At 42.7% G+C, this 57671-nt stretch carries 47 protein-coding genes, 3 tRNA genes and 1 pseudogene (1 of these 51 only partly in view); 9 read left to right on the forward strand and 42 right to left on the reverse strand.

Annotation, left to right across the window (positions count from 1 at the left end):
* Window positions 1–1323 carry the 3' portion of an oligoendopeptidase F gene (gene pepF, locus J7E38_RS14850; RefSeq protein ID WP_214705259.1) on the forward strand. It extends 495 nt beyond the left edge of the window, so only the last 1323 of its 1818 coding nucleotides appear in the window; its start codon lies off the left edge, out of view; it ends in the stop codon at window positions 1321–1323.
* A 42-nt stretch (window positions 1324–1365) separates the two neighbouring features.
* Here pepF and J7E38_RS14855 read toward each other — a convergent pair whose 3' ends face one another.
* From J7E38_RS14855 to J7E38_RS14870, 4 genes are all read right to left on the reverse strand, one after another.
* A complete protein-coding gene (locus J7E38_RS14855) occupies window positions 1366–1953 on the reverse strand; it encodes a hypothetical protein (protein ID WP_215038660.1) in 588 nt (195 codons plus the stop codon).
* Between the two features lie 14 nt (window positions 1954–1967).
* A complete protein-coding gene (locus J7E38_RS14860) occupies window positions 1968–3143 on the reverse strand; it encodes a ParM/StbA family protein (RefSeq protein WP_214705261.1) in 1176 nt (391 codons plus the stop codon).
* A 759-nt stretch (window positions 3144–3902) separates the two neighbouring features.
* Entirely contained in the window at window positions 3903–6986 is a 3084-nt protein-coding gene (locus tag J7E38_RS14865) for an efflux RND transporter permease subunit (protein ID WP_214705262.1), read from the reverse strand.
* A 120-nt stretch (window positions 6987–7106) separates the two neighbouring features.
* The gene (locus J7E38_RS14870) at window positions 7107–7256 is read right to left on the reverse strand and encodes a lipoprotein (protein WP_214705263.1); all 150 of its coding nucleotides are present in this window, start codon (window positions 7254–7256) and stop codon (window positions 7107–7109) included.
* Between the two features lie 128 nt (window positions 7257–7384).
* Between J7E38_RS14870 and J7E38_RS14875 the strand changes: the two genes are divergently transcribed.
* Window positions 7385–8377 (forward strand): DUF3231 family protein, encoded by a 993-nt coding sequence (locus tag J7E38_RS14875; RefSeq protein WP_214705264.1) that lies wholly within the window; start codon window positions 7385–7387, stop codon window positions 8375–8377.
* A 48-nt stretch (window positions 8378–8425) separates the two neighbouring features.
* Here J7E38_RS14875 and J7E38_RS14880 read toward each other — a convergent pair whose 3' ends face one another.
* Window positions 8426–10825 carry a S8 family serine peptidase gene (locus J7E38_RS14880; RefSeq protein ID WP_214705265.1) on the reverse strand — a complete coding sequence of 800 codons (2400 nt, stop codon included), beginning with the start codon at window positions 10823–10825 and terminating at the stop codon, window positions 8426–8428.
* Window positions 10826–11234: 409 nt separating this feature from the next.
* On the opposite strand from J7E38_RS14880, the gene J7E38_RS14885 reads away from it, so the two are divergent.
* The gene (locus J7E38_RS14885) at window positions 11235–12467 is read left to right on the forward strand and encodes a dicarboxylate/amino acid:cation symporter (protein ID WP_214705266.1); all 1233 of its coding nucleotides are present in this window, start codon (window positions 11235–11237) and stop codon (window positions 12465–12467) included.
* Window positions 12468–12523: 56 nt separating this feature from the next.
* Here J7E38_RS14885 and J7E38_RS14890 read toward each other — a convergent pair whose 3' ends face one another.
* Genes J7E38_RS14890 through J7E38_RS14900 form a run of 3 tightly spaced genes read right to left on the reverse strand, consistent with a single transcriptional unit; the run spans window position 12524 to window position 14902 of the window.
* A complete protein-coding gene (locus tag J7E38_RS14890) occupies window positions 12524–13483 on the reverse strand; it encodes a PDR/VanB family oxidoreductase (RefSeq protein WP_214705267.1) in 960 nt (319 codons plus the stop codon).
* Window positions 13484–13499: 16 nt separating this feature from the next.
* Window positions 13500–13955, reverse strand: a complete 456-nt coding sequence (locus J7E38_RS14895) for a dimethylamine monooxygenase subunit DmmA family protein (protein WP_214705268.1) — start codon at window positions 13953–13955, stop codon at window positions 13500–13502.
* Window positions 13952–14902, reverse strand: a complete 951-nt coding sequence (locus J7E38_RS14900) for a heme-dependent oxidative N-demethylase family protein (RefSeq protein ID WP_214705269.1) — start codon at window positions 14900–14902, stop codon at window positions 13952–13954. The genes J7E38_RS14895 and J7E38_RS14900 overlap by 4 nt, the downstream gene beginning before the upstream one ends.
* A 296-nt stretch (window positions 14903–15198) precedes the next feature.
* Between J7E38_RS14900 and ahpC the strand changes: the two genes are divergently transcribed.
* Both ahpC and ahpF read left to right on the forward strand, forming a co-directional pair.
* Window positions 15199–15762, forward strand: coding sequence for an alkyl hydroperoxide reductase subunit C (gene ahpC / locus J7E38_RS14905; protein ID WP_214705270.1), 564 nt, complete (start codon window positions 15199–15201; stop codon window positions 15760–15762).
* Between the two features lie 12 nt (window positions 15763–15774).
* Window positions 15775–17304, forward strand: a complete 1530-nt coding sequence (gene ahpF, locus J7E38_RS14910; protein WP_214705271.1) for an alkyl hydroperoxide reductase subunit F — start codon at window positions 15775–15777, stop codon at window positions 17302–17304.
* A gap of 940 nt (window positions 17305–18244) precedes the next feature.
* Here ahpF and J7E38_RS14915 read toward each other — a convergent pair.
* Window positions 18245–19744, reverse strand: coding sequence for a malate:quinone oxidoreductase (locus J7E38_RS14915; protein ID WP_214705272.1), 1500 nt, complete (start codon window positions 19742–19744; stop codon window positions 18245–18247).
* Window positions 19745–20347: 603 nt separating this feature from the next.
* Window positions 20348–22732, reverse strand: a complete 2385-nt coding sequence (locus J7E38_RS14920; protein ID WP_214705273.1) for a hypothetical protein — start codon at window positions 22730–22732, stop codon at window positions 20348–20350.
* Between the two features lie 291 nt (window positions 22733–23023).
* Here J7E38_RS14920 and J7E38_RS14925 point away from each other — a divergent pair, with 291 nt between their 5' ends.
* The gene (locus J7E38_RS14925) at window positions 23024–23284 is read left to right on the forward strand and encodes a DUF5937 family protein (RefSeq protein WP_214705274.1); all 261 of its coding nucleotides are present in this window, start codon (window positions 23024–23026) and stop codon (window positions 23282–23284) included.
* Between the two features lie 67 nt (window positions 23285–23351).
* On the forward strand, window positions 23352–24107 hold the full coding sequence (locus J7E38_RS14930) for an ArsR/SmtB family transcription factor (RefSeq protein WP_214705275.1): 756 nt from the start codon (window positions 23352–23354) through the stop codon (window positions 24105–24107).
* Window positions 24108–24147: 40 nt separating this feature from the next.
* Here J7E38_RS14930 and J7E38_RS14935 read toward each other — a convergent pair whose 3' ends face one another.
* From J7E38_RS14935 to J7E38_RS14955, 5 genes and pseudogenes are all read right to left on the reverse strand, one after another.
* Window positions 24148–24705 carry a hypothetical protein gene (locus J7E38_RS14935; RefSeq protein ID WP_214705276.1) on the reverse strand — a complete coding sequence of 186 codons (558 nt, stop codon included), beginning with the start codon at window positions 24703–24705 and terminating at the stop codon, window positions 24148–24150.
* Window positions 24706–24874: 169 nt separating this feature from the next.
* Window positions 24875–25597, reverse strand: coding sequence for a sulfite exporter TauE/SafE family protein (locus tag J7E38_RS14940; RefSeq protein WP_214705277.1), 723 nt, complete (start codon window positions 25595–25597; stop codon window positions 24875–24877).
* Between the two features lie 110 nt (window positions 25598–25707).
* Window positions 25708–26894 (reverse strand): annotated as a pseudogene (locus tag J7E38_RS14945) (amidohydrolase).
* Window positions 26895–27221: 327 nt separating this feature from the next.
* A complete protein-coding gene (locus tag J7E38_RS14950) occupies window positions 27222–27827 on the reverse strand; it encodes a 2OG-Fe(II) oxygenase (RefSeq protein ID WP_214705279.1) in 606 nt (201 codons plus the stop codon).
* Window positions 27828–28017: 190 nt separating this feature from the next.
* Entirely contained in the window at window positions 28018–28866 is an 849-nt protein-coding gene (locus J7E38_RS14955; protein ID WP_215038662.1) for an MBL fold metallo-hydrolase, read from the reverse strand.
* 220 nt (window positions 28867–29086) lie between these two features.
* On the opposite strand from J7E38_RS14955, the gene J7E38_RS14960 reads away from it, so the two are divergent.
* Complete coding sequence (locus tag J7E38_RS14960) at window positions 29087–29710, forward strand: DUF2238 domain-containing protein (RefSeq protein ID WP_214705281.1); 624 nt, start codon at window positions 29087–29089, stop codon at window positions 29708–29710.
* Between the two features lie 133 nt (window positions 29711–29843).
* On the opposite strand, the gene rlmH is transcribed toward J7E38_RS14960, so the two are convergent.
* The 24 genes from rlmH to J7E38_RS15080 form a co-directional block, all read right to left on the reverse strand.
* Window positions 29844–30323, reverse strand: a complete 480-nt coding sequence (gene rlmH / locus J7E38_RS14965) for a 23S rRNA (pseudouridine(1915)-N(3))-methyltransferase RlmH (RefSeq protein WP_214705282.1) — start codon at window positions 30321–30323, stop codon at window positions 29844–29846.
* 100 nt (window positions 30324–30423) lie between these two features.
* Complete coding sequence (locus tag J7E38_RS14970; protein ID WP_214705283.1) at window positions 30424–30585, reverse strand: CxxH/CxxC protein; 162 nt, start codon at window positions 30583–30585, stop codon at window positions 30424–30426.
* A gap of 290 nt (window positions 30586–30875) precedes the next feature.
* Window positions 30876–32114, reverse strand: a complete 1239-nt coding sequence (locus J7E38_RS14975) for a S1C family serine protease (protein WP_214705284.1) — start codon at window positions 32112–32114, stop codon at window positions 30876–30878.
* A gap of 361 nt (window positions 32115–32475) precedes the next feature.
* Window positions 32476–33270, reverse strand: coding sequence for an MBL fold metallo-hydrolase (locus J7E38_RS14980; protein ID WP_214705285.1), 795 nt, complete (start codon window positions 33268–33270; stop codon window positions 32476–32478).
* 6 nt (window positions 33271–33276) lie between these two features.
* Window positions 33277–34071 carry a two-component system regulatory protein YycI gene (locus J7E38_RS14985; protein WP_214705286.1) on the reverse strand — a complete coding sequence of 265 codons (795 nt, stop codon included), beginning with the start codon at window positions 34069–34071 and terminating at the stop codon, window positions 33277–33279.
* A complete protein-coding gene (locus J7E38_RS14990; protein WP_214705287.1) occupies window positions 34058–35371 on the reverse strand; it encodes a YycH family regulatory protein in 1314 nt (437 codons plus the stop codon). The genes J7E38_RS14985 and J7E38_RS14990 overlap by 14 nt, the downstream gene beginning before the upstream one ends.
* The gene (gene walK, locus J7E38_RS14995; protein WP_214705288.1) at window positions 35368–37200 is read right to left on the reverse strand and encodes a cell wall metabolism sensor histidine kinase WalK; all 1833 of its coding nucleotides are present in this window, start codon (window positions 37198–37200) and stop codon (window positions 35368–35370) included. The genes J7E38_RS14990 and walK overlap by 4 nt, the downstream gene beginning before the upstream one ends.
* Before the next feature lie 8 nt (window positions 37201–37208).
* Complete coding sequence (yycF, locus tag J7E38_RS15000; protein ID WP_214705289.1) at window positions 37209–37919, reverse strand: response regulator YycF; 711 nt, start codon at window positions 37917–37919, stop codon at window positions 37209–37211.
* A gap of 260 nt (window positions 37920–38179) precedes the next feature.
* Window positions 38180–39667 carry a M23 family metallopeptidase gene (locus J7E38_RS15005; protein ID WP_214705290.1) on the reverse strand — a complete coding sequence of 496 codons (1488 nt, stop codon included), beginning with the start codon at window positions 39665–39667 and terminating at the stop codon, window positions 38180–38182.
* A 385-nt stretch (window positions 39668–40052) separates the two neighbouring features.
* A tRNA-Phe gene (locus J7E38_RS15010) sits at window positions 40053–40125 on the reverse strand.
* A 168-nt stretch (window positions 40126–40293) separates the two neighbouring features.
* A tRNA-Glu gene (locus tag J7E38_RS15015) sits at window positions 40294–40365 on the reverse strand.
* Window positions 40366–40406: 41 nt separating this feature from the next.
* Window positions 40407–40482 (reverse strand) — tRNA-Lys (locus J7E38_RS15020).
* Between the two features lie 477 nt (window positions 40483–40959).
* A complete protein-coding gene (locus tag J7E38_RS15025; RefSeq protein WP_214705291.1) occupies window positions 40960–42249 on the reverse strand; it encodes an adenylosuccinate synthase in 1290 nt (429 codons plus the stop codon).
* 190 nt (window positions 42250–42439) lie between these two features.
* Complete coding sequence (dnaB, locus tag J7E38_RS15030) at window positions 42440–43804, reverse strand: replicative DNA helicase (protein ID WP_214705292.1); 1365 nt, start codon at window positions 43802–43804, stop codon at window positions 42440–42442.
* Window positions 43805–43918: 114 nt separating this feature from the next.
* Window positions 43919–44368, reverse strand: a complete 450-nt coding sequence (gene rplI, locus J7E38_RS15035) for a 50S ribosomal protein L9 (RefSeq protein WP_214705293.1) — start codon at window positions 44366–44368, stop codon at window positions 43919–43921.
* Entirely contained in the window at window positions 44365–46338 is a 1974-nt protein-coding gene (locus J7E38_RS15040; protein WP_214705294.1) for a DHH family phosphoesterase, read from the reverse strand. Before J7E38_RS15040 ends, rplI begins: the two co-directional genes overlap by 4 nt.
* Before the next feature lie 30 nt (window positions 46339–46368).
* A complete protein-coding gene (locus J7E38_RS15045) occupies window positions 46369–47310 on the reverse strand; it encodes a YybS family protein (RefSeq protein WP_214705295.1) in 942 nt (313 codons plus the stop codon).
* A 270-nt stretch (window positions 47311–47580) separates the two neighbouring features.
* Window positions 47581–47817, reverse strand: coding sequence for a 30S ribosomal protein S18 (gene rpsR, locus J7E38_RS15050; protein WP_079507585.1), 237 nt, complete (start codon window positions 47815–47817; stop codon window positions 47581–47583).
* Window positions 47818–47867: 50 nt separating this feature from the next.
* Window positions 47868–48359: a single-stranded DNA-binding protein gene (ssb, locus tag J7E38_RS15055; protein ID WP_214705296.1), complete on the reverse strand. Its 492-nt coding sequence runs from the start codon at window positions 48357–48359 to the stop codon at window positions 47868–47870.
* Between the two features lie 78 nt (window positions 48360–48437).
* The gene (gene rpsF / locus J7E38_RS15060) at window positions 48438–48725 is read right to left on the reverse strand and encodes a 30S ribosomal protein S6 (protein ID WP_214705297.1); all 288 of its coding nucleotides are present in this window, start codon (window positions 48723–48725) and stop codon (window positions 48438–48440) included.
* A 438-nt stretch (window positions 48726–49163) separates the two neighbouring features.
* Complete coding sequence (ychF, locus tag J7E38_RS15065) at window positions 49164–50264, reverse strand: redox-regulated ATPase YchF (RefSeq protein WP_214705298.1); 1101 nt, start codon at window positions 50262–50264, stop codon at window positions 49164–49166.
* Window positions 50265–50895: 631 nt separating this feature from the next.
* On the reverse strand, window positions 50896–52896 hold the full coding sequence (locus J7E38_RS15070) for a molybdopterin-dependent oxidoreductase (RefSeq protein ID WP_214705299.1): 2001 nt from the start codon (window positions 52894–52896) through the stop codon (window positions 50896–50898).
* 85 nt (window positions 52897–52981) lie between these two features.
* Window positions 52982–53176 (reverse strand): DUF951 domain-containing protein, encoded by a 195-nt coding sequence (locus J7E38_RS15075; protein ID WP_079505969.1) that lies wholly within the window; start codon window positions 53174–53176, stop codon window positions 52982–52984.
* 17 nt (window positions 53177–53193) lie between these two features.
* A complete protein-coding gene (locus J7E38_RS15080; protein ID WP_214705300.1) occupies window positions 53194–54102 on the reverse strand; it encodes a mechanosensitive ion channel family protein in 909 nt (302 codons plus the stop codon).
* A gap of 363 nt (window positions 54103–54465) precedes the next feature.
* Here J7E38_RS15080 and yyaC point away from each other — a divergent pair, with 363 nt between their 5' ends.
* Window positions 54466–55098 carry a spore protease YyaC gene (yyaC, locus tag J7E38_RS15085; RefSeq protein WP_214705301.1) on the forward strand — a complete coding sequence of 211 codons (633 nt, stop codon included), beginning with the start codon at window positions 54466–54468 and terminating at the stop codon, window positions 55096–55098.
* A 108-nt stretch (window positions 55099–55206) separates the two neighbouring features.
* On the opposite strand, the gene J7E38_RS15090 is transcribed toward yyaC, so the two are convergent.
* The 3 genes from J7E38_RS15090 to J7E38_RS15100 form a co-directional block, all read right to left on the reverse strand.
* A complete protein-coding gene (locus J7E38_RS15090) occupies window positions 55207–55917 on the reverse strand; it encodes a DUF554 domain-containing protein (RefSeq protein WP_214705302.1) in 711 nt (236 codons plus the stop codon).
* A 144-nt stretch (window positions 55918–56061) separates the two neighbouring features.
* Window positions 56062–56910: a ParB/RepB/Spo0J family partition protein gene (locus J7E38_RS15095; RefSeq protein ID WP_214705303.1), complete on the reverse strand. Its 849-nt coding sequence runs from the start codon at window positions 56908–56910 to the stop codon at window positions 56062–56064.
* Entirely contained in the window at window positions 56903–57664 is a 762-nt protein-coding gene (locus tag J7E38_RS15100; RefSeq protein WP_144479437.1) for a ParA family protein, read from the reverse strand. Before J7E38_RS15100 ends, J7E38_RS15095 begins: the two co-directional genes overlap by 8 nt.
* Window positions 57665–57671: the final 7 nt, after the last annotated feature.

Consider the following 57671-nt stretch of genomic DNA (forward strand, 5'->3'; position numbering starts at 1 on the left):
TTAGGGGAAGTCCATTCAGCACCTTATAACATATACAATATGGCCAAACTTGCGGATATGGAGTTTTCGCCAATCCGGGACGAGGAAGACAACGAATTGCCAGTTTCATTTGCGCTGTTCGAGAGCCGCCATGAATTTTCACCGGATACTTATGTCCGCAGAAAAGCCTATGAATCATTTGTTTCAACCCTTAAACAATATAAAAATACTATCGCTGCCACCTATGCCACCGAGGTTAAAAAACAGGTGACCCTTGCAAAGCTGAGAAACTATGAATCCGTTACCGATATGCTTTTGGAGCCACAGCAGGTAACAAAGGAAATGTACAATAACCAAATTGATATCATCTACAAGGAACTGGCCCCGCATATGCGCCGTTTTGCTCAGTTGAAAAAGAAGGTGCTGGGCCTCGATAAAATGATGTTCTGTGACTTGAAGGCTCCATTTGATCCGGATTTTGACCCACAAATCACTTATGATGAGGCACGACAGCTGATTACTGATTCATTGAAGGTAATGGGTCAGGATTATACAGCAATGATTGAGAAGGGCTTTGAAGAGCGATGGGTTGACCTTGCTGATAATGTAGGGAAATCAACAGGTGCATTTTGCTCGAGCCCCTATGGGTCACACCCGTATATCCTGATTACCTGGGCGGACAATATGCGTGGCTGCTTCACGCTGGCACATGAATTCGGCCATGCGGGCCATTTTTACCTGGCCAATAAAAATCAGCGCATCATGAACGTACGTCCATCCATGTATTTCATCGAAGCACCATCTACGATGAATGAAATGCTTTTAGCTCAATATCTTCTTGATCAAAATAAAGATAACCCGCAGATGATTCGCTGGGTCGTCCTGCAGCTGCTGGGAACTTATTATCATAACTTCGTGACCCACCTGCTGGAGGCTGAGTTCCAGCGCCGTGTATATGCCCATGCAGAAGCAGGCAATGCACTTACTGCTAAAACCCTTACTGAAATGAAAACAGATGTCCTGACAGGTTTCTGGGGCGATACAGTCGAAATCGATGAAGGAGCAGGTCTCACATGGATGCGCCAGCCGCATTACTATATGGGCTTGTATCCATACACCTACTCTGCCGGCCTGACTGCATCGACCGCCGTTTCGCAGTTGATCCACGAGGAAGGGCAGCCGGCTGTTGACCGCTGGCTTGAGGTGCTCCGCGCAGGCGGAACCACGAAGCCGCTGGAATTGCTGAAGCATGCTGGTATCGATATGTCGACTCCAGAACCGGTACGTAAGGCTGTAGGTTATGTAGGATCATTGATTGACCAACTGGAGGCATCGTATAAATAAGAAGCAAAGAAACCCCATGGAGGCCATGGGGTTTCTTCATGCTCACTTATTCATTTTGGCGAGGAAATCTCCCAGCAGGTCGTCCAGATCTTCTTCTGACTCTTCCTGGTCCGGTGTTTCAGTTTGTTGGACTGATTCCCATTCAAATGAATCCAAATCATCATCCATCTCTTCAATTTCAGCACTAGAGGCCGTCTCCTGTGTTACCGGTGATTCCTCTTCTGATGCTGTCGGGTGCATGTTCCTATCATCTTCCTGCAGGTAAAGGGCTTCATCGATTTCAGTTGACTTGCTGTTTAATGAGGCCAGCAGTGCGGTTGCCCGTAATGGATCTGTCAACAGGTGATAGACGATATTGCCCAGCAAAGCCTCAGAATGCTCATGCTTGATCCAATCCCGCTGCGATTTGCTGAGACTTCGAGGGAGAGGGATGGTAATCGTTTCGCGTTCCCTTGAATAGGAATTCCCCACACCTTTGACGACAAACTCAGCAATCTTGCTCGAAAAGTTCCTTCGCTCTGTTTCCTTCAAGTTTTGAAGATGTCTTAAGATATGGTCAGGTGTATCAGAGGGCACACGAAATGACAATGCTTGTCCTCTCTTAATCTCATTTGGGTTGGTTTTTTTCATAGGATCACCTTATTTTAGCTTTTAACAGGTTCAGAAGCGGCTTTGCTGCTCTTCTCTGATTTCTTCACATAATCCATGATGAGCTTATAGTAAGCGTTCGCCATCATCCAGATGCTTTCTTTTTCATCCTCGAAAAATTCGATGTTATAGCCATCAAGATTATTGTTTAATGTTTTGATATATTCTTTTAAAACTGTTGCGCCACCGCCGACAAAATAGCAGATTTCAGTCTGGGAATTCTTTGCCCACACATTGCGAAGCAGGCGGTATTGCTTTTTAGCCAGTTCAAGCAGGATACGGTCCGTGATGTCATGGACGCTTGTACGGCTTCCCTTGACCATGATATGGTTGCGGTCATTCTTGCGCGTAATGATTTCTACAACGTCTGTGCGGCTGTCTAACTCGACGCCATGCTTGCTGCGGATTTCTTCCCTGATTTGTTCAAGCGCTTCAGAAACACCAAGGTTGAAGCCCTGTGCCTTGTCATCATCGACATTGCGGTTCTTGATGACAGCGATATCTGTAGATAATCCGCCGATATCCTGGATCAGGATTCTTCTATCAATTAAATCCTTGTTGATGATTTTCAGGCTGTTGTCCATTACTAGATTGATATAAGCAGCGAAGCCTTCTGGATAAACCTTCACTTCATCAAATTTGATATTTACTTTCAGTCCCTGGTATTTAGGAGTAACAAGGAATTCTACCTGGTGAACGGACCCTACCAGCTTGGAACGGTAGCCAGCATCTTTTCCTTCTTTAACTTCACGAAGCGGAAGGCCAGTACCAAGCGTATAATTCGCATCAATGACATTCTTGCTTTTCGGGAATAGCTTGGCATTGTCTTCATTGACAGCATCCAATGCAAGAGTAGCGAAAAGCATGATCAAGGTCTGGTCTTCCTCCGACTTGCTGCTTCCAGGATCAAGTTCTGTTGCATTATCGCTTTTAGTTGCCAGGTTTCCGACACGATAGATCGCGTTATTTTCTTTCAGGGCAGGGGAGTGGACACGAATATGGATTCCATCAAGCGGATCCTTCGTATCAAGCTCCTCGATACCGATTACAGGACGGTCTTCAGTGTCCCTTGCCACAATATTAGGGATATTCAGTTCGTTATCAAATTCTCCAAAAATAGCTTTAATAGAATCGTTACCAACATCAACTGCTGCAATTCTTGATTTCGTCATTCATATCATTCCTTTTCATTTATGTATACTTACCTACTATTCTAAAGGTAAAGGGAAATAATAGATACTGCAAGATTTACGAGTAAAAAGAAATGTAAATGTAAACATGTAAACAAGATGTAAACCTCACGCTCATTGTATACATAATTGTACACAATGAATACAAATCTGTATACATCCCTATAATTCAATATGTGTACGCGTTTGTATACATGTAAACGTAATTGTGTACGCGTTGTTTACAAAACGTATACATGTCTACATTATTGTATACAACAATATTTTTACCGTATTTTACCTATTGATAGACCTATCAGTTCCCCCTCCCCTGCAGTTGAAAAGAAATTATTTGTTTAGGAGAGAGTCCTAAAAAAAGAGGCAATGTAAATATTGAATTTAATTGGCAAGAATTAAAGATAAGATAGAAGGCGATGTTAATAACAAACGGACGTGAACAAAGCTCCAAAACGTAAATACCCATTTCTTAAAATAAGCATGTGGAACAGGGATGATCTTTTAAACGGGTTCAAATGTACATAAATATGAAGCCCCCTCCCCTACTCAAGACACTCGATAAAAAGAAGGTGAAAAAAGCAGAGAATTGTCGGAACATGGTGAAAGAGGAAGGAAGAAAGAAGAACAGGAGCTTTTCCTAGATTTTCCTGCACAAAATTGGTTTCCTTTTGTTCACTAACCACCAAGGAGAAAGGTATTATAAAAGCCCCCTGTGGACGACTGGTCATCCAAGGGGGCTAAGTATTAATCTTCTCGTATTTCCCGGCGATTCTTTTTAAAGATTCTCGATAGAACTTCATAAACTATTGGCACAACAATCAGTGTTAACAGTGTTGAACTTGTTAAACCGCCAATTACCGTAATGGCAAGGCCTTTTGAAATCAAGCCTCCGCCTCCTGAGCCCATGGCCAATGGAATCAGGGCACCAACAGTAGCAATGGCTGTCATAAGGATTGGACGTAAGCGCGTTGCTCCTGCCTCTAGAACGGCTTCACGCATCGTCAATCCATCACGTTCCATATGGATGATCCGGTCAACGAGTACGATTGCATTCGTTACAACAATACCAATCAGCATCAACAGACCCATCATGACCGAGACGGAAATCGTTTCGCCACCAATAAGTAAGCCAACAAACGAGCCAATTACTGCAAATGGAAGCGAGAATAGAATGGCAAATGGTGCAACACCTTCACGGAAGGTTACAACAAGGATGAAGTATACAATCGCAATTGCTGCAAGCATCGCGGCCCCTAGCTGTGTGAATGTTTCGGTCATGTCTGCCTGGACACCGGCAACACCGACCTCAACACCCTTAGGCATGTCTAAAGCATCGATTGCCTTCTGAGTTTTAGCAGATGCTTTTGAAATATCGTCATCTGTAACCGTTCCTGAAACGGATGCATAGTACTGCCCTTTACTGCGGGCAAGTGTATTCATCGTTGTTCCTTTTTCAACGGTTACCAGTTCTGATAACCGCATGGTTGTTCCCGTGGCTGTTGGAACTTCTGTACCCAGGATATCATCAACTGACTTCGGCTGCTTTGCCTGCGCCTGCTGGACGATGACATCAAGTGATTCACCATCTTTTTCTATTGTCGTCAATACATCCTTTGTTTTGTTAGGGTTCAACATCATGACGATTTGACCTGCTGTTAAGCCATATTGCAGCAATTCGTCCTGTTCAACTTTAAAGGTGTATTCTACGTATGCTTCCTCTGCACTGGAACTTACATCTTCTAAACCTTTAATCCCTTTCATCTCATCCTCAGCCATTTTCACAGCGTCAGTAAGTTTATCTAAATCTTCACTGTAGAATGTGTAGCTGATTTCGTTCTCCGGCATCGACATGCCGCCGAAATTCTGGCTCTTCCATTCTCCGCTCTGTCCGATATTGAAGACATACTCTTCGATTTCTTCCCTGACTTCCGGGAAATTCTCCATATCTGGGTCAAAGATCAGGTACATCAACGCGCCGCCAGACCCTGTGCCCATCATCGCTGACATTTGATCCGCTTCTTCCGTAACGGAGATTTGGACGATGTCAATATCGTCACGTTTCAGCATTTCTTCTTCCACTTTTTCTACGTTTGATAAAGTGTCATCCTTAAGCTCACCTGGTCCTGGCGTATAGGTTAAATACATGACCTTGTCTTCCTCGCTGCCCATGAAGCTGAATCCAATAATCGGTGTGAGCGCAAGGCTTCCAGCTAATAGTACAACAGCAATAAGGGAGGTGATGATTTTATGGTTAAGCACCTTATTCAAAATGCCTTTATACCAGCTTGCCAGTTTGCCAACTTCTTTGTGGCTGCTTTCTGTTTTTTCACCATATAATTTCTTTTTGAACAGGAAGTGTGACAAAGCCGGAACGATCGTAATGGCAACAATCAATGAAGCACCAAGGGCAAAAGTCATCGTCAATGCAAATGGCGCGAACAATTCGCCTACCATGCCGCCAACAAAAATCAACGGTGCAAAAACAGCAACCGTAACAAGTGTAGATGACAAAATTGGCTTGAACATTTCAATGGTTGCTTCACGTACTAGTGCACGCCCTGTTAATTTTTCTTCCTTCAAATGAAGTCGTCGATATATATTCTCCACCACGACGATCGAGTCATCTATTACACGCCCAATGGCAACAGTAATTGCGCCAAGTGTCATGATGTTAAGCGTGATTTCCATCCAATTCAGCAGCAGCAATGCCATGAAAATGGAGACCGGAATTGATACAATTGATATAATCGTAGACTTGAAATCTCGTAAAAATAGCAGGATAACCAAAACCGCAATCAATCCGCCAAATAAAGCTTTTTCAATCATTGTTGTTACAGATTCTTCAATTGGCTTACCCTGGTCCAATGAAACCTCGATGGACAAGCCATCTATTTTGTCCTGTTCTTCTTTGATTAAATCCTTTACCTCATTCACAACATCAACAGTGTTTGCCTGCTGTTCTTTGACAATCTGGATGGCGATCGCATCATTGCCGTTTGTACGGGAAATGGATTGCACTTTGCCTACCAGCTCAATCTCAGCAATATCACTAAGTTTTACAAAAGGTGAAGGATTTGCTTCTGATGGAGTTACTGGAATCAGCATGTTCTTCAGCTGTTCAGCAGTGGTGAACTTGCCATCAACCGCAACTGCCTGCTCACCTTCCTTAAATTCAAAAAGTCCAAGGGAGACGCCTAAATTGCTCGCCTGGATCATTTCTTTCACTTTGTCTTCCGTCAAACCGAATTTAGTCATTTTCGCTTCATCATACGCAAGATTTACTTCTTCTATATGCTGTCCCGTAATCGTTACGGAAGCGACACCATCGATTTTATCAATCTTCGGAAGCAGGATCTCCTCGACTGTGGATGTTAGCTCAACAATATCCTCTTTCGTGCTGCTGACACTCAGTGCTGCAATCGGCATCATGTTCATGCTGATTGCCGTAACGGTCGGCTCCTGTGCTCCTTCCGGAAGCTGAACCGTATCCAATGCTGACTGTAAAGCCCGCTTGGCTTCATCCATATCAATGCCGTATTCATACTCAACCTGGATACTGGACATGTTGGAATATGAATTGGAATAGACGTATTTTACATCTTCCAGTCCTTCCACCGCTTTTTCAATCGGGATGGACACATCATCCATTACTTTTTCAGGAGTGGCCCCAGGATAAACATCCATGACCATTAAATACGGTATGGAGATATTCGGGATCGTCTCCATGTTCATTCGCGTACCTGAATAAATTCCTGATACTGTAATGATAATCGTAAGCAGCCAAACCGCCAGTTTATTTCCAAGCACAAAATTGACCAGATTTTTCACTATTGCACCTACCTTAACTATTCATTTATATACATTATAATGTTAATGACTGACCGGTCATTTGTCAATTCTGTATGTACAATAAAAGACCCACTCAACATGATAAGTGGGTCTTTGGTATTATTCATCATCTATTTCGCCATCGCCAATCTCATCTTCTTCTTCAACATCTTCCAGCTGTTCATCATCTTCAGGAGGAGCATCGTTGCCGCACCCTGTAACAGAGAACATGGAGATTGCCAGTAATACCATCATCAAAAACTTTCTCATTACATAACCTCCTTTTGAAAAGTATTTCCACTCTCAAAAGGTTCTATGTAACTTGGATAAAAATCACAAATCATTTGTAATAATTTTCTTCATAAGACAAACAATAACGGGAAAGGAGTGACTGATCGATGGGAGAAGCAAATATAGGCCTAACCTCAACAGAAATATCGAATATCTGGGCATCTTACCTGAAAAGCAGTATGGAATTGCGCTTTTTTCAATATTTCTATGAGACAGCAGATGATGAGGAAGTGAAGAAGATTGCTGAAAAGATGGTCGGATTTTCAGAGAAAAGTCTCAACGACTTGAAGGATATTTTCCGAAAAGAAAGCCTTACCATCCCTCTAGGCTTTACCGAGAAAGATGTAAGGCTTGATGCAGATAAAGTTTTTTCTGACACGTTCATTTTATATATTTGCCATGATATAACGATGCTCTCACTAAGTACATATCCCAGCGCCTTGCCTGATTGCACAAGAAAGGAAATCCGGGATTACTTTCAGGGGGCAATAGAATTTGCTGTCGAGATCCAAAACGACATCACCGACCTGATGCTGCAACAGGGCATTTTTCTTAAGTCCCCGCAGGTAGCGATGGACCACACCGTCGATCTGGTGGATGAGATGAAATATCTCAATGGCCTATTTGGCGGTTCAAGACCTGTAAATGCAGCAGAAATCGCCAACCTGTCGAGAGTCATTCACCGCGCCCGCTTTTCAAAGATGGTCCTCGTGACCTTCAGCAAGCTCGCCACGCATAAGGATGTAAAGGAACATTTCACCAAAGGAGTGGATGCCCTTAAAAAAGTGCTGGATACGCTCGAGGATGTATTGGATAAAGAAAACATCCCCTATTCAGCTTCAGGCGATTTCAACTTTTTCGAGGTAAAAAACTCACCCTTTTCCGATAAACTTATGCTGTTTTTCGTCAATACCTGTCTCGGAATGTTCTGCTTCATCATGATCAACCAGGCCCTTACATCAAGCCTGCGGTCAGACATCGTCACCAAATTCACGATGGTCTCCACCCAAATGAAAAAATACTACGGAAAAGGCCTGCTCCTGACCATCACCGAAAAATGGCTCGAACAGCCGCCACAGGCATTGGATCGGAAGGTGTAAAAAAAGGATTCCAGCTGGAGTGATCCAGAGGAATCCTTTTTGGTGTTTTTATTCTTTTGTTACCAGGTAGGCTTTGTATTCTTTAACGCCTGCTTCTTCTACGTATACAGCCAGTACCCAGTCTCCATTAGGAAGTTCAATACCATTTTGGACTGTGCCATCCCATTGGAATTCGTGGTATGGCACTGGAGCATTGGTGAATGAACCGATTGTGTCAACAAAGCCACCAATGGTGCCATTTGGATTGAATGCATACAGATCATATTCTAGAACTTCTGCCCCGCCCGGCAAATAGGCACCAACATAATAACCATCTTCCGCTTTATCCATGTATGCACCGGTTACACGAGGATAATCCGGCTCGCCGACAAACAGGATGGTCGGAACGTCAATGGTCTGTGTACCATCGTCAATTACGATTGTTCCTTCGTAATAGCCAGGATCTAATTTAGATGTATCAACTTGAACATTGAAGTTCACTTGCTGGGACTTGCCAGCGTTAACCTTTAAATTCTTACTAGTCATAACTTTAATGCCGTCAGGATTTCCGGCAAATTCTACATCAAAGCTATAAGTCTTGCTTTTTCCTGAAAGGTTTTTGATTTCAAAGCTATTCCTTTCAACTTGCTTGCCGCTATCCTTCACAAACTTGCCGAATGAATGGCTTCCAGGAGCGATAAGCGTCTTTGTATTCAAGGCATCAACAACACGGATACTACCTGCACCTTGCGTGTTATGGGCATAAACTTTGCCCGTAGCAGGGTCAATGACATCATCTGCTGTGTTCATCAATGCAGCCTTTACATCTTCGGTACTCCATTGAGGATGCTTTTCTAAAAGCAATGCTGCAGCGCCTGCTACGTGAGGAGATGCCATGCTCGTGCCTTGCAATGCTGCATACCCATTGCCAGGGTAGGTACTTACGATATTCACGCCAGGAGCAGAAACATCCGGCTTGATCATCCATGTGAGTGTAACCGGACCGCGAGAAGAGAAGTCGGCCATTGTTTCGCCGATTTCCTTGTCGAACTCAATATTGAACGATACTTTGTTATTCCCCGCTTCTAACTCATCGAGCAGCTTTTGACCGTCCGAAAGTTCTGTTTTGATGGTTGGTACCGCCATTCCCGGAACATCCGCATGCTCACCAGCAACATTATTGAAAATAATCGCACCTACAGCTCCAGCATTTTTGGCATTTTCCGCTTTGTCAACGAACGCAAATTCTCCGCGGCTGATCAACGCGATTTTTCCTTCAAGGTCCTTGCCTTCAAAGTCCTCTGGAGATCCAAGCCCTACATATACAAACTCATATTCTTTACCATTCAATGCAAGTAATTCTTCATCTGATGGGAAACCCATTACTTTTGCTGTCGGATAATCGACACCTTCTGAGGTAGAGATTGCAGCAGTATATTGATTGAATGGCAGCTGTGTAGCCCCTACTGAAATCGCCTCACGGGAAGTACCCGGAGATCCGACTGTCCAGTTGTTCGGACCTGCATTCCCGTTGGAAGTAACAGCTACTACACCCTCAGCCATTGCCCAATCCAGCGCAATGGAAGTCGCCCAGTCAGGGTTATTGAGTGAGTTTCCAAGAGACAGGTTCATGACGTCAGCCCCATCCTGAACAGCCATTTCAATTCCTGCCACTACATCTTCTGTTGTACCGCCTTCCGCACCAAGAACGCGGTAGCCCAATAATTTCGAATCAGGAGCGACCCCCTTAATCGCACCATTCGCCGCTACTGTACCAGATACGTGAGTTCCGTGATATTGGCCCGTACCTTCCATTGGGTCATTGTCATCGTCAACGAAATCATGCCCTTTGTACTCACCAAAGGCATGCGCAAGATCAGGATGAGTATAATCAACACCAGTATCAATAACTGCTACTGTAACACCCTCTCCAGTAAAGCCTGCATTCCATGCATCGTTCGCACCAATAAATGGAGCGCTGTTCATCATGTTCGGACTGAATTCCTCAGCGGAAACTTCCTCTGCAGAGATTACTTCAGCAGTGTAATGAACATTCGGATAAACCGCCTTTACGCCAGGCAGCGCCATTAGTTTAATAATTTCATTTGCTGGTAGTTTCGCAGAAAATCCTGAAAATACATAGTCGTATTCCCGCTTCACTTCTGCCCCTTTCACCGAGTTCTTAAGTGCGCCAATAACTTTGTTTCTTTCCGTCCTCAGGCTCGCCTTGGTCTGCTTCTTTCCTTTATGCTTCGCTTCCACAATCGATTCTGCTTTCAGTTCAACAATGACTGATGTCGGTCTTTTTGAGGAAAGCTCAATATCCCCGAACAATTCCGCTAACGGCAATTCAGTCAGTTTGGTCCTGGAAGCTGTTCCTTCATTTGCCGCTGCTCCAAAGCCAAATGTTGATAAAATTAAAACGAAAGCTACTAACGTGAGTAAAAACCTTGGAAAATACTTCTTCATTCCTTAGCGTCATCCTCTCGAATTTTAATAATATAAATCCTCACTCCTTTGTCTTATTCGGCACCTCCTTTAGTAAAAAGAGTGAGTAAGTATCTAAAAATCCCCTACCTATTACTAATTAACTAATCTCTCAACATTACCTTCATCTAGTTATCCAAAAATTCTGATTAATTACGCCAAATTAATGAACACGAACGCACACAATAATTTAGAAATAGACAAAACGAGATTATTTTCTTAAAGATTCATCAAAAACCGATTCTCCAACTAACATTACTTGTCTGGACACTCTTTCCAATTTCACTATTGTCTGTTTCAGTTAACAGGTGTAGTTTATAATTAAGTGCATTTTCTTCATTCTTATATGAGTTATGAGAGAAACAATTTAATAAAAAGGGCGGTACATAAAGTGAATCTATGGAATTCATACAAAAATTCATCATTTATTTTAAAAATGACCATCGGCTTTGTTCTGGGGATTTTGGCTGGTGTTTTGCTGGGGGCGGATGCGGAGGCCTTGAAGCCTTTTGGCACGCTGTTGATCAAGCTGCTTAGTCTGATCGCCACTCCGGTTGTGTTCCTGACCGTAGTGCTGGCAGTCAATCAAATGAACCCTGCACAGCTTGGCAGGACCGGAGGGAAATTGATTCTGTATTATGGGGCGACAACGGCTGCAGCGGTGTTGATTGGTCTGGGTCTTGCGTTATGGATCAATCCCGGGAAGTCGCTGACACTCCCGACTACAACCGTAGAGAAGCCTGCGACACCTTCCATATCTGATGTCATTTTCAGCATTGTCCCGGATAATTTCTTTTCGGCTTTCACATCGGGGAACTTAATGGCGATTATGTTTCTGGCGATCATCATCGGCTTCACGATTTCAGGCATGAGGTTTTCCGACGAGGAAAAAATCGAGCAATACGGGACGCAGCTGCAAACTTTCCTTGAAGCAGCCAATGAGCTGTTCTTCAGGATTTTGAAGGGAATCCTTCTTTACGCACCAATCGGTATTTTTGCGATCAGCGCATCCACTTTTGGCACCCAGGGGTGGGACACCTTAACGTCACTTCTCGAATTTACAGCTGTATTTTATATAGGAATCATCATCCTCTGGGTTTTCGTGTACAGTGGCACACTCAAACTGTTCAGAATCCCGGTCAGGAGCTTTTTCGCGAATACAAAGGATGCCTATACAACAGCTTTCTTTACTTCAAGCAGCATCGCTTCCCTGCCGGTGGCAATCGAAAGTGCGAAAAAGGCTGGCATTTCCGAGAAGATGGTTAATTTCAGTTTGCCGCTGGGCGCGGTGTTCAACTCTGATGGCGGAGCGCTAAGGATGGGCGCATCGATTGTTTTTGCCGCCAATGTGACTGGTGCCAATTTCACACTGATAGATTTTGTTACCATCATCCTTGTTGGTACATTGCTTTCAATCGGAACAGCAGGCATTCCTGCCGCTGGGCTTGTTACCCTGTCTGTGGTACTGACGATGTTCGATCTGCCGCTTGAAGTTGTTGCCCTGATCGCGGGCGTCGATGCAATCATCGGCATGGCCGGCACAGCTTCAAATGTCGTCGGGGACGTGGTAGGTGCAGCTGTAGTTGACCAATCTGAAAAGAAAGCAGAATTGGCTCGATCCTAGCAAACATCGTAAACAACTAGAAAACCGCATCAAATAGGATGCGGTTTTTCTATTTTCTATAAATCTAATACTAAATGCCCTTCCCCCCGGGAAACACAGCATAGCATCGTTTGATTGGCATTCTGCTGTTCTTCTGTCAGGAAGGAATCGAAATGGGCGACTTCTCCCTCTGCCACTTTCACTTCGCAAGTCCCACAGCCGCCAACCCTGCAGGAATAAGGCAGATTTATCCCATTTTCACGGATTACATCCAGCAATGAACGATCCTTTGGAATTTCCAGCTCCATCCCGCTATTTTTCAGAGTCACGGTAAATGGCTTAGCCTCTCTATTCTGTGGTGGAGCAAATCGCTCGAAATGGATATTGAAAGAAGGATATCCATAGCTTTTTGCCGCTTTAGTGAATTCTTCAATCATGTTTTCAGGTCCGCAAAAATAAACATGGGTTCCGATTCGGTGATCTTGAAGAGAAACTGGAGACAATCTGTTCGAATTCTCATCCTTTGAAAAATAAAAATGGCATTGTTCTGGATATCGTTCCCTTAACACATTGAAAAAAGCGCATTGTTCCTTTGTTTTCGCTCCATAATGCAGCTCGAACGATTGATTCTTTTCCGCAAGTTCCGCCATCATCGATAAAAAAGGTGTGATCCCAATGCCGGCTGCATAAAAAACATGGTGCTTAGCCTGAAAACTCATTGGAAAATGGTTTTTCGGATAGCTGATATTAACGATATTCCCTTCGCTGACATTATGATGCCAGTAAGCGGAGCCGCCATTTGATGGCTCGGCCAAACGTACGGCGATCTCCATGACACCTGGCTCTGAAAGGTTAAAAACTGAATAATGTCTTTCCGTATTTCTTGAAGATTGCTCCAAATAAGTGATAATGTGGGAACCGCCGCCAAATGGCGGGAGCTTGCCGCCGTCAACTGCCTCCAGCGTGAACCTTTTAATGGTTTCCGTTTCTATTTTTATCGATTTCACTCGCACTTCAATTGTATTGCCCTGCTGCAATTTCAGCCCCCCTGTCTCATTTGATCGTTACATAACCCAGGTAAGCATCCAAACGGCGGGAATAATGATCCGAAACCTCGAGTTCCTGCCCGCAAAGCCTGCATATAACAAACTTGTTTTCCCCGGCTTCATTCTCGCCATGACAAGTACAGCATATTAATTTTTTCGGTAAAAAACCCCTCATCGCAGTCTGGATTTCCTGTTCGGAAAAGCCTGCTCCAAATGCCAGCTCCTTGACCATTTTTATAAATTCCGCCGAACCAGATATGTATAGATAGGTCCCCATTTTTTGCGTGCTGAACCAGTTTTTCAGCATGGATTCCTGTCCTTCTGTGAAAATATGAAAATCAAAAGGGATTTTTTCAGACAATGCTCTTTGTAAAAGATCATAAAAATCCCCGGCACCTTCCGAATCAGTACAAAACAAGAACTTTCTTTTCCCACTCACTATTTTAAAGCTGCTTCCACTCATCTCTTTTTCAATTCCTCCTCCAGATATTCAAGGACTGCATTCCTGTACATGGAAATGCCTTTATATTCTGCGATGAATTCAGGAAGCTCTTTGAGGATCGCCGAAAATTGCTTCAGCCAAGGTGTATACTGGATGAACGATTTAAGCGGCAGCATATGTGTATGGATGGTAAATAAAATCCCATTGCTTTTGGGCAGCCGGAAAAGTTTCTGTACCTCTACCCTCAGGTGGACAAGTTCACCTGCATTTTCTTTCGTCACTTTTTTTCGTGCCTTGCCCCATTCGGCGAATGTCTCAAGTGAGGTATCCAGACGATTCCCTGCCATAAGCGACCAATTTTTTCGCCACCATGGACTGCCAGCCTCGATTCTCATTAAAAACTGGAGAATGCGCTCATCAAGTGAACCAGACTTGAACCCGGGGATTGGCGTATGGATTTCTTTGAAGGACATTCCAGCGTCAAAATACAACGACCAATTGGCCGGAAAGCAGAGCTGCCCTGCATCCAGGAATAAATCCCCGTCCCGCTGCATCATCAAAATCAAATCTTCCTGGACATGCCGGCCGACAAAATCCAGCGGCTCAACGTCAAGTGTTGCCTGGTTCCCAAATGTGAAGGAATGATTCTCACCTGTTAGATGGTTAGTGAAAATCCAATGATCATTATTTGTTACAAGCTGGTAGTTCTCAGGATAGAAACTGGCCAGCTGGTGCAGGACTAAATCCAGCACTTCCCACTGGGCATCCATTGTATGAGACATGGAGTGGTAACAGCATTCGGGGTTATTTGTCAGCAATTCTCTCTTCAGGTTGATTTCCTCTAAATAAGATTCCGTCACTTCGATGGCAATTGGTGGATTTAATGGTACTGCATTGTTAGAATATCTATATACATCCTGTTCACCAAAAGGATAAGGAAATGTGTGCCTATTCTCAATAGAGACCATCCAATTCCTCCTTTTCAGAATTTTTCATCTAATTATTACTATACCGAAGTTTACTGAAGAATTCATTAACCGAGGAAAAGTTGGACATGCTTATATGGTGCAAACGGTATAAATCCGTCTTTTATTTGAAATAATTATTAAGAACGAAAAGCCGGGGTTTATCACTTGACACTTATTAAGTTTTATATAATAATCGTTACTGTATTAGAATTATTCTAGTTTACCGAATAGTTAACTGAATCGCTCAGTGAAACTATTTAAAAAATAATTCAACCATTTTAAGGAGGAAATCAATCATGGCATTAATCGGTACTCAAGTTTTACCATTCACAGCAAACGCATTCCACAACGGAGAATTCATCACTGTTTCTGAAGAGAACTTCAAAGGCAAGTGGAGCGTAGTCGTATTCTATCCAGCAGACTTCACATTCGTATGCCCAACTGAGCTTGAAGACATGCAAAACCAATATGCAACACTAAAAGAAATGGGAGCAGAAGTATACTCTGTATCAACTGATACTCACTTCACTCACAAAGCATGGCATGACCACTCAGAAGCAATCGGCAAAATCGAGTACATCATGATCGGCGACCCTTCTCAGAAGATCTCTCGCAACTTCGATGTATTGAATGAAGAAGATGGTCTTGCAGAGCGCGGAACTTTCATCATCGATCCAGACGGCGTTATCCAGACTGTTGAAATCAACGCAAGCGGAATCGGCCGTGACGCTAGCCAGGTAGTAAACAAGCTGAAAGCAGCACAATATGTACGCAACAACCCAGGCGAAGTTTGCCCTGCTAAATGGAAAGAAGGCGGCGAAACTCTTAAGCCAAGCCTTGATCTTGTAGGAAAGATTTAAGGAGTAACCTCCATGTTATTAGATGCAGAAATTAAAGCACAATTAGCCCAATATCTTCAAATGATGGAGGGCGATGTGCTGCTTAAAGTTAGCGCAGGATCGGATGATGTATCACGAGACATGCTGGCTTTAGTTGATGAATTGGCAACAATGTCATCCCACATTAAAGTGGAGCATGCAGAATTAAACAGAACACCCAGCTTTAGTGTCAACCGTGTTGGCGAAGACACCGGAGTGACTTTCGCAGGCATCCCTTTAGGACATGAATTCACTTCATTAGTCCTTGCCCTGCTCCAGGTCAGCGGCAGAGCGCCAAAGGTAGACCAGGCAGTCATTGACCAGATTAAAGCGATTAAAGACGAATATCGTTTTGAGACATATGTCAGCCTTAGCTGCCATAACTGCCCTGATGTGGTACAAGCCTTGAATGTGATGAGCACTTTAAATCCTGGCATTTCACATACCATGATTGATGGTGCAGCGTACAAGGAAGAAGTTGAAAGCAAGGATATCATGGCCGTGCCAACGGTATTCCTGAATGGTGAGCCATTCGGAAGCGGACGTATGTCCCTTGAAGAAATCCTTGCAAAATTGGGTTCAGGTCCCGATGCTTCCGAGCTGGCTGACAAGGACCCTTACGATGTCCTTGTTGTTGGCGGCGGACCAGCTGGTTCCAGTGCAGCCATCTATGCAGCGCGTAAAGGCATCCGTACAGGAATCGTTGCTGAGCGTTTCGGTGGTCAGGTAATGGATACTTTAGGCATCGAGAACTTCATCAGTGTCAAGCACACTGAAGGCCCTAAGCTTGTTGCCAGCCTTGAAGAGCATGTGAAAGAGTATGGCGTCGATATCATGAACCTTCAGCGTGCGACACGCCTGGAGAAGAAAGATCTGATCGAGCTAGAACTTGAAAATGGTGCAGTCCTTAAGAGTAAAACTGTCATCATTTCGACTGGTGCCCGCTGGCGTAATGTCAACGTACCAGGAGAAGCTGAATTCAAGAACAAAGGCGTTGCCTACTGCCCTCACTGTGATGGACCATTGTTTGAAGGAAAAGATGTAGCTGTCATCGGCGGAGGAAACTCTGGCGTTGAAGCAGCAATCGACCTTGCAGGTATCGTAAAACATGTAACAGTAATTGAGTTCAATCCTGAACTCAAAGCTGATGCTGTTCTACAAGACCGCCTGCACAGCCTTCCGAACGTCACAGTTGTGACGAACGCACAGACAAGCGAAATTACCGGAACTGACAAAGTGAACGGTATTACGTACATTGACCGTGCATCTGGCGAAGAACACCATGTTGAATTACAAGGTGTATTCGTCCAGATCGGCCTCGTACCAAACACAGAATGGCTCGGTGACACGCTTGAACGCACTCGCTTCGGTGAGATCGTCGTAGACAAGCACGGTGCCACAGACCTGCCTGGCGTCTTCGCTGCAGGCGACTGCACAGACAGTGCATACAAACAAATCATCATTTCAATGGGATCAGGTGCAACCGCAGCATTGGGTGCGTTTGATTACATGATTCGTAACTAATAGGGAAGCCGCTTTACTGCCTGGATTGGCAGTGGAGCGGTTTTTTTGTGGACTGATGACAGCTTTGGTCAATTTTTAAGCACAGTGGTCAAAATAACGATGGTTTCTTGACAACTTTCCACTCTTCAATCCCAAACCTGTCAAAATAACGATGGTTTCTTGACAGCTTTTCGCTCTCTACCTTCAAACCTGTCAAAATAACGATGGTTTCTTGACAACTTTCCACTCTTCAATCCCAAACCTGTCAAAATAACGATGGTTTCTTGACAGCTTTTCGCTCTCTACTTCCAAACCTGTCAAAATAACGGTGGTTTCTTGACAGCTTTTCACTCTCTACCTTCAAACCTGTCAAAATAACGGTGGTTTCTTGACAGCTTTACCTCCTACACCTCCTAACCTGTCAAAATAACGATGGTTTCTTGACAGCTTTACCTCCTACACCTCCTAACCTGTCAAAATAACGATGGTTTCTTGACAGTTTTTCGCTCTCTACCTTCAAACCTGTCAAAATAACGGTGGTTTCTTGACAACTTTCCACTCTTCGCCTCCAAACCTGTCAAAATAACGGCTGATTCTTGACAGCTTTACCTCCTGCACCTCCAAACCTGTCAAAATAACGACGGATTCTTGACAGCTTTACCTCCTACACCTTCAAACCTGTCAAAATAACGATGGTTTCTTGACAGCTTTTCGCTCTCTACCTCCAAACCTGTCAAAATAACGATGGATTCTTGACAGCTTTACACTCCTCTCTTTCAAACCTGTCAAAATAACGGCTGATTCTTGACAGCTTTACCTCCTGCACCTCCTAACCTGTCAAAATACCAAAATCAAAATCTCCACTTATCAGCCCGATCCCAAGCGAATGCCTAATTAATCTCCTGACCAACAAAAAAACCTTCAATCCCATCCCGGATCGAAGGTTTTAATCTAATATATATTAGCTATAAACTCGCTCTTTATCGCTCAATCCCAGGGCTTGTGCTGTGGATTCATGGATTTCATGGAATAGCTCAGGGTTGGCCGCTAAAGATACCCCATATGAAGGGACCATTTCCTTGATTTTATCTTTCCATTCGAACATTTTCTCTGGGAAGCATTTTTCCAGCACTTCAAGCATGACGTTTACGGCAGTTGATGCACCTGGGGATGCGCCCAGTAATGCAGCAACGGATCCATCTGAAGCTGTGACGACTTCTGTGCCGAACTGAAGTGTGCCTTTGCTGGATTCTGTGTCTTTGATGACTTGTACACGTTGTCCAGCGACCACTACTCCCCATTCCTCGCTCTTGGCGTTCGGAATGAATTCACGCAGTTCTTCCATGCGCTTTTCATGGGAAAGCATTACTTGCTCAATCAGATATTTCGTCAGGGCCATTTCCTTCATCCCTGCAGCAAGCATGGTCACGACATTATTCGGCTTTACAGAACCAATCAAATCCAGATTCGATCCTGTCTTCAAGAATTTAGGCGAGAAGCCGGCAAAAGGTCCAAACAACAAGGACTTTTTATTATCGATGAATCTTGTATCCAGGTGCGGCACAGACATCGGTGGTGCCCCCACCTTCGCTTTTCCGTAAACTTTCGCGTGGTGGCGCTCGACAACTTCAGGGTTGTTGCATACCAAGAATAAGCCGCTCACAGGGAATCCGCCAACCTGCTTTGATTCTGGAATGCCTGTTTTTTGCAGCAATGGCAGACTTCCTCCCCCGCCTCCGATGAAGACGAACTTGGTTTTGTGGAGTTCCACTTTGCCGCTATCAAGATTTTTGACCTTGACTTCCCATGAGCCGTCGCTGGCACGTTTGATATCTTTCACACTATGCTTATAGTTAATCTCGACATTCTGGTTCTCCAAATGCTCAAATAACATCCGCGTCAAGGCACCAAAGTTAACATCCGTCCCTGAGTCGATTTTGGTTGCCGCTATCGGATCATTAGTTGTGCGTCCCTCCATGATTAAAGGAATCCACTCCTTCAGCTTTTCCGGGTCTTCTGAGTACTCCATTCCCTCGAACATCGGAATAGCTGAAAGCGCTTTAAATCGATTTTTCAAGAAGGTAACATTTTTCTCCCCTTCTACCAGACTCATATGTGGCAGCGGCCTGATGAAATCCTGGGGATTGCGAATTAAATTGCTCTTTACAAGATAAGACCAAAATTGTCTTGAAAGCTGAAATTGTTCATTTACATTGATGGCCTTGGTAATATCAATCGAGCCGTCAGGTTTTTCAGGTGTATAGTTCAACTCACAAAGGGCTGCATGTCCAGTACCCGCATTATTCCACTCATTAGAGCTCTCTTCACCTGCTGAAGGAAGTTTCTCAAAAACTTTGATTTCCCACTCTGGTGCTAACTCTTTCAATAATGACCCCAACGTCGCACTCATGACTCCGGCACCAATTAAGATAACGTCTGTAGCTTTCTGTACGTTGCTCATTTTATCCTTCCTTGTCCCATATATTTGAGTAGGCGCGTCGGATTGGGACACACCTTCTGCCTTTGTTAAAACCGTAACATAATCTATTATAATGATTTGAGGATTAAAATTCCTACTATTTACTGATAATTATAAACTATTTTGCCACTGTAAAAAAGTGTGAAGTCCCTCAGATCTCCACAAAAAGCAAAACCAATGCTTTAATTTTCTTCCAAATTGAGGACTTTCCCGAAATCGATTGATAATCTGCCCCAGATAAATAGTCCTGTTGAAAACTTAGATTTCCAAGAGTAGAGCTTGATTAAATTTACTTAGCGAGTGTACTTTGAAAAGAATTTTGTTATAAAAGCTTTTCGGTACATTAGTCTAGAAGAATTTTTTCATTTGCACATTAGAAAGTTAAGCATCCACTTCACTTATCGAAGATAATAAAGAAATTTCGTCTATCTAATCTTGAAAGACGTCTAATATTAATAATAAGCATTTTACAAATTAATGAGTAATTTATAGAAAAAGGATTGAGCAAGCCTACTCAATCCCTCATTTTTACGAAAGGCCACGAAATTTGATCGCCTCTAGTTATCCTCTTAGCTATAACTTCGTTTACATACTTTCTCCAGACTTTCTATACCTCTTCCTGAAAATATTCGTGGTGGTGATACTTATTAATCCTGTGAAGATCGTTCCTATAGTTTTTAAAAGATCTACTTTATATTTATTATAAAAGTCAATCATATCCAAAAATGCTTTGTGGTTATTGATCATATAAACTGCAATAAACACTAAGGTAAGTGTTGAGACAATACCGAGAACAATAATGATTTTCCAGAAACTTAAACGGAAAACGTGTTTTCCTATCTGATCCTCATATTCATCATTTTTGTTCACTAATTGGTCATTCTTAACTAACAGCTTTTGTTTTACTTCTTCTAGTTCTGATTTCCTTCGGATCTCCTCTTTAAGCTGCTTCTCCAGTTCGGTGTTTTTTTGATTCAATATTGATATGTCTTTTCTGTAATCTTCAATTATGTTCAGTGCAGTTTTATTGTCTATTATTTGATGGCCTGTCTGAGAGTAACTAACCAGCGATTGAACCATTTCTGTTACTGGGATATCCATTAACTCTTCAAAGTTTAAAATGGCACTTACACATTTTAATGTAGTATTAGCCTTATTATCCCAATGAAATTCATTATCTGTTTCAGGTTGTTTGGACAGCTTCTGCATGATTATTATGGTTGGAAATACTAAATTCTCGATGGTTTTCTCTAAATCTTCTGTGCTATCCTCGTGTTCCTTTAATATAATCAACGCTTCAAGCAGTAAATTGACGATATTTGCTGATATCGATATATCAATCCATAGATTTTCTTGATTTCTTTTTGACTCCAAAGCGGTGACAAACTGCCTGATTAGATGGATGTCTCTTAATAATATTGCTGCTTTAATGCAATGAATAGTTTCGATTTCATTTAAGCTCTTAAAATCCCTATGGGATATTAGTTTTCTTAGTTTTTCTGTGGCAAATTCTGTCTCTATCTTTAGCTCTAAAAAAGTATTGCAGGCCACTATGCATTCAGACTCTATTTCATCACCGCTGACTAGGGCTTCTTTTATCCAATTGATGGTTTGAAGGCATTGAACTTGATTAACACTATAATTAGCCCGCAGCCATAATAACGCTGAAGTCGGTACCAACAGTCCGAGATAGGAATCCGAAGTCACACTATCCAAGATTGGCTGAACTAAATCATTGGTAAACCTTGTAAAGGCAAGATTGTGATCTTCCAATGATTTATGAACCTTTAAAGTATCGACTGAGTTCCAGAAGCTGTCGTCAATTAGTTTTCCTTCTTTAAGAATGCCATGAATCTTGATTTCTGTGTCCTGTAGTATCTTTAACGCTGATTTTTCTCTTCCCGCTACAAAAAATTGTTTTAAACTCTTTTCATTGGATTCAATCCCAATATATTTAATTTTTCCAGAAGTTATGTATGGTTGAAGGAAGTCGTCGATTCCCTCTATCAGTTCTTTCTTTCCCTGGTTCTCACCGTTCAATTCGGTGGGTGCTAACACAACAATCGAGTGGGTACCTTGATGTATTTGTTTTTTGAAATCATCCATCTCCGTATTGGATAATTCATATTCTTGATAACGATAATTTAGAGAATTAAGGGTTTCTATGAAGAATTCAAATGCCATGTTCTTATTTGTTTTATCCCTTATTATAGCTGTATTGCATTTTCCATCGATTACAAACTTAATTAAATTTTTAAGTAAATTCGTTTCCTTTTGCCAATCAAGATTTAAAGAAGAAATCACCACTCGATACTTGGAGGATTCCCTCGTGGCCATCAGCAAAGCTCTGCCAGCTTGATTATTGGACTCATCGTGCAATAAGGTTTCCCATTCTGCTCTTGGTTCAGAGTTATCCAGGTAATGCCAATATAATCCCTTCTTTTTAATACAAAATTGCTTAAGCTCGTCCAGGGATACAGTATTTGGATAATGAAAAAGAGGGTGATTTTCTGATAATCTTGTATTCTTTATATCTCCACTAGTTGCATCTTCTCTTCTACGAACAGCCTTTGGCGATTCGATGGGTAAAAAATCAAACGAAGGAAATGGCTCATAAACATTTTTAGGGACTGAATTTAATTGGTGTAAGATCAAGCACCCTTTTCCTTGTGCAAGAAAACCATCAAAAATATGCTTAAACCCTTCGGATCCAACCTCTTCCTTAATCGTTTTCTCACTTAAAGAATTAGAGGAGAAAATAACGGCTGAAATCTCCCGGTCAGTAAGATCATGCTTAAGTCTAGAAATATTATGGGCAGTATATAAAATGAGATCTTCCGATTTAATTAAATCAAAACTCTCCAGCAAAGGACGGATGTCTGTTTTGGTTGAGTAAGACATATAGACCTGGCTTTGAATAAGTGCAATTTTCCCCAAACGATCACCTTTTTTCAGGTTTTGAAATTTCATGTATATTTTATCATAAATGCTTCCCATTTTTTTCTATAATTAAAGGTTTTATATGTTCCATACTCCTGTTTTGAACTATATTTATCAGGAATATGAAATGAATAAAAAAAGGAAACTATTATCTTATACATTAACAAAGCCAAAGGTGACAGTTCGAAATGCTTACTGAAAAATTCCTCGTTCATCCAAATCCTCCTCATTTCCTAAAAATAGGATATATTGTAATTATATAATCCCGCTAATTGCCAGAATACTTATTGAGTAAAGAGTAAATCAGTTGGAGTGAGACCCATGTCATTTTCTTTGCATGTTTCGAATTTGTCCCCCGAACAAGTTGCCTTCAGTTATTCAGCTGCCCATGAAGCCATGATGGCGCTTCATGTCTTTCATGACAGCAAGCATCATCCTCTCCATATCCAATGGGTCATCAATGCCAGGAAAAATATTAATCCTGCCTTAAAACAGGAAATAGATGCATTCAGTTTTCTATTTAAAAGGCCCGTGGTGACGTTTTGGGCCCTTCAGGGGGCTTTCTGCCTTCCAATCATTTGAAGATGGCCTGGCTGAGCTAAATGACAGCCCTCCCGCCTCTTTCTCCCGTACGATTATGGAAACGATTTTGAATCATAGAGGAGAAGCATCCGACCTGCAGCTGCAAAGCGATTTTATCCAGTACACAAACAATCGATATCCGCAGTCAAAGGAGATTATTCTGGAATTGGTCAATAAACCTGACTTCATTCGTCAGCGTTTTATTGACATGCTGGGGGCCTTTTGGACTCATGCTGTAAAACGTGAGTGGAATATGATTGAAGATCTTTTTTTGAAAGATATCGCCTTCCGGGGTAAGAAGCTGATGAATGATGGAGTTTTCGCCTTACTGGGCAGCCTTTCACAAGAAATAGACATTAATCTGACTGAAAAGAAGGTGGTCATAAGGAGAATCTCAAAAGCGGAGATTCATTTTGATGAGGATGAAGAGTTGCTTTTGATTCCGACATACTTCGCCTGGCCTCACCTATTTGTTAACCTGTATCCTTCTGTAGGAATTAACTACTCTGTCAGGGAGAATGAGCGTGAGGCAACAAGACCCATGCCGCCGGAAGATCTGCTGCGGTTCTTCCACTCACTTGGCGACTACAGCAGGCTGCAGATCGTCAAATATTTAGCCCAAAAGCCGCGTTCGACCAGGCAATTGGCTGAATTGATGGGCATGACTGAAGGAGCAATATCGAAACATATTAAATTGCTGAAAGATGCTGGTTTAGCAGAATCGAAACGGGAGAGTTACTATGTGTTCCATTATTTGCTGCAACAGCCCTTCCATGATTTTTCGATGGGATTGTCCGAGTATATTAAAAGGACAGATCCGTAAGAGACCCGTCCTTTCTGATAGAGGTTATTGCAGGATTAACTCATTTATCTCTGAATTTAAGCATTAACTTTGTAAACCAATATGCGGTGTACACAATGCCAATATCAATCAGTAAAATATAAAATTGATGCATCCCTCTCTCGATTTTCACCAAACCTATATACTTTTCGAAAGAAGCAAACACAAATGCAAAAACAGCACTTAGCAACGCGGAATATATATAAAAGTTCTTATTATGATTCGTACAATATTGATATACAAGCAAAAAACCCACTGGCAAGGCAGAGGCCGTCATACTAAGGGCTGGAGGAAACCAGGGAGAGAGAAAGTATGTATGAATGAAATGACTGTAATTTGCAAGGATCTGTTCGGTATAGGTCCACAGAATATGAACTGTATAGCCGAAGAAAAAAATCTCGAATAATCTTTTTCGATCGATTAAAAAATATAATAAAATCAATGGCAGCAGCAGAAAAGCTAAAACCATCCAGAACTGCCAGTTCCCCATATCGGAGTATTGATGCCAATAGGAGGAAATTAACTTTGTCAGCTCATCATTTTTTTCAGTTATTTGCTTCCAATAATCCTGGTAACTCAATGAAATAACCCCCAATCCATACAGGCAATATTTCTTTTTTAGTAAGTTTCCGCTAAAGAGGGAGGTTATATACCAAGCTCAGACATAATTCCATGTATCGCTAACTATTTTTTCATGCTGGCATCCATTTTTCAATCGTTTGGTAAGGTCCCCTTCCGCTCAAGCGAGTTCACATTAACCCAGAACCCTCAATCAGCAAGTAAATCCCTGTAAACAACAAAATGAGATAGGTCAGAATCCGAAAAACATTTTGATTAACCCATTTGAACAATACTTGTCCCAAAAGCAGCCCAATAGAAACCAAAGGCAACGCCCACAGACTGGATACCCAGACGGTCTTATTGGTTCCGACGAATATAACCTGTATCAATAAACTGACAAGGTAGATAAATAAGTAAAAGGCTAGTGTAGTGCCCCTTAATTTTTCTTTTTCGGCCTGTGTTCCTGAAAAGTATAATAATATCGGTGGCCCTGGCATGCCTATGCTGGTTGTGAGAGATCCTGAGAGCCCTCCAACAAACATGTCCCTCGTCTTATTTTGGCGAATACGGAATTGAAGGATCAGCATCAAAGTTAACACTAAAATGATCAAGCTAATTCCCAGCTTTAATCTATTCATATCGATTAACAAAAAGACGATAATTCCAACAGGCAGACCGAGAACACTCCCTGCCACGAACCTTCTAAGTGTTCCAAAATCAATATCCTTCCTGATTTTCATGATCAAGGCACTGCATATGACTAAAGATAGGATTAAGTTTATTTGAATAGCCTCACCCGGTTCAAACAGCAGCAGAAGAAATGGCGTAGCCAAGATTGAAAACCCAAATCCTGTACTTGTTTGAAGAACGGACGCGACAAGTATGATGATGATAAAAGCGATTGTCTCCATATAGGCCCCTCCTTCTTCGCTTCAAAAATGACAGAAAAAAAAGATACCGTTTTTAAACAGTATCTCCTCAATAGCTATTTTAGCATTTCATTCCTGCTTCTGTAACAGTATCAATTTAATTTAAAATCACTGCATACTACTTGGCCAACGGCTTTTGCGGCACAAGGAGTGCATCTTCATCGATATCAAATTTAGGATGATGATTGAAATATGGGGTTTCTACTCCCTTTGGTGTACAAGCGATGTAAAAGAAGCAGGCAGGAAATTTTTCTGCATAATATGCAAAGTCTTCAGATGGAGACATGACCGGGAATTCCTTCACTTCTTTAATATCTTTGTCATTCATGGCGCGCAGACTTTGTGCAACCTTTGCTGTAAGCTCCGGATTATTGTATAAAGGAGGATAATCTGGAGTGTAAGTCAACTCACAGGTTACGTCAAATTCTTCTGCAATCCCCCTGGCAATCCGCTTCACTTCTTTTTCTATCTTTTCTTTTGTTTCTATGGCCATATAGCGAATATCGCCTTCAAGCTCCACGCTATCCTTAATTACGTTAAAAGTACCTTTTCCATCAAAAGACCCGATCGTAATCACGCCGTTTTCGAACGGGCTTAATCTACGGCTGATAATGGTCTGGGATGCTGTTACGAAATGCGCAGCAGCTACAATCGCATCGTTTGCGAGATGAGGAGAGGAACCGTGCCCACCCCTTCCCTGCACCTTCAATTTCATGTAGGCCCGTCCATTAAAAGAGTAGCCCGAATGGTATCCGACTGTTCCCGCAGGCCCCATCGGCAGCAGATGAATACCATAAATCGCATCTAAATCATCAATCAATCCAGATTCAACAATACTTTTGGCTCCTCCTGGAGGAACCTCTTCAGCATGCTGGTGAATGACTTTGATTGTACCAGGGATAGAGTCTTTTAGTTGAATTAAGCAATCAGCTAATACCAACAGATATGCCGTGTGTCCATCGTGAGCACAAGCATGCATGACACCTTCATTCATTGATTTAAACGGTACATCCGTTTCTTCCGGAATTGGGAGTGCGTCAAAATCAGCCCGAAGGCCAATGGTTTTACCAGGCTTTCCACCATTTATGGTGACTATGATTCCATAACCATTCCCAACATTCGTGTGGATCTCTACATCCTTGCCTTTATAAAAATCTACGATGTACTGAGCCGTTTTCTCTTCTTTGAATGATACCTCAGGATATTGATGTAAATGCCGGCGGATTTTGATCATTTCATCTTTACGTGATTCTAACATGGTCATTAATTTGTTTTTCAACATTTTTCAAGTCCTTTCTGACAGTACAGAATTGGAAATATTCCATTACACTAGAAATTCTACTGCTATCGATGCTTTATTTCTTTTTAATTACCTATCCTTAAATATAAAATAAATTTCACTTATAACCTAGAAAAGGGAGTCAAGTACTAGACCGGTACCAGACTCCCTCTTCAATTTTCTTACGTTACAGTTCACCCTATTGATATAACTTGCACTTTATAATATATCTCGGAACTCTTTTACTTATATCAGGAAGCCCAAGAATATCCTTACCAATCATGATTTCGTTATTATTAGTCCGTTATTATCTTCAATAGCTAATATTCAATACTGTGGTTTTTCTCGAAACCATAAGGTCGCAATCCATTTCTCTCCATCTATTAATGGACGAGATCCATGCTTTGAGAGTAATTGGACTTGATTTGTTTCTTTATTAAAATTTTCAAAAACCAATAAGTTTCCCTGGATTGGGGAAATGTCGAGAGAAAGTGCTGGGAAGAAAGTTTCTCCTCCAGCATCCACACTATTTAAATAAAGAAGGGCTGTATAGGTTCGTTGTCCGCCTTTAAGTAAGTACTCTTTCCCAAGTTTGCTAGAAGATTGAAAAGTATCGAAATGCGCATTGAACTTACCTCCAGGCTGGTATCTGACAATTTGCAGCTTCTCCGCATGGTAAAGTGGCTGTCCCACAATGGAAGCAATCCGCTCAGATATTTGCAGGACATTTTCGTTGATATTGTGATGTAACCAGGCATGTTCTGACTTCCGTGCGCTGGAAAATGACTTTTTCGAGTCTCCCACAACAGCTGACGGCTTTAGCTTTCCTTTGGCTAAATCTATCAGCTCTTTACATTCTTTCTCGTTTACTACATTTTCATAATAAGCTATAAAGGGGCTTTTATCATGGTAAATAATAGCCGGCTCCTTCATTAAATGCACCTCCATTGTCATTAATCTATTCTTTAAATTATGTAGTGGAAGTGTTTAATGTGAATATACTTTACAACTTAATGAAACCCCCTATCCCAATAAAAAAGAGAGCAATATAATTACTGCTCTCTTGTCCAGTATGAATTCTATTCGTACCTCAGTATAAAGCGATTGCTGATTGAATCAACATCTAATAACCATTTACAAAATCAGCAATTGTTTCTCTTTCGTCTTCTGTAAGTTCCCTTTTTACATGCTTTTCGTATTCCCCAATGATTTTTTGTTGATTACCACCGCAAATATCTGTATAGTTCGCAATGGTTCTAAGCATAGCAGCTTCCTTATTAAATTCATTTTTTGAAATCGCCTTTTGATGCGAAAGTATATATGTTTCTGCATCAAATGCTTCTAATTCATCTAATAGCCGAAGCGTTTCCTTGATTGTGTAGTTTTGTTTTTCGGAAAAAATATCAGGATAAATACAGTCACCAAGAAAGAGGATTTTTTCTTCTTTAATATACACGATCACTGAATCGGCAGCGTGATCCCCTCCAACGTGCTGTATGATACACGTAACACCACCAAGGTCAATTTCCACGCGTTTTTCAAAAGTTAAATCTGGCAAGACAATGGTGATATCTCGGTGATCTGGGAATTCCTCCTTGATTGCCTTCGCACAAAATTCAATTTCCGATCCTTCCTCCACTCGTGCATCTATTGCTTCATCTGACCATGAAAGCGGGATTAGCTTCTCCATTTCTTGTTTCGTTTTTTTAGAAGCAAGAGAAACGATATCAGGGAATGCTGAAAGACCAAAAATATGATCCCAATGCCAGTGAGTAAGAACAACCATATCAGGATTAGGGACTTCCCTTTTTAAAAGTTCGCTCAGAAAATAATTTGCATGGTCTTCCGAGTTGCCTGCATCGATCATTAATGTCTTTTTATTGCCCACTACCATCCCCAGAATGGGCCGGTCGGTTACCGATACGGGGGTGATGTACCAAAAACTCCTGCCTATCTTGTTTATTGAATGCATATAGGGTTGCCTACCTTCTTTATTTAGTGAATTTTCCCTAGCCCATTTGTGGCATTCAGCAACTACACTTTTTTTAAAAAATGAAACCCCAATTATTTAGGAAATAGTTCATCGCAATCTACTACATGAGGTTTTATAATTTAAAACTCATCTCTTGTTCTATAATACATAAATGTTAAGCAAATACTAAATGCAACTTGTTTTTAATGGAGTGATTTTAATGTCACATAAAATGAATAGTTCTTCGATTCATTTTCTCTTGTTATTGGTGGCTTTACTTGTATTTATTTGGTCCCTGACTAAACCGGAGGAAGGATATATGGTTTTGTTGGTGGAGGTTTTACCTTCAGTATTGGCAATACTATTTTTAGTATTAACATACAATCAGTTTCGCCTTACCACTGTTTCCTATATCATCATTACCTTTCTTGTCATTTTAACGTTTGTAGGGGGGCATTATTCTTATTCTAAAGTTCCTCTCTTTACATGGATCAAAAATTATTTCGATTTACAGAGAAACCACTACGATCGGTTTGGTCATTTTCTTAAGGGGTCTATTGTAATAGTGATAATAGAGATATTATTAAGGAAAACAGCTTTATCGAAAAGTAAAACCACAAATTTTATTGCTTTATGTATAACCCTAGCAATCGGGGCTTTCTACGAAATCATTGAGTGGACAAGTGCAAAAATAGGGAAAGAAGGGAAAGTTACAAAAGATTTTTTAGGTATGCAGGGAGACATATGGGATGCCCAGTGGGATATGGCACTTTTACTGGTAGGTTCCATTCTTTCACTTTTTATTATAAAAATCCTTTATAAGGAATTAGAAAGATCCAGATAATGGGTTGATATCTATTTAAAATAATGCAGGTGCAACATTGGAGCAACAAGATAGATGGCCAAATAAGCCGAGTTATTATTCATAACTTGGCTTTTTGGATACTGTTATTATTTTCATACATCTAAAACCTCATTTACTTATGATACGGTTCATTCCGGTTTATCCTGAAAGCACGATAAATCTGCTCAACAAGGATCAATCGCATTAGCTGATGAGGGAAAGTCATTTTCGAGAAAGACAGCTGCTCATCTGCCCTTTTCAAAACTTCATCACTCAGTCCAAGCGACCCGCCGATTACAAAGGCAATTTTACTTTTTCCGTAGGTGGCGAGTTTATCGAGTCTGTCTGCAAGTTCTTCTGACGATTTCAGCTTGCCGTTTATGGCCAGGGCAATGACATAGGTATCCTGGCCGATTTTAGAGAGGATTCGCTCGCCTTCTTTTTGCTTAACCTGGACCATTTCTGTTTCACTTAATTCCTCTGGTGCTTTTTCATCTGGTACTTCGAAAACTTCTACTTTTGCGTAGCTTCCGAGTCGTTTAAGATATTCTTCTATTCCCTGTTTGAGGTATTTTTCTTTCAATTTGCCAACCGTTACGATTGAGATATTCACAGGCAGCCCCACTTTACAAACAGATTACAAACAGTTTACAAACAATCTATCCACAAAAGTTATCCACATATTCACATCGATATCCACATTTAGTAGGCGATCATTCGTTCGCCACAATATATACAGCGGGTTGTCCACAGTATCCACAGACAAACTCCGACTTATCAACAGCCTCTAATTTCGTTAATTGAGGTGCAACTTCAAATTCATCCACCGCTTCATCCAGTGCCAACTCTACATGTTCAGCACAGCAATACTTCATTATTCTCATCCTTTCAGCTTCTTTTAATATGATTATCATTTGCTTAAATTCATTAATAAATTTATCCACAAGGACCATTTTAACATACGAAAAGCGGAAGCGCCTTGGTCAATCCCGACAAGCGCTGGAGGACCTGACAGTGAAGTCGTTCTTTGACTTCATTGGCAGGTCTGAAGCGTCTCGAGGGGTTAGGCGCTAGAGCTAGACACTATTCTTAATACAAACTTTATACTTCTTATCAGAAAAAAACAGGAAGCTTTCATTCCGCCTCCTGTTTTTATTCACAACGACTATAAGGTTTCTCCGCCCAGCTTCATTGTTGTTTCTTCTAGCTGGCCATTCCGATAGTACTTGACCTGCATATCGTCGCCGACCTTCTTTTTGTTATACAGATGCTTTCGGAGATCGACTACATCGCGAATTTCCTCGCCATCCATTTCGACAATGACATCATATTCCTTCAGTCCTGCCTTGTCTGCCGGTGAATTCGGCTCTACGCCTCTGATTGCAACGCCGTAATTCACTTCCTTAGGAAGCTTTAATGTATTCTGTTGGTGATAGGATGAAATCTCATTAACAGAAGCCAATTCAACGCCCATGAATGGTCTTTTCACTTCACCGGTCTTCTCAAGGTCATCAATGATGGGAGCTGCATAATTGATAGGAATGGATAATCCAATTCCTTCTACAGCACTCTGGGCAATTTTCATCGAGTTGATGCCGATCACTTGCCCTTCGATATTGATCAAGGCCCCGCCACTATTGCCGGGGTTGATGGCTGCATCGGTCTGAAGCACTTCAGCCTGCCAGTCAGGTGTCCCGTCCTGGTTGACGTCGACCGGGATGGCACGCTCCAGGCCTGAGATAATACCCTGGGTAACGGATCCAGAAAAAGTTAGGCCCAGTGGATTTCCGATGGCGATGACTGGTTCACCAGGCTTCAGTTTTTCAGAATTCCCAAACTCAGCTACGACCTTAATCTGCTCCGCAGGCACTTCCAACACCGCCAGGTCCGTCCAAATATCGCTTCCTAAAAGCTTTGCTGGGATTTTTGTCCCGTCGCTAAGGCTGACCTCAAGCTCAGAAGCCTCTGCTACAACATGGTGATTCGTAACAATATAGGCTTTGTCTCCTGCCTTTTTATAAACCACACCAGATCCTGTTCCTCCAGATTCCTGGGTTTGTCCCCAGAAGTTCGTGCTTTCCTGGATATTCGTAATGCCGACAACTGCATCTCCAGCCTTGTCGACAGCATCGGTAATCTGGGAATAAACATCAACAGAAACATTTTTTTTCGCAGTAATATCTTCTTTGTCGTCTTCCGACCGTTCATCATCTGTTACGGCTGATTGATTATTTGGTTGAATTTTATATGGCAGCACATCCAAGTTCGATAACAGGGGAATCGAGAAAATCACCAATAACGCCCCAATGACTGCGCCTGCCAGGCTGGCCCAGAAAAAGCCGCCTTTCCTGCTGTTTTGCGGTTTATACCGACCTTGATAATCCTGATCATCGTAATAACCCAATGTCCACCAACCCTTTCATTGACCACTAGATACATCGTTTTTATAAGGCTCTTTTCTCAAACTTTGTTGCTATTGACTACAAAATGGAATTGAATGACCTAATTTTTTTCATAAAATTAAAGCTTATTATGAGAAAAGAGCTTGTACACTTAGAAACGAACTGCATAATGGCTTTATAGCACGTTAAAATCGGCTATAAGATTTTAACAACAATCTTTACGAAAACAGCCTTTTATACAAAATATTATACTACCTGTCATGATATTTTCTAAATCATAAGCCTTTTTAAGCATTGAAAAAGGAGTAAAGACGTTGTTCATGCCTTTACTCCTTTACCTATAAATCTATTTCCATAAACGCTTTAAATCGCTGTTAGAGGCGTCGGAGTCTTAGGATCCGTGTCAATCAAATCGAATTGTTCGCCTACAATGATCCCTTTTTCCTCCAACGTTTGTGCGACTGACATCCTTGCAAGGTCCTTCATATTGTTATCCTTGCTCAAATGGGCAAGATATATCCGTTTTGTATTATCTCCAGCCACTTCGCTCATCGCCACCGCAGCATCTTCATTACAAACATGTCCGTAATCACTCAGGATGCGGCGCTTTACGCTCCATGGATAACGGCCCATTCTCAGCATCTGTACATCATGATTGCTTTCAAATACATAGGCATCAGCGTTGCTGATAATCCCTTTCATCCTGTCGCTGACATAGCCTGTATCGGTGATCAGCGCCAATTTCTTCCCTTCTTTATGGAACACGTAAAACATTGGTTCCGCCGCGTCATGGGAAACGCCAAAGGATTCAATATCCAGGCCGCCAAATGACTTTACCGTTTCCATGTCAAAAGAAAACTTTTGGTCCAGCGGGACTTCCCCAATCAATCCGTCCATCGCCTTCCACGTCTTTTCATTCGCATAGATTGGCAGTTTATATTTACGGGCAACGATTCCTATGCCTTTTATATGATCGCTATGTTCATGCGTCACTAGTATTCCAGAGAGGTCTTTCATATCGCGGCCGATTTGCTTGAATAAAGCCTCCATCTGTTTGCCGCTCAATCCGGCATCTACCAAAAAGGATTGGCCCTCCGTCTCCACATAGATCGCATTTCCCGTACTCCCGCTTGCGAGAACACTAAAATGCAAACTCATATTTCTTCACTCCGTCGTTTTATTTTCTCCGTCTGTCAACGGGATGACCCGACCTTCGAATGCATGTACAAACAGGTTTTCCTTGCCATTGACTTCAATCCTCCATGTTGGCGTCACCACATGGGAAGCTGTCAGGGATACCAACGTGGAATATCCCAGTTCAAAATCGGTAATTTTGCTTTTTGGCTTAAGCAAACCTTTTTTATAAAGGGTTTCCAGTGCCCTCAGCGGCGGCAGCAATTCCTCTGCATCCGAAAGCTCATCAATGATTTCCAAATAGGTCTGCTTGTACGAAGTCACTTCAAGATCTTCATTAAAATAAAAAGTCAATTTTGCGTTGCTGTTATAGTAAAACGTTTTTTGGTCATGCTCCTGATAGTACGTAATCGTTCCGGCCTCATCATTTTTGCTCCAGAACTTATACTGCTCTCCGGCAAAAATATTCGCTTTTATAAAGGCAGACAGTTCAGCAGGCTGGAATTTGCTCGTCAATTTCAGCGGCTTTTCGAGCTTAGCTTCCATTGATGTACCATCCCCGAGACTGATGGACTGCCCCTTGACCTTCTCCGTATCCTCTGTGGTGAATACCTTGGCCCTCACACTAAGATATTGTTCTTTATTTTTCGCCTCAGGGAGTTCACCATAGGTGATATCATCATTCTTCAGTTTTTCCTCAAGCGGTGCTTCTCGCGGAATTTCATACTGCGCTGCATCCCTCGTATTCATGAACTGATATACAAGGTAAATATCGAGGACGAGGAACGTCAGAATAAAGATTGTCTTAATCCTACTCCAATCCATTATTCAATTCCTCCTCCCATATGAGCTGCCGCCATTCCTGGTCGTACAAATAGAACCAGCCTGGCTCTAGCAGAATTACTGAATTGTCAGGCCCCTGCGACATATAGTAACCCGGCATCATATTCTGCAGCAAAGATGGTTTGAAATCTTTTTTTCGCTGGAGATAATCAAGTGCCTGATAACCGGAAGGCAGTGTTTTCGTAACGACTTCCGGGTTCAAAGGGAGCTCCAAATGGAATCCGGGTCGTAAATACCGGCTGATTTCCGATTGCCTCCACTGCTGGTAAATCTCCGACATGCCGATCTGATTGAACACAGGATATCCTTCCTTGCTGTACAGACGGAAAAGGACATTCTGGTTAAAATCATCCTTATAAACGTAACGGTACATTTCCGTCCAGCCGCCATGCTCGTTAACGAACTCGATGCTTTTCTGTAAAACATTGTTCGTGCCGATGACCGAATCCCCGCTCCGGACAGGATTCACATAGTTAATCATATTTGTTTGCGTATCCACGATCATTTTGCTGGCATCATCGGTATATTCCTCAATGCCATCCACCACACTCCGCTGCACAAAGCTTGGGTCCGTGAAAAGAGCTTCTTTGAACTGGTCTGAATCCAAAGGGTTTTGATAATAGGTATGCATGACCATTTCAACTTTTTCAGTTGGCAAATAGATCTTCTTGATATCAGATACCGTATAAAGGAAATATGGTGTCAGCCTTTTGGCAGACTCATAGAATTTGTCAGTAAAATCATTTATATAGGTTGGACTGACATTGCTGACATAGACTTCCTGGTTTTTTTGTGAAAAAAAGTAGACAATTCCTTCCTGCTTTTGCTGTGTCTCGGAATTGATGATAATACGGTCGAAATCAAATTTTGGGATATCCTTTTCGGTAATATTCAATACCCTTTTATAGAGCTCTATAGGAACCTCATCCGGGAAAATAATTTCGGTGTTGCCCCCCTGGACCATTCTTTCGTTAAATTCACTGACTCTCCCAGGATACTTTTCAACATCAAAGTACTTCCATTTGGCAATAACACCAATAATCCCATCAATGTAAGCATTGTCCACAGAACCAAACTGCTTGCCTCCCACATGATAAATAATCTGATGTGGCTTGACGATTTTCTTGAGTTCTTTCTGGGTAGCAATATTTATTTCTTCAACCGTCTTTTGATTATTGACTAACTCATAATCTGGCTGATAGGTCCATATATTCCAGGTTAATAAACCACTCAATGCTACAAGGAATGTTAAAATAACAGATTTTATATTTTCATATGTCATGACCAATCATCACCTGCACTTCGGTCATATGGAAGAGTGAATTGAACGGTTGTTCCTTTGCCTTCCACACTTTCTGCCCATATTCTTCCTCCGTGGGCATTGACCATTTCCTTGGCAATCGCCAGTCCAAGTCCGGTTCCGCCAAGTTTTCGTGTCCTGGCCTTATCGACTCGGTAGAAACGATCAAAAATCTTATCAAGATTATCCTTAGGAATCCCGACACCTTCATCAGAGATGCTTGCGACAATCTGATCGTCCAGTTCTTTCACCTTGAACGTGATGGTCCCGCCCTCTGGTGAGTATTTCATTGCATTGGAAATGATATTGTCCAGCACCTGGGTGATTTTGTCTTCGTCTATCTCTACAAAAATGGCTTCGGTTGGTATTTCCCTCACGAAGGATACATTTTGTTCCTTTGTCATTTCAAAACGATCTATGATTCGGTTAAAGAACACCGGGAAGTCCACCCATTCTTTTGAAAGCCTGTAATCCACACTGTCCAGCTTGGATAGCTGCAGCAAATCATTGACCAGACGGATCATGCGCTCTGTTTCTCCTCTGGTAGTCTCAAGGAAATTCGGAGCAATCTCTTCATCACGCCACGCTCCATCAGCCAAGGCCTCCAGGTAGCTGCGCATCGTCGTCAATGGAGTCCGCAATTCATGGGATACATTCGCAACGAATTCCCGTCTTTCTATATCGATTTTTTCCTGTTCGGTAACATCATAAAGAACAGCAATCAATCCATTTACAAAGCCGCTTTCTTTCTGGATGACCGAAAAATTTGCACGAAGGATGAATGGCTTGCTTTTCGTACTGTAATCAAGGACGATTGAATCCTTCTCCTGCAGTAAATCTTCAAATGTATAGTTTTCATCCAGACCAAGTACAGAAACCAATGGCTGTGAAAGCACTGTTTCACGTGAAACACCCAGCATTTGCTCAGCAGGATCATTGATCAGGATGATCCGCCCTTTGCGGTCCGTTGAAATGACGCCATCTGTCATATAGGAAATAACGGAGCTGAGCTTTCTTTTCTCGCCTTCCGTAGTGGCCTGTGCCTCTTGCAGCTTTTTCGTCAGATTGTTAAAAGTAATCGCGAGCTGGCCTATTTCATCGTAGCCATACACTTTAACCTTCCTGGAAAAATTGCCTCTTGTCATCGCCAGTGCCTGTTTACGCATATCGGAAATCGGCCTCGTGATCGTCTGTGCCAGTAAAATCCCCAAAACGGCCGTAAATATCAGAGCAATCGCCGTTCCGGTAGCCAGGATTTTATTGATATCATTCATCTGGTCAAAGATATCATCAATCCTTGCTACAAGATAGACAGCGCCTATCGCTTCACTGTTATGCATGATAGGGGTGGATAGTACCCAGACTCTTTTATTCGATTTCGGATCCAGCTGGATGACATCTTCATCTTCTTCAAAGATGATCGAACGCTTAATCTTGACGTCAGGTGTTCTTTGGCCAACCAGCCCCTGATTGCTCGTACTTGATGTTCCAAGTATTTTGAAACTGCTGCCATCAATTACCCGGATTTCCGAAATATCACTGGTTCTAAAATTATATTCTTTTAATATTTCTCTAATCGCTTCCTCTTTCGTAGGATCTTCCTTCCCACGTTCCTTGACCATCTCCTCCTGGACGTCATACACCAGCAGGTCCACTCGGGATTTAACAGATTCCTGATAATTAGTCATCAGTGTTGTCTCAAGCTTACGGACAAAATAAACCCCGATAATCTGCATTGCTACGAGGATAAGCAGGACATATATAAGCACAAATTTAAGGTGTATGGAGCGAAAAAAACCTACTTTTTTCATTCCTGTTCTTACTCCTGCTCAGAGTTTCTTAAATAGTAGCCTACTCCTCGTCTTGTCACGATCCACGTTGGATGACTAGGATTATCTTCGATTTTTTCGCGAAGACGTCTTACAGTAACGTCCACGGTACGAACATCACCATAATAGTCATAACCCCAAACCGTTTGAAGAAGATGCTCCCTTGTCATAACTTGTCCAATATGCTTGGCAAGATAGTGAAGTAGCTCGAATTCACGGTGCGTCAATTCAATTGTTTCTCCCCTTTTGGAAACAACATAAGCATCAGGATGGATTGTCAAAGAACCAACGCTAATTTCATTTGATTCCTCTTGCTCATCCTCTTTGACTGCATTTGCTTGATGGCGGCGAAGATTTGCTTTTACCCTTGCAATCAATTCCCTCGTACTGAATGGCTTCGTCACATAGTCATCCGCCCCAAGCTCAAGGCCGAGAACCTTATCAATCTCAGAGTCCTTTGCCGTCAACATGATAATTGGCATTTCGTGCTTCTTGCGGACTTCACGGCAGACTTCCATGCCATCACGCATCGGCAGCATGATATCAAGCAGAATCAAATCAGGCTGAACTTCCTCGACCATCTCTACTGCTTGATTTCCATCGTATGCACAGTAAACATCATAACCTTCTTTTTTTAAATTGAACTGCAGAATATCTGCAATTGGTTTCTCATCATCTACAACCAGGATTTTTTTCTCCATACCAATTCTCCTTTTAAAAACATATTATCATTCGTATATGAAAAAACTTCTCTTTTTAAAAATGCTATCTTATCTATTTTACTGTAAATCAGAGAAAAACTGAATTTTTCTGTTATACAACTTCTATTCTTCTCTTCCCAATTGTACCAATCCTGCCCATAACATTAAAATAACTGGCTTATATCGGTACTATACAAAGAGGGACCTGTAATAAAAAAAGTCTCTAGTTTGGCTAGAGACTTTTCTTATAAGTTTTAATTTTATCTACTTACCTTAGACAAAGGGTCAATAATCTTGCCATTTTGATAAACTTCAAAATGAAGATGAATGCCAGTGGAGTTTCCTGTTCTTCCCATGATGCCGATTTGTGAACCGCGAGAAACGGTTTGGCCTACGCTTACTGAGATGGAAGCAAGGTGAGCATACATGGTGCGGTAGCCGTTATTGTGATCGACGATGATTTTGTTGCCGTATCCATCGCCCTTGTTACCAGCATAGACTACTGTTCCATTATCAGCTGCCTTGATTGTATAATTGCTTGGCCTTGCGATATCGATACCTTTGTGCATCCTGCTCCAGCGGTAACCCTGACGGCTTGAGATGTAACCGCCATTGGTCGGCCATGCAAAAGTACCATCTCCACGGGAAGGCATAACCTTGGTTCCTTTGACGATAATTTCCTTCACTGGCTCCTCAAGGACAGACTCTTTGATGACTTCCTTCTTGATTACCTTGCCATTTCGTTCAGTCAGTGAGTAGGTCATGCCCTTCATACCGACCTTGCCTTCCTGCTTCTTCTTTGTATCACCCTTAGGCATTGTAGGGTCTTCAATGACTTCTTTTTCAAAAGCCACTTCTTCCTTAGCATATACCTGACGGTCAACGATAACTTCAACGAAAGGCTTCAAAACCGTTACATTAAGTTCTTGACCAGGCTTGAGGATTGAATTTTCCTCCAACCCTTCATTTAAGGAAAGCAATTGGGCAAGCTCAAGGTTGTGGTCACTTGCAATGCTTCCCAATACATCTCCTTCTTTAACCTGATACTTCTGTTCTTCAAGAGTACCCTTTTTAAGAAGCTCTACAGCTTCCTTGACAGAAAGGACTTTCTCAGGAGCAACTTTTTCTTCTGATTGTGAAACTTCTTTGGTGAAACTAGCGTCTAATAAACGAGTTTCATTTTCTTTCACTTCGGGTAATGGTAGATTAGAAGAATTTTCTCTACTCTCCACTTCTGCCAATTCTTCTTCAGTAATGTATTCAAGCATTAAGGTTTGGAGTACTTCATCGGCAGCTTTTTGGTCTTTTAAATAAGCAACAGGTTTGTCGCCAATGATTAAAGCCGAAGCTTCTGCCTGGACATTGATCTGGTTCTTAAGCTCAGCCAATACTTCACTTGTATTGGAGTCTGTGGCTGAACTGAACACTTGCTCAGGAATATAAGATACATCCACGCCCAGGTCGACATCCAGGTCAGCATAGTCCTTCTTGGCAGCTGCTAATTCAGCTTCTACCAGTTTCTCTACTTGCGTTTTATCTGCTACAGTGCCTACAAATTTATCATTTACATACACATAAAATACAGTCGTTGTTGTTAATTTAGATTCTGCCGCATGTGCCGCACTTCCCGCACCAAAAGACAATGCAGCTACAGTAACCGCAGCCATGATTGACTTTTTTATTGCTGGCTTCATCTCTTTAGATGTTTTGCCGGCAAGATTGGACAGCCTATGTTTTAAATTATTCATCCTGATCCTCCTACAACGGTCAAACACTATTAGTCTAGTTCTATATAACTATTATCTGATAATTGTACCTTTATACTTTACCATATAATGTATCGCAGGAAAGACTAGTCTTCATTATGTAACAAAAATGTATAATAGCTGACATTTTATTACGTTTTTTGTCAGATAAATGCCATTTTATATCGATCTATTTTCCTATCCTCCTGATGAAAAATAAGTCGAAAACCTAGTAATATCAGGGTATTCCCCTACTTTCGGATGAATGTTTTTGAACCTTCTTGTTAAATCCAATACAAACATGTTAAAAATAGGAAGATTACTGACTTTATTACAAAACTGTTACAAAAAAAAGAGAGCATGTCATTAGACACGCTCCCTTTTTTAATGGCTCAGGACGGAATCGAACCGCCGACACAAGGATTTTCAGTCCTTTGCTCTACCGACTGAGCTACTGAGCCATGATAATATAAAGTTCCCTAAACATTGTGTTGATTAAGTCCTTTGCTCGAATGACCTCTCGGTCTTTCTCGCAGGTTGCCGCTGGAGCTTAGTCGAGGATGTGAGCAACCTGCTCTACCGACTGAGCTACTGAGCCATGATACTATTCAATTAAATATGTAATAAAGTGACCCCTACGGGATTCGAACCCGTGTTACCGCCGTGAAAGGGCGGTGTCTTAACCGCTTGACCAAGGGGCCATATAAAAAAGCAAAACAAAATGATTTTCGTTAAAAAGCAATGGTGAGCCATGAAGGACTCGAACCTTCGACCCTCTGATTAAAAGTCAGATGCTCTACCGACTGAGCTAATGGCTCGTAAATTTATTTTATACCCTAAATGAATTTTGTTTGGAACCTGTGCTCAAAAGACCTTCGGTATTTCTCGCAGGTTGCCGATGAAGAAGATTCGATGAAGCTAGCAACCCTCTACCGACTGAGCTAATGGCTCTTAATGAAAATTTATCGTTTTTTGTCGAATTAGTGACAACGTTGTTTATATTACCATAGCATTTTATCTTTTGTATATATTTTTAATAAAACTTTTTTTCTTTTTTCTTTTATCCTGCAATTTGCCCCCGAATTCAGTGGCCATTCCTCTAATTTGGAATGATTCATGCTCGAAAATTACATAGTTACTGGTTAATTCCGCGAATTTATGGACTATTCCCGCGAATCACACTGTCATTTCCGCGCAATACCACTTTAATTCCGCGACTTGGAAAATACTGGATAACCGCCCTGGTAACAAAACAAGCCCCCGATCTCCATGATCAGGGGCTTTATTAATATTAGTTATGATCTCCAAGGGCTGCGCACGACGTTTGTCTGGGTGCGGTCAGGGCCGACGGAGAAGATGGATAATGGAATACCTGTCAGCTGTGAAATGCGCTCAAGATAGTGTCTTGCATTTTCCGGCAGTTGATCGAGTGATTTCACGCCTGTGATGTCTTCGGTCCAGCCTGGCAGTTCTTCGTAGACTGGTTCGCATTCAGCGAGGGCCTTCAGGCTAGCCGGGAACTCTTCGATCAGTTCGCCTTTATAGCGATAGGCCACACAAATTTTAAGCGTTTCAATCCCAGTCAGAACATCGATGGAATTCAATGATAGGTCCGTGATTCCACTGACGCGGCGAGCATGGCGGACGACGACGCTGTCGAACCAGCCAACGCGGCGCGGGCGGCCTGTTGTTGTACCATACTCACGTCCTACTTCACGAATCTGGTTGCCAATTTCATTATCCAGTTCAGTTGGGAAGGGACCATCACCAACACGGGTCGTATAAGCTTTTGAAACACCAACAATATGAGTGATTTTCGTTGGCCCTACTCCAGATCCGATTGTCACTCCGCCAGCGACTGGGTTGGAAGATGTGACAAATGGATATGTACCCTGGTCGATATCAAGCATTACTCCCTGGGCGCCTTCAAACAGCACTCGGCGGCCTTCGTCCAAAGCATCATTCAACACGACGGAAGTGTCAACAACATAATGCTTTATTTGCTGGCCAAATTCATAATACTCATCCAAAATGTCCTCAAGCTTGAATCCTTCTGTTTCATAGATTCTTTCAAACAGGCGATTTTTTTCTTCAAGGTTGCGGGCAAGCTTTTCTTCAAATACTTCACGATCCAGTAAGTCAGCAATCCGAATTCCTGTACGGGCAGCCTTGTCCATGTAAGCTGGGCCGATTCCCTTTTTTGTAGTGCCGATCTTATTGGCACCCTTGCTTGCTTCCTCCACTTCATCCAGCTTCAAATGATATGGAAGGATGACATGTGCGCGGTTGCTGATTCGAAGATTGTCAGTGGACACGTCCTTATCGTGAAGATAGGCAAGTTCCTGTACAAGTGCTTTTGGATCGACAACCATTCCGTTCCCGATGACGCTGATTTTCTCTTTATAAAAAATTCCTGATGGAATCAAATGCAGTTTATATGTTTCACCATTGAACTTGATCGTATGGCCTGCGTTGTTTCCCCCCTGGTAACGGGCAATCACTTCGGCATTTTCTGAAAGGAAGTCTGTGATCTTCCCTTTTCCTTCGTCTCCCCATTGTGTTCCAACTACTACTACGGATGACATATAAAAAGCACCTCCAAAGGTAATACGGTTATTTTTCCGTTTGAAACATATAAAGTTTACCAGTAAACATGGGTGTAAGTCAATAAAACACGAACATTAAATTTATATAATAATTCATTCGTTCGTAAAATAAACTTGTTTAGTTGCGCGACTATAAAAAAAGAGAATCAACCAAACTGGTCAATTCTCATTATGCCCCTGGTGGAGCGTACGATTCGTCATATCGGTTCTCAATGTTGACGAATTTATTATATTCTTTTACAAAGGCGAGCTTTACAGTTCCTACCGGGCCGTTACGCTGCTTGGCAATGATGATTTCGATGATATTCTTGTCCTCAGATTCCTTGTCATAGTAATCATCACGATACAGGAACGCAACGATATCGGCATCTTGCTCAATTGATCCGGATTCACGGATATCGGACATCATCGGACGCTTGTCCTGACGTTGTTCCACGCCACGGGACAGCTGCGACAGGGCGATGACCGGAACCTGCAGTTCACGTGCCAGCTGCTTAAGGGAACGTGAGATTTCCGATACTTCCTGCTGGCGGTTTTCGCCGGCACGGCCGCTTCCAAGGATCAGCTGCAGGTAGTCGATCATGATCATGCCAAGTCCATGTTCCTGCTTTAAACGGCGGCATTTTGAGCGGATGTCGGTGATCTTCACACCTGGAGTATCATCGATGAAAATACCTGTGTTGGACAGGCTGCCCATCGCCATCGTAAGCTTTCCCCAATCCTCATCGGTCAAAGAACCGGTACGCAGTCTCTGGGCATCAATGTTTCCTTCAGCACATAGGACACGCATGACGAGTTGTTCTGCCCCCATCTCCAAACTGAAAATCGCGACATTCTCTCCTGTCTTTTTTGCAACATTCTGGGCGATGTTCAAGGCGAACGCTGTTTTACCAACAGAAGGACGGGCACCAACGATGATCAGGTCATTTCGCTGGAAGCCAGCAGTTATACGATCAAGCTCGGTAAATCCAGTCTCCAGCCCGGTGATATCCCCTTTACGGTTATGCATTTCCTCGATATTATCATAAGTCCTGACTAGGACATCTTTTATATTGTGAAAGGCCCCGCCGCCTTTGCGCTGGGCAACCTCCATAATGTTCTTTTCTGCTTCGGCCAGCAATGCTTCGACTTCATCTTCACGCATATAGCCATCTTCGGCAATGCCTGAAGCTGTTCGGATCAGCCTTCTCAGCAGCGATTTTTCTTCTACGATTCTAGCATAATACTCTATGTTTGCTGCAGTCGGCACGGACGCAGCCAATTCGCTTAGATAGCTGACCCCTCCAACATCCTCAATCAGCTTGGAAGATGCCAGGTTTTCTGTGACGGTCACGAGGTCGATTGCTTTCCCTTTATCACTCAAATCCAGCATGACGCTGAATATTTTCTGGTGTGCTACACGATAAAAGTCATCTGGTAACAGGATTTCTGAAGCAAGAGTTAAAGCTGATGGCTCTAAAAAAATTGCACCAAGTACGGCTTGTTCCGCTTCCATATTTTGCGGCGGAAGTCGATCCGCGAATAATTCACTCATCTGCCAGCCCCCTTACAAAATTACTGTAATTGAAAAAAAGTGATCAGAAGAACCGATCACCTATTTCTGTAACTATATTATTTTATCATGTTTATGACTTTATGGAACTGTAAATTATTTTCCTTCTTTTACATGGACATTCAATGTTGCCTGAACTTCTTTATGAAGCTTCACAGGAACTTTTGTGTATCCTAGCGTGCGGATGGCATCCTGCATCTCGATTTTGCGCTTATCAAGTTTGATTTTATGGTTTTTTTGCAATTCATCGGCAATCTGCTTGCTTGTGATCGAACCGAAGAGACGGCCGTCTTCACCGGACTTTGCAGACAATTCAACCGTTACTTTTTCCAGCTTTTCCTTCAACGCCTTCGCATCCTCAAGCTCTTGCTCTGCCATTTTCTCTTCTTTCTTCTGCTGTGCGTTCAAGGAACTCATAGCGGCCTGATTAGCTTCTACAGCAAGTCCCTGCTTGATCAGGAAGTTATGAGCATAGCCATCTGCCACATTTTTGATTTCGCCTTTTTTGCCTTTTCCTTTAACGTCTTTCAAAAAGATTACTTTCATTCTTTTTGTCCCCCTTCTAAATAATCATCTATCGCATTTTGTAAAAGTGTTTCTGCCTCGTCCGTTGAAAGATCGTACATTTGCGTTGCTGCATTGGTCAAATGCCCGCCGCCTTCGAGATTTTCCATGATGACCTGGACATTGACTTCACCTAATGATCTTGCGCTGATGCCAATCGTGTCTTCGGCTCTCCGGGATATAACAAATGACGCCTGTACACCATCCATAGTCAAAAGCGTGTCTGCGGCCTGAGCAATCAGGACATGGTCACATTGAACATCATCCGAGCCTTTTGCAATGACAATGCCATCACGGTAAAAATAAACATTCTCAATGATTCTTGCTCTTTTAATATAGGTATTGATATCTTCTTTTAAAAACTTTTGGACCAAAACAGTATCCGCACCATGGCTGCGCAGGTAGGAAGCGGCATCGAATGTCCGCGCCCCAGTCCTTAAGGTGAAGCTTTTCGTATCGACGATGATCCCAGCCAATAAAGCAGTGGCTTCTAGCATCTGGATTCTTCCATTCTTCGGCTGGTATTCAAGCAATTCCGTAACAAGCTCTGCCGTCGAGGAAGCATAGGGCTCCATGTAGACAAGCAGCGGGTTTTTGATAAACTCCTCGCCCCTGCGATGGTGGTCGATGACGATGACATTCTCAATCTTGCTCAAAAGCTTCTCATCGATCACCAGTGACGGCTTATGAGTATCGACAACGACCAGCAAAGTGTCATCGGAGGCGATTTCATATGCCTGTTCCGGTGTGATGAAACGGGAGTAGAGATCCTCGTTTTGTTTAATCTCATCCATCAGGCGTTGTACACCAGTATCAATCTCGTTTTTATTATAGACTATGAACCCTTCACGCTTGTTCAGTTGGGCAACTTTAAGGATTCCGATTGCCGAACCGATCGCATCCATATCCGGGTTCTTGTGGCCCATGATCAAGACCTTGTCACTTTCGATGACGAGTTCCTTTAGCGCGTGGGATATGACTCGTGCCCTTACCCTTGTGCGCTTTTCAACAGGATTGGTCTTTCCTCCATAAAACTTGACCTTTCCATTAGGCTGCTTGATTGCCACCTGGTCTCCGCCACGTCCCAGAGCAAGGTCCAAACTGGATTGTGCTTGTGTACCTAGCTCGGGAAGAGAGGAATATCCAGTGCCGACACCAATGCTTAAAGTTAAAGGGACATTTTGCTTCGATGTCGTCTCCCTTACCTCATCAAGGATAGTGAATTTGCCTTTTTCCAGCAGCCGGAGGATATGCTCATTGAATACCGCGATAAAGCGCTCTGACGAAACCCTTTTGAGGAAAACACCATTATTGGTAGCCCATTTGTTCAAAATCGAGGTAACCAAACTGTTCAGACTGCTTTTTGTCTGGTCATCCATCCCCTGCGTCACTTCTTCATAATTATCTAGATAAATGATGGAGATGACCGTCCGCTCATCATGATACATTTTTTCGATTTCGGCCTGCTCGGTCACATCGAAAAAGTAGAGCAACCGCTCCTCAGGTTTGTGGATGATCCTGAATTTCTGATCATGAAGAGTGATGATTTCCGTTTCAACCTCTTGCTTGATCAATGGAATGACAGCATCGGCTACATCATACAGAGACTTTCCGACAAGCGAGTCTTCATTGAAACAGGAGGCAATGAACGGGTTCGTCCACTCAATATAATAGTCATCATTGATTAGCATGATCCCGATCGGCATTTCCATCAAAGCTTCTTCGCCGACCTTTTTCACGCGGTAAGAAAGGGTGGAAATATACTCTTCCGTTTCTTCCTTAATTTTATGATTCACTTGAAAAATCAAATATATCAACAGGCCAGTGAGAATGAACCCTGCAGCCCCTATAATCCAGTTATAGAAAGACAGAAATCCAATTAGCACCAGTGTTACGGCCATCAATCCATACAATGGATAACGTATTTGCCGCCTCTCTAAATAAGAAGGCATGTGCTCAGCTCCTAAAGCGTTAGTTTCTGATTACTTCTTCTCTCCCAGACGTTTTCTTAAATCAAACCCTAAATCAATTATACCTAATAACCTCACAATATAAAGAATAAATGGCAGGAGGAACATCAGGACAATCACGATAATGGGGACAGCTTTCGTGTACCCTTTTATATGTGTGAAATAAAAAACGAACGAAATCCCCTGAAGGACCATCAGCATCTGCAGGATGAACGATAGATTGGAAATCACCCAGAACCAATATGTCCCTTGTTCAGGCTGCATCACCAGTGCAACGATCATCGTGATCAGATAATACCATAGAATGCTTTTTGGCAGATTCAATTCCCGGAACGGACGCCATACTGGCACCTTGATGCCGAACCGTTTCATGAACGGAAATGAAGCAAGCTGCAGCAGGAACACGATTAAAAAGGAAGACATGACGAACATGCTTGGCACAAGTACTTCAATCATATCAACCATTGTTTCAAATTGGCTGACCAGCTTCTCATCAGGTGTCTGGCCCATTTGTTCAAGCATCTTAATCGCCTGGTCCACAGAGGAACGGAACACTGTCACCATTTCATCAATGAAATTGATATTGAATAGAACAATCGACAAAGCATATTGTGCCACTAAATTCACCAGAAACACGACGGAGCCGGCGATATAAACAGCAAACCTGCTTTTCCCTTCCCTCACCATATAACCCATGACAGCTCCTGTCGTTCCAAAAGCCAAAGCCAGCGGAATCGCCAGGAACGAGCCAAGAATCATCGATAGCAAAACAGCCGCCAGCGTAAAAACAGCGGTGCTTTTCCAGTCATGCTTAGCCCCGAACATCAGGAACGGCAAGGATAAAAAGAAGTTCACAATCATCCCCAATCCGGGAATATACAAAGTAATTAACAACATAACAGCAAAAATCGCCAACAGGATCGCACCCTCTGTCAGCTTGTATGTATTTTTCATATTTCACCTCATCTAAAAGCGTAAGCGCCTCGGTCAGCCATGACAAGCGTTCAAAGCGTCAGCCTCATGATTATGCCTGACTATATCTCCAGGATAAACACTTTCGGGCCAGACTAAATCTAAATTAACCGATAAGAACTATTTTATCCTGTAAATTACGGACAAGCAACCAAAGCGGCATATAGCTTGCAGAAAGGCAGAAGCAACTTATTTTGGCTCTCTGTAATATAAAAGGCAGCGGGAAGCCCCGCTGCCTTTTAAAACCGATCATTATTCGCCTGAAACGTATGGCAGTAATGCCATTTGACGAGAACGTTTGATTGCAACTGTCAATTTACGCTGATATTTAGCGCTAGTTCCAGTTACACGACGTGGTAAAATTTTACCGCGCTCAGAGATGAATTTTTTAAGAAGATCAACATCTTTATAATCAATTTTAGTAATTCCGTTTGCTGTGAAGTAGCAAACTTTACGGCGTTTTGCACGTCCGCCTCTGCGTCCACCCATTGCCATGGTCATTTCCCTCCTTGTTTATTAAAGTTCATGTCCGAGTTATATTAGAATGGAAGATCATCATCTGAAATGTCGATTTGGCCGCCACCTGCAAATGGATCTTCATCTACTTTTGTATAACCTTGGTTCTGGCGTTGATTCTGATTTTGATTCCCGAATGGGGAACCTTGATCATTTTGACGGGAATAACCGCTATCCCCTCTGTCTGAAGACTGCCCTTTTGGCTCAAGGAACTGAACACTCTCAGCAAGAACTTCTGTAACGTATACACGCTTACCATCTTGTCCTTCATAGCTGCGAGTCTGGACACGTCCGTCTACACCTGCAAGGCTGCCTTTCTTCAAGAAGTTAGCAACGTTTTCAGCTGGACGGCGCCATACCACGCAGTTAATGAAGTCTGCTTCTCTTTCCCCCTGCTGGTTGGTAAATGAACGATTTACCGCAAGCGTGAAAGTAGCAACTGCAACTCCATTCGGTGTGAAACGCAATTCAGGATCCTTGGTCAAACGGCCGACAAGAACGACACGATTCATCATCAGAATCAACTCCTTCCCCCCAGCATGGATGTTCCATGTGAAACACCTTCCGCTGAAAGTTTATATTTGTATCATTTATTATTCTTCTTCTTTAATAACGATGTGGCGAATGATATCTTCGCTGATCTTAGCAAGACGAGAGAATTCCTCAACTGCTGCCGGAGTAGCGTTTACCTTAACAAGCTGGTAGTAGCCATCACGGAAATCATTGATTTCATAAGCTAGGCGGCGTTTGCCCCATTCCTTAGCTTCTGCAACTTCCGCACCGTTGTCTGTAAGGATTGTGCTGAAACGCTCAGTAAGAGCCTTTTTAGCTTCCTCTTCAATGTTTGGGCGGATGATGTACATAATTTCGTACTTTCTCATCACTGTCACCTCCTTTTGGTCTAAACGGCCCCATTACAGGGCAAGGAGTAATTGTTTAATTACTCACAAGATGAAATTATATCACAGAACCTATCCAAAAGCAACGCAATATGAAATGAACCTACTTTTGCTGTTTCTTTGTTATAGATTTCTATAATAAAATACTAACATATGTTCGTATTTTTGTCCAAGCTATTTTTAGCTAAGGCTCTTTTCTCAAACTTTGTTGCTTTTGAATACAAAATGGTTTGAATTGGCTGTATTCCTTCGTATAGTAGACACTTTTTATGAGAAAAGAGCATGCAAACTTGATAACGACCTCCAAAATAGGGGTCTATTACGTTAAAATCGGCTTTAGGATTTTAACAACAATTCTTACGAAAACAGCCTTAGCTAAATAAAAAAATCAGCCCGCATCTCGGCAGGGCTGATTTTTGATTATACATTAAAGCGGAAGTGGATGATGTCCCCGTCTTTCACTTCGTATTCTTTACCTTCAAGGCGGACTTTTCCGGCTTCCTTGGCAGCTGTCATGGATCCCGCTGCAAGAAGGTCATCGTAGTGGACTGTTTCTGCCCTGATGAATCCTCGCTCAAAGTCGGAGTGGATGACGCCAGCACATTGAGGTGCTTTCATTCCGTGACGGAATGTCCATGCGCGTACTTCCTGGACACCGGCTGTGAAGTAGGTAGCCAGTCCAAGCAGGCTGTATGCCGCACGGATCAACTGGTCCAGACCTGATTCTTCTATTCCCAGCTCTTCAAGGAACATTTCTTTTTCTTCGCCTTCAAGCTCAGCAATTTCTTCCTCGATTTTCGCACTGATGACAATGACTTCCGCATTGTCCTTTTCTGCGAACTCGCGGACTTTTTGGACATACTCATTGCCACTAGGGTCTGCAACATCTTCTTCACCGACGTTGGCAACATATAGCATTGGCTTGATCGTCAATAAGTGAAGATGCTTGACGATTTTCATTTCTTCTTCCGTAAATTCAACTGCACGAGCCGGCTGTTCGGCTTCAAACGCTTCACGCAGACGTGCCAGAATCGGAAACTCAAAAGAAGCTTCCTTATCCTTTTGCTTAGCCAATTTCTCAACACGACTGATTCTTTTTTCAACAGATTCCATGTCAGCCAGAATCAATTCCAGGTTGATAACCTCAATATCAGAAATAGGGTCTACCTTACCCGCAACGTGAGTAATATTGTCATCTGCAAAACAACGAACAACCTGACAGATTGCATCTACCTGGCGGATATGGGAAAGGAACTTATTTCCAAGTCCTTCACCCTTGCTCGCACCTTTAACGATACCGGCAATATCAGTAAATTCGAAAGCAGTCGGTACCGTCTTTTTCGGCTGGACCAGCTCAGTCAATTTAGTTAAACGATGATCAGGAACCTCAACGATTCCAACATTCGGGTCAATCGTACAGAACGGATAGTTGGCTGATTCAGCACCAGCCTGTGTGATCGCATTAAACAATGTTGACTTCCCAACGTTAGGAAGTCCAACAATACCTGCTGTTAAAGCCATCCATGTCACTCCTCTATTTTAAAAATATATCTATTCAAGCAATAATCACCTAAACGATTTTTTCCTCTCACAATTATAGAGATTACAGGGGGAAAAGACAAGCTTGTAAAAAATCGCAAGCTGCTTGGTACTCTTATGGCGGTGGATTTGCTTGCATAAGGGTATCTTTCCGACTGAATGGTGCCCTTATAGAGATGGAACTCCCTGCATAAGGGTATCTTTCCACTTGAATGGTGCCCTTATAGAGCTGAAAATGCCTGCATAAGGATATCTTTTCGCCTAAATGGTGCCCTTATAGAGATGGAACTCCCTGCATAAGGGTATCTTTCCACTTGAATGGTGCACTTATAGAGCTGAAAATGCCTGCATAAGGGTATCTTTCCGCCTAAATGGTGCCCTTATAGAGATGGAACTCCCTGCATATTGGTATCTTTCCGCTTGAATGGTGCACTTATAGAGCTGAAAAGGCCTCCATAAGGGTATCTTTCTGCCTGAATGGTGCCCTTATAGAGATCCAAATGCGCGCATAAGGGTATCTTTCCTGATACGTTTTCCAATGAATAACCAAGAGCTCATATGTATTGCTGCTCTTCACCAAAAAGAAAAACCGCACCCTATCAAAGTGCGGCCATCATTCTTTATCTACCTTTTCAATATTCACCAGGCAATCATAAAGGGTGCTGCCTAGGCCGTTGTCTGATTCCCGACTGGATGTCAGCTGGTTGACTGAGCCGCCGAATCTGGCGCTCAAGCCTTCATCTATATTCACCGTTCCCGGATGGGCCATTTTAAAAATCGAAACGGTCCCTTTCACTTCTCCTCTGTCATTCCATACACGCACATGGTCCTGGTCCTTCAAGCCTTTTTCGGCAGCGACGCTTTCGGCGATTTCCACTTTTACATATGGTTCTGGCTGGAACAGGTGGAAATGCTGCGAATGGTTCGAACGCAGCGGGTGAATTGTCAGCAATGTATAAGGGTATTTTTCAGCAAGCTTGGGATTGGTCCATTTTGTTTCTGTCGGGAGCGACAGCTTGATTTTGCCGTCTGCAACGGCGGATGAAGTGAATTCATACTTGCCGCTCGGCGTTTTAAAGCTTCTGTCTGCCCAGGGAATTTTATCGACGGGTAACTCAGCGAACTTTTCGACACGAATTTTATCAAGGCTGATTCCCTTTTCAGCCAAGGATGCGAGCCCCATTCCGATGAATTCTTCCCTGGTAAAATTGAATTCGTCTCCAAACCCTAATCTCGTTGCCAGTTCTCCCCAGATCCAGGCGTCTGGCTTTGCCTCACCTGGCGGTTCAACAAGCTTGGGACCATGGTTCACATAATGATGGTACATCGACGAATAATATACATCCTCCACTTCAAAAGCGGTAGCAGCTGGCAGAACATAATCAGCAAGTTCAGCTGTATCCGTCATGAACTGGTCGATCACGACAAGAGTTTCGAGTGATTCAAAAGCCTCTCGAACCCGATTTGTATCAGGAACCTGCGTCAGCGGGTTGCCGCAAGTGACAATTCCCATTTTAATTTCTGGATTGACAGCGCTAAGAATCTCCTCGGCCTGTCTCATCATCGTGAACGTACGCAATGACTTTTTCCGTTCAGGCATCATCATGTTCTGATAGTCAAAGCTCTGCCCTACCTGTTTGTTGGCATAATTGGCTCCGCCGCCGGCAATTCCGATATTGCCGCTGATTGCGACCAGTGCGTCTAGCAGCCTGATCGTGTTGCCGCCATTTTCATAGCGCTGCATTCCCAGACCCATGATCGTGGAAACTGGGCGGTCAGCATAAACCTCGGCAAGATGGGTGATGACTTCGGCCGGAACCTCTGTCACTTCGCTGATATAATCTAACGTCACACTATCCAGGATGTCCTTCAAGTCTTCGAACCCAACAGTCTGATTTGCCAAAAACTCAAAATCCTGCAGTTCCATCCGGAGCAATTCCTTCATGATTCCCGCCGCTAAAAGCCCGTCAAATCCAGGCTTAATGGAGATATATTCATTCGCCAGCTTGGCAGTTGCATTATAAATTGGATCAATGACATATATCTTCGTGCCATTCTTTTTCACAGCCTGCAGGTTTTGAAAAAGATGCATATTCGTCCGTGCGACATTCCTGCCCCAGATGACGACATGCTTGCTATTTTTCAAATCCTCAGGCGCATGGCTGTACGCATCACCGAAATCCCAGTTCTGTGCTTCAATACCGGACCCCCAGCAGATTGAACCTGTCAATTCAGTCACTCCGCCATAAAGATTGAAAAAGCGGCTGTCTAAATTGGAAAGTAAACCACTGTTGGAATAATCATGGCTGTGCAAAACGGAAATGGTCCCGAAGTTTTCTTTATAAAAGGCCAGTTTTTCAGCAATTTCATCTAACGCCTGCTCCCATGAAATCTGCTTGAATCTTCCTTCGACTTTTTTCAGTGGATAAAGCAATCGATCTTCAGAATTCGCCCTGTTCTCAAGCATCCTGCCGCGGCCGCAAATTTTCCCCTGGGTAATAGGGTGCTCGGGATTGCCTTCAACCTTTGTTACTTTTCCGTCCTCCACGGTAACAAGGAACCCGCAGCTGTCCCAGCAATTCAACGGACAGGCTGAATGATGTACTGTTGCCATTTCCTCATCTCCCCACTGCTTCTCTATATCGTTCATTAATTTTAATAATAAGGATAATACAATATTGATAAAAAAAGAAGCAGGATTATTCTCCCTGCTTCGATAAAACCTTCTTCACTTTTCGTGTGAACTCTTTTCGTGGAATTAAGACACTGTGCTCGCAGCCTTCACATTTGATTCGGATATCCATGCCAAGACGGATGATTTTCCACTTGTTGGTGCCGCAAGGATGTGGTTTTTTCATTTCAACAACATCATTCAGTTGAAACTCATGCTCCAATTTCAAAACCTCCTTGTTTAGTTACCGAATTCTTTCTGCTCTCCGCCTTCCTGGCGTGAGTACATGACCATTCTTGGGAATGGTATCTCAATTCCGTGCTGGTCAAGAAGCAGCTTGATGTCCTTGCGCAGCTGTCTTCCGATATACCAGTGCTTCATTGGCAGGGTTTCTGCGACGATCCGCAGCACTACCTCTGAGGCCCCAAATTGCTGGACACCTAAAAGCTCTGGTGTCTTCACCAATTCAGGATACTTTTCTGTCGTCGTTTCCAGATATTCCTGCAGTACTTTTTCAGCGTATTCAATATCCCCTTCATAAGCAATTCCGATGTCCAGGACCGAAACACTGTTATATAGCGAGAAATTGGTGACTTCTACGATGCTTCCATTGGGCAAAATATTAATTTCCCCTGTAAAGCTTTTAATCTTCGTCGTCCGCAGCCCGATTTCCTCCACCGTTCCTTCAAATTGGCCAATTCTTACATAATCGCCCACTGAAAACTGATCTTCAAAAATAATAAAGAAACCGGTGATAATGTCTTTCACAAGACTCTGCGCCCCGAAACCGACGGCCAAACCGACAATCCCTGCACCAGCGAGCATGGCCTTGACATCAATGGTCAAAGCAGACAGGATTGTCATAATAGAAATAAAGTAGACCACATACGTGAGAATATTTTCAAGCAGCTTCTGCAGCGTGGTTTCCCGCCGCTCCGAAACCCTTATCGGCCCCTTCGTTCTAATCCTGAAAAAATTATGAATCGCAAGCTTGCCAATTCGGATTAGCAATCCAGAGATGATCAGGATTGCAATGATTTTCAGGGTACTTTCCCCAATGGCAAACCAGAGTTCTTCATCCATTAGCTTTTGACTCATTTTATTTAAAAACGCCTGTGTTCTAGTCAGACTCTCTTCTGTTTTCGTCATTTTTACACCTGCCCGTTAAATTCATCCATCTATCAAACGTTATGTAACAAAGTAGAAAATTTCATACAAACACATTCATTTTAACAAGTTTTATAATGTAGATAAAGAAGACTGTTTGCCCGATGGCACAACTTCAATCGAAAAAAGATTGGTCCTTCATATTTCATTATATTAATATAACATCAATGCTTTTTGAAAGGGCCGATAACATCAAAAACCTGCGTTGGTAAAAATAAGACCTTATACCTCTATAAAAGATTCACTGCTCCAAAAGACCTTGTTTAGATCTTTCTGTTTACAGGTATGTATAGATTACAAATAAAGTCCGTATACTGATAGTACGAATTTTAAGGAGTTGATCCAATGAATCTCAAAAACCATTTTTTCGAGCGGAAAAACAGTGTGGCGAAAATCAATCATGAGGATGAGCTGGCGGCCGAGAAGCTGGCTTCTGAAATCCTGGACCTTCTTCCTAGTTTCAGCACCAGGCCCATTGTTTTTGTCTGCATTGGAACTGACCGCTCTACCGGTGATTCATTGGGTCCGCTGATCGGAACACTGCTGGAAGAAAAGGATATCACTCCTTACCATGTGTATGGGACGCTCGATGATCCGATTCATGCTGTCAATATGGATGCCAAACTGACGGAAATCAAGCAAAAACACCTCAATCCATTCATCATCGGCATAGACGCATGTCTTGGCCGTTTGAAAAGCGTCGGCTCGATCCAGGTAGCCAATGGGCCTGTCAAGCCTGGCGCCGGAGTGAACAAGGAGCTGCCGGAGGTCGGGGATATGCATATTACCGGGATCGTCAATGTCAGCGGGTTCATGGAGTTCTTCGTTTTACAAAACACCCGATTGAATCTCGTATTAAAAATGGCCAAAACGATTGCGAACGGCATTTTCGAGAGCAGCCAGCAACGATCCAGAAAACAGGATTGGCCCAAGCTGAATTGGGACCTTGAAGCTGAACAGCCTACAGTTGCGGAATGACGATAGTATAAAACGCCGGGAGTGATCTCCCGGCGTAATTTTATGCCACCCACCCCTTAAGAGTGTGACATTCAACGAGTTTGGCGGCAAGACCAAGGAACTCGCGCCTCAAACTCCGATCATATAATGTGAAATCGTCACAAGGACAGCAGTCACCAGTATACCGGGAAGGAGATTCGCAACCCTGATCTTAGTAAGACCAATCATGTTCAAGCCGATGGCAAAAATCATGACCCCGCCTGTTGCGGTCAGCTCAAGGATGAAGCTGTCCATCAATGCTTGCGGAATCAGCTTATCGATTTGTGTTGCAAATAATGCAATGGTTCCCTGATAGAGCATGACAGGAATCGCTGAAAAAAGTACCCCAATACCTAGTGTTGTGGTCAGGATGAGTGCCGTGAAGCCATCAATGATTGCTTTCGTATATAAGACGTCATGGTCACCGCGGATCCCGCTATCGAGTGCGCCGATAATCGCCATTGCTCCAATGACAAAAATCAACGTCGCCGTCACGAACCCCTGTGAGATGCTGCCTTCCCCTTTTGAGCCAATCCTTCTTTCAAGCCAATCTCCGACAGCATTCAGCCTATCCTCAAGCTTCCACGCTTCCCCGAGCACTGCACCGATCACCAGACTTAAGATGACGATCAGGAAATTAGAGCTCTTAAAGCCCATCTGCAGGCCCAGAACCATAACGGCAAGCCCGATGCCATGCATGACAGTGGCCTTCATATTTTCCGGGATTTTCGTCAGCAGCCTGCCTAATAAAGTCCCGATGATGATCAATAAACCATTCACCAAGGTGCCAAGTAAAAACATATTGTTCACCCATTTTCAGTTTTAGTTATGTAAGGCATATTTCGCAGTAATGTTGCTATGCAACTTCGTTATGAAGAATTGAAAGCTGTAAGGCAACCGAACACGAAAAGCCTATGTAAAAAAAGAAGCCATCAAAATGATAGCTTAGGAATTTTGCTTGTCTAATAATTCAAGGATTCGTTCCAGATCATCTTTAGAGAAAAACTCAATTTCAATTTTCCCTTTGTTTTTGGATTGCTTGATGTTAACCGTAGTGCCAAACCGTTCACGAAGCGTAGTTTCTCGCTCGCGGATAAATACGTCCTTGGTCACTTTTTCAGTTTTCGTTTCACGTGGAACGACCTCGTTCATTTCCTGGATCAGCTGTTCAAGCTTCCGTACATTCATGCCTTCTTTAAGGATTTTATCGACAAGGACAGGAAGCTTGTCTTTCTTCCTTAAGCCAAGAAGCGCACGGCCGTGTCCCATTGAGATTTTCCCTTCTGAAATAAGCTGCTGGATTTTTGGCGGCAGCGACAGCAAACGGATATGGTTTGCCAGATGCGGCCGGCTTTTGCCCAGTCTTTTCGCCAGCTCTTCCTGTGTGATCTTCAGCTTCTCGATCAACGTTTGATAGGCAATTCCCTCTTCGATCGGATTCAAATCTTCACGTTGAAGGTTTTCCAGCACAGCAAGCTCCATCATTTGCTGTTCATTCAGCTCACGGACGACTGCCGGGACAGTTTCCAGCCTGGCTTCTTTCGCAGCACGGTAACGCCTCTCCCCTACGACGATTTCATAGCCTTTAATCGTTTTCCTGAGAATGATTGGCTGGAGGATTCCATGCTCCAGAATGGAAAGCTTCAATTCCTCAATCGCTTCCGGTTCAAAAACTTTTCGTGGTTGATATGGATTGGGTCTGATTTCCTTGATGCTTATTTCCTGGACCTTTTCTTCCTTTTCCGCTTCCATGTTGAAGAAGGCATTCAATCCCTTACCTAAGCCTTTAGCCATTTGCAACCACTTCCTTTGCAAGATCTAAATAAACCTCTGCTCCGCGGGATTTTGGATCATAAATGATAATTGGCTCTCCATGGCTGGGAGCTTCACTCAGACGGACGTTCCGGGGAATGATCGTCTGGTAAACCTTGTCCTGGAAGTACTTCTTCACTTCCTCAATCACTTGCAGACCGAGATTCGTACGTGCATCGAGCATCGTCAGCAAGACACCTTCAATTTTCAAATCCTGGTTCAAATGCTTCTGTACAAGACGAACCGTATTCAGAAGCTGGCTCAGTCCTTCAAGCGCATAATACTCGCATTGTACCGGAATGATGACCGCATCTGAAGCCGTCAAAGCATTCAGAGTCAATAGTCCAAGTGATGGCGGACAGTCTATGATAATATAATCAAATCGGTCTTTCACTTCCTCGAGAGCCCGCTTCAGGCGAACCTCCCTCGAAATGGTAGGAACAAGCTCAATTTCTGCTCCAGCCAGCTGGATGGTCGCAGGAATCGTATATAGATTCTCGACCGCGGTAGGATGGATCACCTTACCTGCTTCCACATCATCTACCAGTACATCATAAATGCATTGTTCAACATCCGCTTTTTCTATGCCTACCCCGCTCGTCGCATTTCCCTGAGGATCTGTATCGACAAGCAGCACCTTTTTCCCTATGTATGCCAGGCATGCACCGAGATTCACCGATGTCGTCGTCTTGCCAACTCCACCCTTTTGATTCGCAATCGCGATGATTTTCCCCACATTGTCA

The sequence above is a fragment of the Bacillus sp. ISL-35 genome, from assembly GCF_018613355.1.
Taxonomy (GTDB): domain Bacteria; phylum Bacillota; class Bacilli; order Bacillales; family Cytobacillaceae; genus Mesobacillus.

Excerpts from the sequence above, each read along its gene's own strand:
- J7E38_RS14900 (WP_214705269.1), bottom strand. The coding sequence starts at position 14,902 with ATGGTCTCTATTGAGAATAGGCACACATTTCCTTATCCTTTTGGTGAA.
- J7E38_RS14915 (WP_214705272.1), bottom strand. The coding sequence starts at position 19,744 with ATGAGCAACGTACAGAAAGCTACAGACGTTATCTTAATTGGTGCCGGA.
- J7E38_RS14970 (WP_214705283.1), bottom strand. The coding sequence starts at position 30,585 with ATGAAGTATTGCTGTGCTGAACATGTAGAGTTGGCACTGGATGAAGCG.
- J7E38_RS15045 (WP_214705295.1), bottom strand. The coding sequence starts at position 47,310 with ATGAAAAATACATACAAGCTGACAGAGGGTGCGATCCTGTTGGCGATT.
- rpsR (WP_079507585.1), bottom strand. The coding sequence starts at position 47,817 with ATGGGTGGACGCAGAGGCGGACGTGCAAAACGCCGTAAAGTTTGCTAC.
- yyaC (WP_214705301.1), top strand. The coding sequence starts at position 54,466 with ATGAATCTCAAAAACCATTTTTTCGAGCGGAAAAACAGTGTGGCGAAA.
- J7E38_RS14940 (WP_214705277.1), bottom strand. The coding sequence starts at position 25,597 with ATGGAGACAATCGCTTTTATCATCATCATACTTGTCGCGTCCGTTCTT.
- J7E38_RS14920 (WP_214705273.1), bottom strand. The coding sequence starts at position 22,732 with ATGAAATTTCAAAACCTGAAAAAAGGTGATCGTTTGGGGAAAATTGCA.
- walK (WP_214705288.1), bottom strand. The coding sequence starts at position 37,200 with ATGAAAAAAGTAGGTTTTTTTCGCTCCATACACCTTAAATTTGTGCTT.
- J7E38_RS15040 (WP_214705294.1), bottom strand. The coding sequence starts at position 46,338 with ATGCCTTCTTATTTAGAGAGGCGGCAAATACGTTATCCATTGTATGGA.
- J7E38_RS14955 (WP_215038662.1), bottom strand. The coding sequence starts at position 28,866 with ATGCATTCAATAAACAAGATAGGCAGGAGTTTTTGGTACATCACCCCC.
- J7E38_RS14895 (WP_214705268.1), bottom strand. The coding sequence starts at position 13,955 with ATGAGTGGAAGCAGCTTTAAAATAGTGAGTGGGAAAAGAAAGTTCTTG.
- J7E38_RS14980 (WP_214705285.1), bottom strand. The coding sequence starts at position 33,270 with ATGAGTTTGCATTTTAGTGTTCTCGCAAGCGGGAGTACGGGAAATGCG.
- J7E38_RS15095 (WP_214705303.1), bottom strand. The coding sequence starts at position 56,910 with ATGGCTAAAGGCTTAGGTAAGGGATTGAATGCCTTCTTCAACATGGAA.
- J7E38_RS14860 (WP_214705261.1), bottom strand. The coding sequence starts at position 3,143 with ATGACGAAATCAAGAATTGCAGCAGTTGATGTTGGTAACGATTCTATT.
- J7E38_RS15090 (WP_214705302.1), bottom strand. The coding sequence starts at position 55,917 with ATGTTTTTACTTGGCACCTTGGTGAATGGTTTATTGATCATCATCGGG.
- J7E38_RS14870 (WP_214705263.1), bottom strand. The coding sequence starts at position 7,256 with ATGAGAAAGTTTTTGATGATGGTATTACTGGCAATCTCCATGTTCTCT.
- ahpF (WP_214705271.1), top strand. The coding sequence starts at position 15,775 with ATGTTATTAGATGCAGAAATTAAAGCACAATTAGCCCAATATCTTCAA.
- J7E38_RS14960 (WP_214705281.1), top strand. The coding sequence starts at position 29,087 with ATGTCACATAAAATGAATAGTTCTTCGATTCATTTTCTCTTGTTATTG.
- J7E38_RS14985 (WP_214705286.1), bottom strand. The coding sequence starts at position 34,071 with ATGGATTGGAGTAGGATTAAGACAATCTTTATTCTGACGTTCCTCGTC.
- J7E38_RS14855 (WP_215038660.1), bottom strand. The coding sequence starts at position 1,953 with ATGAAAAAAACCAACCCAAATGAGATTAAGAGAGGACAAGCATTGTCA.
- J7E38_RS14925 (WP_214705274.1), top strand. The coding sequence starts at position 23,024 with ATGTCATTTTCTTTGCATGTTTCGAATTTGTCCCCCGAACAAGTTGCC.
- rpsF (WP_214705297.1), bottom strand. The coding sequence starts at position 48,725 with ATGAGAAAGTACGAAATTATGTACATCATCCGCCCAAACATTGAAGAG.
- ssb (WP_214705296.1), bottom strand. The coding sequence starts at position 48,359 with ATGATGAATCGTGTCGTTCTTGTCGGCCGTTTGACCAAGGATCCTGAA.
- J7E38_RS14880 (WP_214705265.1), bottom strand. The coding sequence starts at position 10,825 with ATGAAGAAGTATTTTCCAAGGTTTTTACTCACGTTAGTAGCTTTCGTT.
- ychF (WP_214705298.1), bottom strand. The coding sequence starts at position 50,264 with ATGGCTTTAACAGCAGGTATTGTTGGACTTCCTAACGTTGGGAAGTCA.
- J7E38_RS14875 (WP_214705264.1), top strand. The coding sequence starts at position 7,385 with ATGGGAGAAGCAAATATAGGCCTAACCTCAACAGAAATATCGAATATC.
- yycF (WP_214705289.1), bottom strand. The coding sequence starts at position 37,919 with ATGGAGAAAAAAATCCTGGTTGTAGATGATGAGAAACCAATTGCAGAT.
- rplI (WP_214705293.1), bottom strand. The coding sequence starts at position 44,368 with ATGAAAGTAATCTTTTTGAAAGACGTTAAAGGAAAAGGCAAAAAAGGC.
- J7E38_RS15005 (WP_214705290.1), bottom strand. The coding sequence starts at position 39,667 with ATGAATAATTTAAAACATAGGCTGTCCAATCTTGCCGGCAAAACATCT.
- J7E38_RS14990 (WP_214705287.1), bottom strand. The coding sequence starts at position 35,371 with ATGACATATGAAAATATAAAATCTGTTATTTTAACATTCCTTGTAGCA.
- J7E38_RS14950 (WP_214705279.1), bottom strand. The coding sequence starts at position 27,827 with ATGAAGGAGCCGGCTATTATTTACCATGATAAAAGCCCCTTTATAGCT.
- J7E38_RS15080 (WP_214705300.1), bottom strand. The coding sequence starts at position 54,102 with ATGACGAAAACAGAAGAGAGTCTGACTAGAACACAGGCGTTTTTAAAT.
- J7E38_RS15025 (WP_214705291.1), bottom strand. The coding sequence starts at position 42,249 with ATGTCATCCGTAGTAGTAGTTGGAACACAATGGGGAGACGAAGGAAAA.
- ahpC (WP_214705270.1), top strand. The coding sequence starts at position 15,199 with ATGGCATTAATCGGTACTCAAGTTTTACCATTCACAGCAAACGCATTC.
- dnaB (WP_214705292.1), bottom strand. The coding sequence starts at position 43,804 with ATGAGTGAATTATTCGCGGATCGACTTCCGCCGCAAAATATGGAAGCG.
- J7E38_RS15070 (WP_214705299.1), bottom strand. The coding sequence starts at position 52,896 with ATGGCAACAGTACATCATTCAGCCTGTCCGTTGAATTGCTGGGACAGC.